General features: G+C 53.2%; 43 protein-coding genes, 1 tRNA gene and 1 pseudogene. 26 read left to right on the top strand and 19 right to left on the bottom strand.

Annotated features, from left to right (window positions below):
* The first annotated feature begins 526 nt into the window (after positions 1-526).
* Positions 527-1,057, top strand: a complete 531-nt coding sequence (locus NE623_RS12510; protein WP_442490241.1) for a peptidoglycan recognition protein family protein — start codon at positions 527-529, stop codon at positions 1,055-1,057.
* A gap of 169 nt (positions 1,058-1,226) precedes the next feature.
* Positions 1,227-2,204: a M23 family metallopeptidase gene (locus tag NE623_RS12505; RefSeq protein ID WP_256273378.1), complete on the top strand. Its 978-nt coding sequence runs from the start codon at positions 1,227-1,229 to the stop codon at positions 2,202-2,204.
* A gap of 100 nt (positions 2,205-2,304) precedes the next feature.
* Here NE623_RS12505 and NE623_RS12500 read toward each other — a convergent pair whose 3' ends face one another.
* On the bottom strand, positions 2,305-3,012 hold the full coding sequence (locus NE623_RS12500; protein ID WP_256273379.1) for a hypothetical protein: 708 nt from the start codon (positions 3,010-3,012) through the stop codon (positions 2,305-2,307).
* Between the two features lie 142 nt (positions 3,013-3,154).
* Between NE623_RS12500 and NE623_RS12495 the strand changes: the two genes are divergently transcribed.
* Positions 3,155-4,096, top strand: coding sequence for a peptidoglycan DD-metalloendopeptidase family protein (locus tag NE623_RS12495; RefSeq protein ID WP_256273380.1), 942 nt, complete (start codon positions 3,155-3,157; stop codon positions 4,094-4,096).
* A gap of 173 nt (positions 4,097-4,269) precedes the next feature.
* Here NE623_RS12495 and NE623_RS12490 read toward each other — a convergent pair whose 3' ends face one another.
* From NE623_RS12490 to NE623_RS12475, 4 genes are all read right to left on the bottom strand, one after another.
* A complete protein-coding gene (locus NE623_RS12490) occupies positions 4,270-5,094 on the bottom strand; it encodes a hypothetical protein (protein WP_256273381.1) in 825 nt (274 codons plus the stop codon).
* A gap of 269 nt (positions 5,095-5,363) precedes the next feature.
* Positions 5,364-5,627, bottom strand: a complete 264-nt coding sequence (locus NE623_RS12485) for a sigma factor-like helix-turn-helix DNA-binding protein (RefSeq protein ID WP_256273382.1) — start codon at positions 5,625-5,627, stop codon at positions 5,364-5,366.
* A gap of 155 nt (positions 5,628-5,782) precedes the next feature.
* Positions 5,783-6,784, bottom strand: a complete 1,002-nt coding sequence (locus NE623_RS12480) for a hypothetical protein (RefSeq protein WP_256273383.1) — start codon at positions 6,782-6,784, stop codon at positions 5,783-5,785.
* Between the two features lie 378 nt (positions 6,785-7,162).
* Entirely contained in the window at positions 7,163-8,395 is a 1,233-nt protein-coding gene (locus tag NE623_RS12475; RefSeq protein WP_256273384.1) for a hypothetical protein, read from the bottom strand.
* A 133-nt stretch (positions 8,396-8,528) separates the two neighbouring features.
* Between NE623_RS12475 and NE623_RS12470 the strand changes: the two genes are divergently transcribed.
* Positions 8,529-8,954 (top strand): M23 family metallopeptidase, encoded by a 426-nt coding sequence (locus tag NE623_RS12470; protein ID WP_370866750.1) that lies wholly within the window; start codon positions 8,529-8,531, stop codon positions 8,952-8,954.
* Between the two features lie 91 nt (positions 8,955-9,045).
* On the opposite strand, the gene NE623_RS12465 is transcribed toward NE623_RS12470, so the two are convergent.
* Entirely contained in the window at positions 9,046-9,846 is an 801-nt protein-coding gene (locus NE623_RS12465) for a hypothetical protein (RefSeq protein ID WP_256273385.1), read from the bottom strand.
* Positions 9,847-9,919: 73 nt separating this feature from the next.
* The gene (locus NE623_RS12460) at positions 9,920-10,450 is read right to left on the bottom strand and encodes a sigma factor-like helix-turn-helix DNA-binding protein (RefSeq protein ID WP_256273387.1); all 531 of its coding nucleotides are present in this window, start codon (positions 10,448-10,450) and stop codon (positions 9,920-9,922) included.
* Positions 10,451-10,698: 248 nt separating this feature from the next.
* Here NE623_RS12460 and NE623_RS12455 point away from each other — a divergent pair, with 248 nt between their 5' ends.
* Positions 10,699-11,220 carry a M23 family metallopeptidase gene (locus tag NE623_RS12455; RefSeq protein WP_256273388.1) on the top strand — a complete coding sequence of 174 codons (522 nt, stop codon included), beginning with the start codon at positions 10,699-10,701 and terminating at the stop codon, positions 11,218-11,220.
* Here the strand turns inward: NE623_RS12455 and NE623_RS12450 are convergent.
* The 6 genes from NE623_RS12450 to NE623_RS12425 are packed head-to-tail and all read right to left on the bottom strand — an operon-like array spanning position 11,153 to position 17,661.
* On the bottom strand, positions 11,153-12,235 hold the full coding sequence (locus NE623_RS12450) for a hypothetical protein (RefSeq protein ID WP_256273389.1): 1,083 nt from the start codon (positions 12,233-12,235) through the stop codon (positions 11,153-11,155). The two genes, NE623_RS12455 and NE623_RS12450, sit on opposite strands and share 68 nt — an antisense overlap.
* The gene (locus NE623_RS12445; RefSeq protein ID WP_256273390.1) at positions 12,228-13,715 is read right to left on the bottom strand and encodes a biotin/lipoyl-binding protein; all 1,488 of its coding nucleotides are present in this window, start codon (positions 13,713-13,715) and stop codon (positions 12,228-12,230) included. The genes NE623_RS12450 and NE623_RS12445 overlap by 8 nt, the downstream gene beginning before the upstream one ends.
* A complete protein-coding gene (locus NE623_RS12440) occupies positions 13,712-14,572 on the bottom strand; it encodes a carbohydrate ABC transporter permease (RefSeq protein ID WP_256273391.1) in 861 nt (286 codons plus the stop codon). Before NE623_RS12440 ends, NE623_RS12445 begins: the two co-directional genes overlap by 4 nt.
* Positions 14,556-15,458, bottom strand: coding sequence for a carbohydrate ABC transporter permease (locus NE623_RS12435; RefSeq protein ID WP_256273392.1), 903 nt, complete (start codon positions 15,456-15,458; stop codon positions 14,556-14,558). The genes NE623_RS12440 and NE623_RS12435 overlap by 17 nt, the downstream gene beginning before the upstream one ends.
* The gene (locus NE623_RS12430) at positions 15,442-16,389 is read right to left on the bottom strand and encodes a hypothetical protein (RefSeq protein ID WP_256273393.1); all 948 of its coding nucleotides are present in this window, start codon (positions 16,387-16,389) and stop codon (positions 15,442-15,444) included. The genes NE623_RS12435 and NE623_RS12430 overlap by 17 nt, the downstream gene beginning before the upstream one ends.
* A 6-nt stretch (positions 16,390-16,395) precedes the next feature.
* Positions 16,396-17,661, bottom strand: a complete 1,266-nt coding sequence (locus NE623_RS12425; protein ID WP_256273394.1) for an SMP-30/gluconolactonase/LRE family protein — start codon at positions 17,659-17,661, stop codon at positions 16,396-16,398.
* A gap of 91 nt (positions 17,662-17,752) precedes the next feature.
* Here NE623_RS12425 and NE623_RS12420 point away from each other — a divergent pair, with 91 nt between their 5' ends.
* The 11 genes from NE623_RS12420 (at position 17,753) to NE623_RS12370 (ending at position 36,084) form a co-directional block, all read left to right on the top strand.
* Positions 17,753-18,436 carry a response regulator transcription factor gene (locus tag NE623_RS12420; RefSeq protein ID WP_256273395.1) on the top strand — a complete coding sequence of 228 codons (684 nt, stop codon included), beginning with the start codon at positions 17,753-17,755 and terminating at the stop codon, positions 18,434-18,436.
* On the top strand, positions 18,420-19,739 hold the full coding sequence (locus tag NE623_RS12415) for a sensor histidine kinase (RefSeq protein WP_256273396.1): 1,320 nt from the start codon (positions 18,420-18,422) through the stop codon (positions 19,737-19,739). The genes NE623_RS12420 and NE623_RS12415 overlap by 17 nt, the downstream gene beginning before the upstream one ends.
* A gap of 249 nt (positions 19,740-19,988) precedes the next feature.
* The gene (locus tag NE623_RS12410; RefSeq protein ID WP_256276158.1) at positions 19,989-20,261 is read left to right on the top strand and encodes a plasmid segregation centromere-binding protein ParR; all 273 of its coding nucleotides are present in this window, start codon (positions 19,989-19,991) and stop codon (positions 20,259-20,261) included.
* A 133-nt stretch (positions 20,262-20,394) separates the two neighbouring features.
* Positions 20,395-21,507, top strand: a complete 1,113-nt coding sequence (glf, locus tag NE623_RS12405; protein WP_256273246.1) for a UDP-galactopyranose mutase — start codon at positions 20,395-20,397, stop codon at positions 21,505-21,507.
* Positions 21,504-22,214, top strand: coding sequence for a LytR/AlgR family response regulator transcription factor (locus tag NE623_RS12400; RefSeq protein ID WP_256273247.1), 711 nt, complete (start codon positions 21,504-21,506; stop codon positions 22,212-22,214). The genes glf and NE623_RS12400 overlap by 4 nt, the downstream gene beginning before the upstream one ends.
* Positions 22,211-23,491 (top strand): ATP-binding protein, encoded by a 1,281-nt coding sequence (locus tag NE623_RS12395; protein WP_256273248.1) that lies wholly within the window; start codon positions 22,211-22,213, stop codon positions 23,489-23,491. Before NE623_RS12400 ends, NE623_RS12395 begins: the two co-directional genes overlap by 4 nt.
* A gap of 224 nt (positions 23,492-23,715) precedes the next feature.
* Positions 23,716-26,589, top strand: coding sequence for a glycoside hydrolase family 3 C-terminal domain-containing protein (locus tag NE623_RS12390; protein WP_256273249.1), 2,874 nt, complete (start codon positions 23,716-23,718; stop codon positions 26,587-26,589).
* Positions 26,590-26,794: 205 nt separating this feature from the next.
* Positions 26,795-29,866, top strand: coding sequence for a glycoside hydrolase family 3 N-terminal domain-containing protein (locus tag NE623_RS12385; protein WP_256273250.1), 3,072 nt, complete (start codon positions 26,795-26,797; stop codon positions 29,864-29,866).
* A 223-nt stretch (positions 29,867-30,089) separates the two neighbouring features.
* Complete coding sequence (locus NE623_RS12380; RefSeq protein ID WP_256273251.1) at positions 30,090-33,071, top strand: glycoside hydrolase family 3 protein; 2,982 nt, start codon at positions 30,090-30,092, stop codon at positions 33,069-33,071.
* Positions 33,072-33,098: 27 nt separating this feature from the next.
* Positions 33,099-35,516, top strand: a complete 2,418-nt coding sequence (locus NE623_RS12375; RefSeq protein ID WP_256273253.1) for a glycoside hydrolase family 3 C-terminal domain-containing protein — start codon at positions 33,099-33,101, stop codon at positions 35,514-35,516.
* A 13-nt stretch (positions 35,517-35,529) separates the two neighbouring features.
* The gene (locus NE623_RS12370; RefSeq protein ID WP_256273254.1) at positions 35,530-36,084 is read left to right on the top strand and encodes a GtrA family protein; all 555 of its coding nucleotides are present in this window, start codon (positions 35,530-35,532) and stop codon (positions 36,082-36,084) included.
* Between the two features lie 57 nt (positions 36,085-36,141).
* Here the strand turns inward: NE623_RS12370 and NE623_RS12365 are convergent, their stop codons facing one another.
* The 6 genes from NE623_RS12365 to NE623_RS12340 form a co-directional block, all read right to left on the bottom strand.
* Positions 36,142-36,915 (bottom strand): sulfite exporter TauE/SafE family protein, encoded by a 774-nt coding sequence (locus NE623_RS12365; RefSeq protein ID WP_256273255.1) that lies wholly within the window; start codon positions 36,913-36,915, stop codon positions 36,142-36,144.
* A gap of 4 nt (positions 36,916-36,919) precedes the next feature.
* Positions 36,920-37,351, bottom strand: coding sequence for a MarR family winged helix-turn-helix transcriptional regulator (locus tag NE623_RS12360; protein WP_256273256.1), 432 nt, complete (start codon positions 37,349-37,351; stop codon positions 36,920-36,922).
* Positions 37,352-37,603: 252 nt separating this feature from the next.
* Positions 37,604-38,344, bottom strand: a complete 741-nt coding sequence (locus NE623_RS12355; RefSeq protein ID WP_256273259.1) for an ABC transporter permease subunit — start codon at positions 38,342-38,344, stop codon at positions 37,604-37,606.
* Positions 38,341-39,138 (bottom strand): carbohydrate ABC transporter permease, encoded by a 798-nt coding sequence (locus NE623_RS12350; RefSeq protein ID WP_256273262.1) that lies wholly within the window; start codon positions 39,136-39,138, stop codon positions 38,341-38,343. The genes NE623_RS12355 and NE623_RS12350 overlap by 4 nt, the downstream gene beginning before the upstream one ends.
* Position 39,139: 1 nt before the next feature.
* Positions 39,140-40,606 carry an ABC transporter substrate-binding protein gene (locus NE623_RS12345; protein ID WP_256273263.1) on the bottom strand — a complete coding sequence of 489 codons (1,467 nt, stop codon included), beginning with the start codon at positions 40,604-40,606 and terminating at the stop codon, positions 39,140-39,142.
* Between the two features lie 347 nt (positions 40,607-40,953).
* Positions 40,954-41,029, bottom strand: a tRNA-Ala gene (locus NE623_RS12340).
* Positions 41,030-41,311: 282 nt separating this feature from the next.
* Here NE623_RS12340 and NE623_RS12335 point away from each other — a divergent pair.
* The 10 genes and pseudogenes from NE623_RS12335 (at position 41,312) to NE623_RS12290 (ending at position 53,448) form a co-directional block, all read left to right on the top strand.
* Positions 41,312-41,584 carry a hypothetical protein gene (locus NE623_RS12335; RefSeq protein ID WP_256273264.1) on the top strand — a complete coding sequence of 91 codons (273 nt, stop codon included), beginning with the start codon at positions 41,312-41,314 and terminating at the stop codon, positions 41,582-41,584.
* A gap of 1 nt (position 41,585) precedes the next feature.
* A complete protein-coding gene (locus NE623_RS12330) occupies positions 41,586-42,389 on the top strand; it encodes a hypothetical protein (RefSeq protein ID WP_256273265.1) in 804 nt (267 codons plus the stop codon).
* Between the two features lie 18 nt (positions 42,390-42,407).
* Entirely contained in the window at positions 42,408-43,202 is a 795-nt protein-coding gene (locus NE623_RS12325) for a sensor histidine kinase (RefSeq protein WP_256273266.1), read from the top strand.
* Positions 43,203-43,438: 236 nt separating this feature from the next.
* Positions 43,439-44,146: a UMP kinase gene (gene pyrH / locus NE623_RS12320; protein WP_256273267.1), complete on the top strand. Its 708-nt coding sequence runs from the start codon at positions 43,439-43,441 to the stop codon at positions 44,144-44,146.
* Positions 44,147-44,203: 57 nt separating this feature from the next.
* Positions 44,204-44,758, top strand: a complete 555-nt coding sequence (gene frr, locus NE623_RS12315; protein ID WP_256273270.1) for a ribosome recycling factor — start codon at positions 44,204-44,206, stop codon at positions 44,756-44,758.
* A gap of 146 nt (positions 44,759-44,904) precedes the next feature.
* Entirely contained in the window at positions 44,905-45,765 is an 861-nt protein-coding gene (locus NE623_RS12310) for a phosphatidate cytidylyltransferase (RefSeq protein ID WP_256273271.1), read from the top strand.
* A 12-nt stretch (positions 45,766-45,777) separates the two neighbouring features.
* Positions 45,778-46,929: a 1-deoxy-D-xylulose-5-phosphate reductoisomerase gene (gene dxr, locus NE623_RS12305; RefSeq protein WP_256273272.1), complete on the top strand. Its 1,152-nt coding sequence runs from the start codon at positions 45,778-45,780 to the stop codon at positions 46,927-46,929.
* A 15-nt stretch (positions 46,930-46,944) separates the two neighbouring features.
* Positions 46,945-48,032 (top strand): annotated as a pseudogene (locus NE623_RS12300) (M50 family metallopeptidase).
* A 12-nt stretch (positions 48,033-48,044) separates the two neighbouring features.
* On the top strand, positions 48,045-49,097 hold the full coding sequence (ispG, locus tag NE623_RS12295; RefSeq protein ID WP_256273274.1) for a flavodoxin-dependent (E)-4-hydroxy-3-methylbut-2-enyl-diphosphate synthase: 1,053 nt from the start codon (positions 48,045-48,047) through the stop codon (positions 49,095-49,097).
* A gap of 307 nt (positions 49,098-49,404) precedes the next feature.
* Complete coding sequence (locus tag NE623_RS12290) at positions 49,405-53,448, top strand: PolC-type DNA polymerase III (protein WP_370866749.1); 4,044 nt, start codon at positions 49,405-49,407, stop codon at positions 53,446-53,448.
* Positions 53,449-53,513: the final 65 nt, after the last annotated feature.

Genomic DNA, 53,513 nt, shown 5'->3' with positions numbered 1-53,513 from the left:
AGCAACTGACTCTTAATCAGTGGGTCCTGGGTTCGAGTCCCCGATGGTGCACCAAAAATAGCCTTACGGAAACGTAAGGCTATTTTCATAATGATTGTCGCTTTGTGGAGTGCTTTCATTTTGCCGTTGACTTCTGACCGAGTCAGCGGCTCTTTTTGTTTTGTAGGAGAAATTCAAGAACTTTTATTGTAAGAGAAACGGTGGCATATATGCAGCTGCCAATAAAAGTAAGTAGCAAAATTATTTCCTGAAAACTCAAGCGTTCACCTCCCTCATGATTTGGAGGCGACAATCAAGAGTAAATTATATCAGAAGGGGAGAGGACTGTCAAAATAAGCCCTCCTATTCCTCAATGGCGGTTTGTTGGTGCAATACCAATGAACCGCTTTTTTCATGCAAAAATTCCGGATGCCCAAAAGGCAACCGTTTATTATAGATTGTAGAATACAAAAATGGAGGTATTTTCCATGAGCATCATTATCGGCATCGACCACGGCTATTACGCTATCAAGACAGCGCATTGTTCATTTCCGGCTGGACTGACAAGCTATGGAGAACACGAACCCTAACCAAATTTATTCCGGCTCACGAAGGAAATTACACGAAAGACCGCAAAGCACAGGGTGGGACTATTTCTGAAATCACAATTCACCATTGCGCAAGCATTTTGACCATTGACGCGCTGGGCGCACTGTGGCAGCGTGAAGGACGAAAGGGGTCTTCCCACTACGGTGTTTCTGAAACCAGCATCGGCCAGTATGTCCACGAGAATGATGTGGCCTGGACGAACGGTAACTGGGAGGCAAACTGCCGCGCAGTTACGATTGAGACCTCTAACAGCGCTGGTGCTCCAGATTGGCCTGTATCGGATACGACGTTCAATACTCTTGTAACGATGGTTGCAGATATCGCCTGCCGCAACAGTCTGGGCAAATTAGTTAAAGGGAAAAACTTGACGTGGCACAGTATGTATGCAGCTACAGCTTGCCCTGGTCCCTACCTTTCCAACAAACTTCAGGAACTTGTTGATAAGGCCAATGCCATTAATGGATTTTAATTGTTTTCGGTTCTTGGTTTACAAAACCTTCTGCATAAGCTCTTTATTTAGTGAACGTTCAAAAAAGTGCCTGACGAGGTGCGAATGCCAATCAATCAAAGGAGTGAAAAAGCATGTATACTTTTGAAAGATTTTACTATTTTCGCCCATATCGAGGCAAAAGCAATTATTGGTTGAATCGCTATGGTATGGTGAGGGTGCTATCTCTAGCCATCAGAAAGCCACGCTTTATACGGCAACGGGGGCTGCGGATCAGCGACTTCAAGTTCACAAAGTCGATGGTGGGTGTCAGCTGATTTCGGCTCTTTCGACGGATTTTAAAGATGAGACGAAGATGTTTGGCTTGAACATCTATGGTAGTAAAGCAGGCAGCGTTTGCGATTTCTTCCCTGTGTATAACAATTTCGATGACGCGCTGATTGATTTGCTAACTGTTGATGCTGCCAATAGCCTGTATCGCATCAAACTAATCAAGCACAATCTTTATCTGACTCCGGCATCTAACGCGAACAATGCAGGGCTGACTTGGGAAACGGCATCTAACGCCGATAACCAGGTGTGGCAGCTTTGTGCATCACAGTCCAGCGGTGGTTCCAGTGGTGGCGATTCTACCAATAGTGGCGGTGGTGTAGGCCCGTACGGTGACTATGTTTATCCGACCGTTTCTCGGAAATATAGCAGAACGTATTCGTATTCTCACCCCGCAATGGATATTCGTGATATTGCCCAGGATCATAATGTATATGCAATTGCAGATGGTATCGTTGCATATACACAAAATTCCTCTGGCAGTTGGCAGCCGGGCACTACTAGTCACGATGACACGATGGAATCCATGGGCAATTGCATCGCAATCAATCACGTGAATCCATTTAATGGTCATTCTAACGATCGTTCTGGTGCATACGCAAGATCTATTTATATGCATATGGCAGAAAACCCGACTGTACGCCCCGGTGATACTGTTAAGAAAGGACAGATCATTGGCACCATTGGAACAACTGGTGTTTCTAGCGCAAATCATTTGCATTTTAGCATCAGTGTTGGCAACGGGAGCTCTTTGGCACCGGGCCAGACAGGCTGGATTCAAATTAAGCTCTTACCGGATTTCAACCCGGTATATGCATTCCCTGAGTATAGCCTCTAATGAATAACACTGCACAACAAAATCAATAGCGAAAAGGGACGTTTTGCTGAACTCCTGTGAGGTTAGGCAAGACGCCTCTTTTTGAAATATACCCAAAAAATCACTTTGTGGCAGAAGATTTATGCAAAGAAAGAAGCAAATACCGACTATATTGGTTCTCTGGATGAATAGCAAAAGTGTAATTCAAAACACCCAAATCCTTAACGTATCCGGGTTCTTTCCATATCATTTTTGCACTGCAAGAAAGTGTTTGACCATCTAACGAGATACTGTCTGAATCTAATTCGGCGTAAACATACCCAAAGTCATATGCGTCGCAAATTTGCGTCAATCCGTTTTCTGATTTTGGAAGATAGTTGCTGTAATCGAAGGAATCCCCGAACATAGAACGTAAAAGATTGAAATAATAGTCAGTGGGATAGCACGCGTAACCATTTGCATCTATTTCTTTTTTATCGGGAAATTTCTCCTGCAAATAAATCGAAGAAATCAACCAAAACTCGTATTGTTGGGGCGAATCATCATCATCGCAGGGTATATTGACTATATAGCCGAGGTGCGTGTCATTCCAATAATCCAGGAAAAGTTCTTTTTCTTCATTTGCTGAAAGTGCGCTTTCGGCGGAAGAAACATCATTATTATCAGAACTGGAATCTTCCTCGTGTGGTATTATGTTATCCGTCTCCGAAGAAGATGAACCGACATCAAATTCGGAATAACTTATTGGAGAATTAAAAGACAAGAACGAACAGCCAGTAAAAATAAAAATGAAAATAATGCCAAATAAAAGAACGTAGTATTTTTTCATCTTAATCTCCTTGAATCATGAATATCAATCTTGATTTTCCCAAATATTGGTTTACAAAAAGTACTTTCTATTCTCTTTACTTAATGAACGTTCAAACAAGTTCCTGACGAGGAGCAAATAAAAAAGAATAGGAGAATATTAAATGGCTTTTCAGTACAATCACTACTATGAAATCTATAACTCCAGTAGTGGCACATATGTAAACCTGAATGGCGACCATGAAAACAATGTGGTCAACAATGGTGAGAAGGTTACCGTATATGCCCGCACGAACAATCCCGACCAGCGTTGGGCACTCGAACGCTATGGCAGTGATAACCAAGTGCGAATCGTTCTTCAGCGCGGTGGCGGTTGGTATGCCCTGAATTACAACACCGAAAATACCAATTGTATCGTTTGGCACCTGAACTCCGCTGCGGACAAGGATACCGTTATTACGCTGGAACCGGCTGTAAGTTTCGGTGGCGTATATCGCCTGAAACTGGCGCAGCGTAATCTGTATCTTACCGTTGTAGGCTCTTCTCTGAAGTGGATGGCTTTTACTAACGAGAAGGACCAGATTTTCTCTTTTGTGGAACCCGGTGCCAATCCCGGCAGTGCAACTGGCAACGGTCTCTCGCTGCGATGCCCTGTTTCTTATTCCGGAATTAGTACGAAGTTTGTTGATGGTGGGCACCGCGGGGTAGACTATATTGCAAGTAAGGGTACTCCTGTTTATGCAGCAACAAGTGGGCGCGTAATTCGCGTCTATAGCTGGCAGGGATCCACAAACGAAGCTGCCGTTGACTCTATCGGCAATGCTGTTTTTCTGGAACATTTTGATAGCAAGGGTAACACTTGCGGAATGACCTGTTACTACCATCTGCGCGAGGCGCCTACTAGCTTGATTTCTGCCGACCAATATGTGGCGGAAGGCGATCTGATTGGCTATGTTGGCAATACTGGTAAAGTTGTTGCTATCAATGGCGATGGATCTCATCTTCATTTTGAGGTTAAAACGGGGACTTATTTCAACAACTCGACTGTTCAAGAACTGTATCATTCTGGTATTTGGGTGAACCCGCTCAATTATATTACGCACTAAAAAGATATAAAACACACCATTGAGATTGATAAAAAACAATTTCAATTCTGTTGAGAATGTTCCACAACTTTCTCCTTCTGGAATTTTGGCTATGCGTTAGAATTCCAGAAGGAGTTTTTCTATAAGCGAAAAACTCAAATAGTAACCCAAATGAACGATCCCGTAGCACAATCTTAGGAACATAATTCCACGCTCTGAAGCAGACAATATGGGGCATCTGTTTCAGCGTCTCGGAATTCAAAGGTGTAACGCAAAACGTGGTAATTTTCCCAAATACCGCGATCTTCAATTTTTAAAATAGGAGCAATTACATATATGGTCGTTCCATTTATTTGGATTTGAACATTGTCACTATCTACTCCATAGCCTCGGACGGCGATAATATCGGAGAAAGAATGTGCGGAAATTATGTGATTCGCATTATCATACTGCATAAAAAAGGCATACGGCCTTTGTTCATCAATCTGATTAAAGTCGATTGTAGTGCCAAAAAGTTTCTTTCCCCAATTTTCGACATCCGACTCTTTTAATGTGATTATTCCATTCGAGTTATCAATAATCAACGAATTGCTGCTACACATAAAGATGGCTGGGTCTATAATTTGATGACTTGCAAGACCTGACATCTCACAGGGCTCATACACATAAGATGCAAGAATTTCAAGATATATTTTGAAATAAGCAAGATTTTCCGGAATTGAAAAGAATTTCTGTGCTGTTGTATCAATAAGTTCTTCGGATTTATAATCGTTCGACTCATCTGTCGAAAAGGGTTCGTCAGATGTACTCGAAGAGGACGATAATGACTCCCGCATGGAATTGGAGGATTTCAAAACGGCATCGGATTCATTTGGCCCTTTGGAAGTGGTATCTGAAGATGATGATGGGATAGGAAAATTTTCAGAACTACTTGTGGAATCCTTGGACGGAAAAAATACACACTTCCAAAGACTGAAAAGTATAATACTACCAATAAATAACAAAATTAATTTCTTCATAGTTACTTATTCCTCACATAGGATACGTAGAAAATCCTTTGGGCAGCTTCAGAGGCAAGTATGCAGGTGAAAGCGTAGCATCCTGAAAAAGATTGGTGACATCACAGATATTGGCTTACAAAAAGTGTTTCCTATTCTCTTTACTTAATGAACGTTAAGTAATCGGAAAAACAACTTTAGCAATCGGATGCTTCATAACAGATACCTCCTTTGAATTTCTCTGCGAAACAGCCCGGAAAATTGAAAAGCGGTAACAGTATACGTGATGATTATTGCTTGATTCCCCAATAACGATGTAATTTTTCTAATGCAATCTTTTTGCATTTGTTTATGGCTTGCCGAGATTTCTTGTCTCTTGCAGCAATCTCCTGAATGCTATATTGACGGAAAAAGTGATCATAGATGACATGGTATTCGTCAGCTGTCAATGCACGTTGAAAATCCATCAGCAAGAGATTATTGTATGTATCAGACTCACCAAAGTTAGAATCAAACTGCAACGGATCGAAGTCTGACTTGTCTTCGATGGACACCGTTGGGATTTTGTGCTGGTTTTCCTTCGAAAGCGCAATATAATGATGATATATCGTCTTATTGATGTAGCTAATGATAATCCTTTAACTACGATTCGTCCGTACGGATACATGGCTGGCGAATAACGGGAACTGCATCGGGCAGTTCCCGTTTCTTATTTTTTGATTAAAACGCCATCGTCCATATCGTAAAGCGTTTGAAGCGGAGAGACTTCCCCACTAATAGTGACATAGTAAAAGTCGGTATTGTCTCCATGCTTGTCAATGATTTCATATTCGATAAATGGTTGTGATGTAATACCATCACCAGGAAATGATGTATCACGATACTTTACAGATAAAATCGGGTCATCTGAATATACCTTAACGGCGGCTTCCCGGTCCAAATGATAATAATCGTTATAATGAAGGCCTTGGAAAGATAATGTGTGCTGCCCATTGGTATATATGTAAACGCCTGCGGAGAGGCTTTGCTTTTGCATACCATTTAATCCAGCATAGTCGGAAACTCGCTGCATTGCTTCAGATGGGATAAAAACTCTTTTGTCATCGATATCATCAAAATTTTTATGCAACACAGATAATGAATAATCTACTTTTGAAATTTGATTATAAACGCCATCGGAAGCTGAAAGAAAAATGTCTTTAGGCTGCGTAATTATGGTTTTCCCTGTAGCTAAATCATCTTCAAAATAGGTAACTATATACCAGCCGGAATGACATTCCTCTGAATCTTTTCCAGAATAGGAGCCTTGATTATGAAATTGTAAAAGGCCTTCGCTCTCTCGGCCTAAGCTACCTTCTATCCGATATTCTTGTCCGTTTGAAGTAAAACAGATATATGATTTTTGCGGATACGTTTCAAAATGGCAATCAGTTACTACGCCTGTCAAATACTGCTCATGATTGGCTAAGAGCCAAAAAGATTCCGATGTATTACTAAGTGCTTCGTTTAAAACAGAAGACTCAGGCGTCGAAATAATTTGAGGTGTAGATGGCAAATCAGAAGCATTCTGTTTGGGGCTGTTTGAAGCAGGTGCTCTACTTTCAGAATAGCTCGAGTTGGAAGAAGATTGTGCTATGGTGATACCACATCCAGAAATCAAAATAGCAGTTAATGTAATTGAAATCATTGCGAGTGCTTTTGGGCTTTTCATAAATAGTCACTCCTTTTAGGCAAGAAATCCCATTATCATCAAGTTGAAAAACAGTAACACCACACATTTTGTTGGCGGTGTTGATTGCACCAGAAATGGTGCATCGGCTTCTGGACCCATTGTTTTAGATTCCGGCACCGGCAGTAAATATACGTTGCAAGAAGCCATGAATCGCAACTCGATGACAATGGTCGTGAATTATATCCTCACCCAGCGTCACTAATGCAATCAAAATTAAGAGGTACAGCAATGGAAATCCCCCCTTGCAAAGCAACCATAGCTGTATAATATGTTTGACTAGTTGCACCCCCTGGAGCTTTTGAGTGATTTTAAAATCACTCAAAGGCTCTTTTGGATGAATCTTAATCTTGGTATGCCTTAGTAGGGAACATCAAATTGAGAAAAACGCCATCCATCATCACTTCGAACCAGTGTAATTGAGTAATTTTTTGTGTTAGATATGAGCCCATCAAGAACCGCTTGCCGGAAGGCTTGGTTGCTTGATTCATCAATGGCATAGGTTGCAGTCACTTGGATAACAATTCTGTCAGCGGTATCTTCCTGCAAAGAAAAATCCATCAATGTTGAATCCTGGTTATATCCGGGGTCAAAGCCGCGCTCGGTCGAAATATAGTACATATTCCCCTCTATTGAGCGGAAATAGGTCACCCCATCGGAGGATAGATAATCGGAATCAAGAAAACTCTCGGTAAAAATACTGCGTAATGTGCTATATAACGAATCCCATTGCCGGTAATGATTTAGTGCAGGGGTGTATTCATATCCATCGACAGAAATGGTATCTGTATATGTTCGTGTGGTATCTGGATTATCGCAAGGAAAATATTGCGTATCATCAATGGCATAAGTACCGATGCGTATAAGCATCATTTTATAAGCGCGCAGATAAAGTAGCTTCTGCTCATCCGTTAAAAAATCAGGGACTGGTACTTGCAAATCTTGTGATGATAAATACGGCTCATCCTTAATGTCCGATGTCTGTGTACTGCCACCTTCAGAGCACGGCAACTCATTGCATGGCTCAAGTGCATATTCGTAGCCATCATCGGTGTAAAGGGTGTAACCGTTTGCATGGGTGAACAACTGGTTGTCTGTTTCTTCAGGTAAAAATGTGGATGAATTTTTGTGGCAGTTGTCAAAGCATACCCAAAACCAGCGGAACCCGTCATCTGGATTATCTGATAAAAAGCACTGTATGTAAAGTGTTTTTCCGTCACTGAAACATAGATTCCCGAACTTTTGCGTACCAGGGGCCGAAACCCAAGGCTGTCCGTTTTTAGTCAGACAGTTACCATTGTCAGTGAAATCCAGTGAGACAAAAGGGATGTCATAAATAGAATCATATTTCACAAGGTCATCTGCAGAAGCATTTTCGAGGCCATTCTCTTCTGAGGCATTTCCTAAAGGGGTATCAGATGGCGGTTGCGTTCCACCGGGAATGAATTCGACATTGCTTTCATCGTCAGCAGACAAATCCTCCGATGAAGACACCGATGTACTCTCTGATTTATGGAACGGTAATGTTACTGCACACCCGGAAGCAAAGACAGTGAGGAAAAATCCAAGCAAGAAAAGACACCGTTTTTTCATAATACATAACCTTCCAATGTTTTTTAAAATATTGGTTTACAAAAGCCTCTTCCTATTCTCTTTACTTAATGAACGTTCAAAAAAGCACCTGACGAGGTGCTAAACGACAGATTAAGCAAAGGAGAAACAAAATCTGGGAATTGATATCCGCGACAAGCATGCAGACCATGGTGTCTACGCATTTGCAGATGGTGTGGTTTCTTTCGTTCAAGACGATGCGCATCCGGCTTCTGGCGATGGGATGGCAACTATGGGGAACTGCATTGCAATTAACCATAACAATACCACCACAAATATGTCTGGCAAATACGCACGCACCCTTTACATGCATCTGCTGTCGGCTCCGACTTTGACTCCTGGTCAGCAAGTAAAAAAGGGTGACCGCATCGGTACGATTGGGAGTACGGGAAACTCTACCGGTCCGCACCTGCATTTCGGCCTATTTGTAGGTAACGATGCTCGAATGGCTCCCGGTGTGAAAGGCTGGACTTCAATTAGTCTTTTGCCGGTGGTAGACCCCATCAATGCATTGCCGTTTTATCATGTTGATAGGTCTTGATTGATATGTAACATCTGAAATTATTTACTAAAACTTTATTGGTAGGTACAGTAAAATTCCATCGTGGGTATTTGGTTGCTGTACCTGCTTTTTATTGTATACTTTTAACTTGCAAAATACGAATAGGTGAAAACTGATAAGAATTATTTTGGGAGAATACAATTTGCTCAAGATAAACTGTGGGATCCTCTCCCGGATTATAAAATTGATTTTCTAAGATAGCAGAATATTCTCCATTCCCTTTTAATAAGGTGTTCTCTTGGATAGTGGTTCCAGCCAATGAATTTTCATAGCCCCATGTTACGCAAAGCATTCCGTCCGGGGCGCGGTCAGATGCAGATTCAGCCAAAGAAGAAAAGTTGTATTGGATTCCAAACAGTTCATATGCGGCTTCTTCAAAATCGGAAATTGGAAAATAAGGCACACCATCTTCGTTGGTTTGCAAAGGAAGTCCTTTGTCGGAAGCGGCCTGTGTTAAGCAGAGGGATACAGCCCACCTTAAATACTGCCTGGACTCATCGGATTCAGACAAAATAACGATTGTATTATCCTCACTTAAAATACCTAATAACCGACTGCCGTTCAGAAAGTCTTCGATCTTGGCTAGGTCAATGTCGGAAGGAACGACTGATACCCAATCGGAGGTATCTATTTCCTTTGGTGCAGGATCATTGGACAATTCCGAATCTGATGCTGCGTTTGGCATACTCTCTACCGTAGGCGTAGACGAAGCTGATTCCTCCGACGCAGGAGATGGAGGAACTGGCGTTGTTACGGTGGAAGGGTGAGATGGGGTGGATGATGAAACAGATGTGGAAGGCGATTGGCAGCCTGCTAAAAGAAAAGCGCTTAAGGTAATCGGAAGAACAATTTTAGTAATCGGACGCTTCATAACAGATACCTCCTTTGAATTTTTCTGCGAAACAGCCCGGAAAATTGAAAAGCGGTAACAGTATACGTGATAATTATTGCTTGATTCTCCAATAACGACGTAATTTTTCTAATGCAATCTTTTTACATTTGTTTATGGCCTGCCGAGACTTGTTATCTCTGGCGGCAATTTCTTGGATGCTGTATTGACGGAAGTAATGGTCATAAATGATATGATACTCTTCGGCACTTAGCGCACGTTTAAGATCAAGCAGCAAGAGATTATTGTATGTATCGGATTCGCTGAATGCGGTGTCGAACTGCAAAGGATCATAGTCCGTTTGGATTTCAATCGAAACAGTGGGAAGCTGATGACGTTTCGCCTTAGAAAGTGCGATATAATGATGATATATTGCCTTGTTGATATAGCTTATGATAGCACCATCTGCGCTTATAATCAACTCGTTAAGTTGTAAATTTTTGGCGAAGGATAGTAAGAAACATTGAAAATCCGGCAACGCATCCTCTGATTGCAGGAAGAATGCATATTTCTTGAGCAGGGGAGAAAACTTCTCCAAAAGAGCGAGTGCCTGCTCACGGTCACCATTTTGAATATGCCATCGCATGGCAAGATGTCCTGGCGGTTTTTGCTTCCTATGTCAGCGGCGCAGAAGATGGCGCCCCTGTGGCCTATTTGGATGAAGAAAATCTGGATCGACTGCGCACCACACTTTGGGATATGAATGAGGTGGATCACCGCATCGAAGCGCAGAGCCATGATGTCGAGGTGCCGGGTGAAGAAGGAAATACTTCAACAGAGACCATCACCGAAACGGTCTTGGTGATCGAACTGACCCACAGGTCCCCGGAAGAAATGAGAGATGAATACGACTTTAATGCCCGACAGAACGAGTACCTGAGCCTGTTGCTGGCGGAGAATACCGCCCCACTATGGGGCAAACTGCTGGGTGGTTTTTCCACGGGTGGCGGTGAGGTGATGACACCGGGCAGCGATGCGTCGCTGGCGGATGGACGCCTCCAGTGGCCGCTGCCGGTGCCGGGCACAATCACATCCCCTCAAGGATACCGTACCGACCCGATTACCGGCGAAGTCAGCTACCACAGCGGTACCGACATCGCGGTGCCAGAGGGCACGCCGATCCTTGCGGCTGCCAACGGCACAGTGACCATCGCCAACGGGCTGGACAGTTGGGGCGGCAGTTACGGTTACCACGTCAAGCTGGACCACGGCGGCGGGCTGACTACACTGTACGCGCACTGCTCCAGCATCTGTGTCACGGTGGACCAGCAGGTCAAAGCTGGGCAGGTCATTGCCTATGTGGGGCATACCGGCCGCACAATGGGACCGCATCTGCATTTCGAGGTGCATGGGTGATCGGACGTGCCCACGCCAAGAAGGCGATGATGGCAAATACAATGCTGCCAAGTGTGGCGGCTATGACTTGCAGCACGTTGACTTTGAGATGCACATCCCTTGCTGTGGGCCATAGAGCAAACCATTCCTGCAAGCGCTCTCCGGCTGCCGAAACGAGTGAACTCCACGCTGCCATACTGCCCCACTGGTTCGGTATGAGCCAACCGGGCAGCGCAGATAACCACATGGGCAACAAGCAGACGAAAAGTAAGGCAACGATGAACATCATGAGTTCTCGCTGCTTTTTATTCCAGAATATCCGGAACAGGACGTTCCATAGACACCCTACAAGCAGAAGTATCACGGGCATCCCTGTCAATGCGTCCAACAGCCAAGCGACTGCGGCGTCACATAACAGTTGGTCTGGCTGCTCCAAACCACTGCCAGCTATAAATTTCTGAACGCTCTGAGAAGGGTTGCCCAAGGAAATATGGGTCAGTTCGATATAGCGGAACGCATCGGAACTGCCTGCTCCGTAGAGAACTCGGTCGGAATTGCCGGAAAAAATGCCACATACTTCGTAACTTCGCGCATTCTCCGTGTCGGGGTCCAGTGTTAATATTTGTCCCAACACGTCTGTACTGCCCCATAGATCCCAAGCAAGTGAGATACTGACGGAGCATTGACTGGTATCCCCATCACCTGGAGCTGTGCCATACAGGTAATTTGCCGCATACGCTGCCGATGCCGCTCCATAAAATCCAATGCTGCATACTTCTTGGATGGTCCGTTGACTGGCGGCAGCTTGAACGCTGCTCTCATTCTCCGTCCAGAATGTAGCAAAAATCCCGCCCTCGTTTTGCTCGCTCTGCGCATACGCACGGGCTTTCATTACCTGATCGCTCCGTAGTGCCTGAACATATCGTAAACTAGCCCCCGGACTGATTTGCTGGGCTTCGGCAGCTGCCCGCACAGCAAGCCACAGACACAGCACATATAACCCCAGCCAGAGCAGCACGATCAAACGCTTACGCATCGATCCGCACCTGCGCTCCGGCAGAAAGTGGTTTACTACTGGCACTGACGATCTGTTCCTTTCCATCCAGTGCACCAGAAACGCGTACGACCCCATCCCCGCGTTCATCGATGGTGACAGGGAGACGTATCAAAACGTTCTGTGCCCCCAGCACGGTGTTTTTCGTTTCTACAAGATAAACAAAGTCTCCTGTATTATCGCTGTTGACTGCGGTAGCCGGCAGGCAAAGCCCACTTTCGCCACTCGTGGTAGTGACTGTAATGGTAGCAGTTCCGACTTTCCATTGTGACCCTGATACCGTGAACTGCGCCATATCCGATTCGATACTTTCCAAAGCGGCGCTCCCTGTGGTCTGACCCTGTTTTACCGAAATAGTGCACCCCGACTGTATCAAGGTACTTTGCGCAGAGGTAACAGGGGTAATAAGGGTATAACTTTGCTCACCAGCGGCAAGCAGACCTGCAACTGCGGAACTGGTTTCTCCGGGTACTAAGGAAATCTCGGTAATGATTCCATCTGCTGGAGCAGAAAAGTTGCCCGAAGCATCCTTTAGCGCAGTCAGATCTGCAAGTTTTTGCTTTTCTTGACGAATCTGAGTCAAAAGCACTTCGGCGCTGGCGAGATCGGAACGGTTGGATTCCGCTAAATCGGCCGCCTCTTTTTCGTAACTGTGCTGGGCACTGTTGCGGGAGTCCTCTGCACTTTGGGCGGCAGCCAGTGCATTTCGCTGTTCGCTTTCTGCCGTTTGCTGAGCGCTTTCTAAATCGTTTTGTGCCTGTTGGACCGCAGCCTGTGCATTACTCAATTCGTTTTGCCAATCGGAGTACTTTTGCTCTGTTTCAGTCTGTTCCGGAGTGGCCATTTCCCAGTATGAATCTTCAAAAGGCCGCTGCGGCTCACGGCCTTCCACTTCACTCAATGCCTTGCGGGCGCTGTCTAAGGCTTCCTGGGCACTGGCGATAGCCTGTTCGTTTTCGGTAACTATTTGCTGATAATTGGAATAGGCACGGTCTAACTGTTGTTGTGCCTGCTGCCATGCGAACGAATCGGCAACGTCTGCATTCGTAAGCTGGTCAGCCTGCACCTGGTGCTGCTCCAAAGAAGCTTGGAGCTGGTCGATCGCAGTATCAATATCGTCTACCGAAAGGACGGCCAGTGTTTGCCCCTGCGTGACCGAATCGCCTGGCTGGACAAGGACCTGTTCTATGAGCAGCCCTTCCGGAAGAGTCAAGGGGGTACCTGCTCCGGGAGAGAGCTCCCCTGACAAAATGAAACTCTGGCTGACGGTTCCCTGATAAGGGTTGGTCACAGTGACAACAGGGGTCGTGGCTGCTGCTGTTCCACGTACAAGCAGCGTCAAAATGAGCATGACACCCAGAAAACGAAGAAAATCAATGCCCGCACGTGACTGATTCGTACTGTTTTCGGAGATGGCGTGAAGGCGCCGTTTTAGTTTATGTATGATTTCCAAATTCGTCATCCTTTCACAGCCCCTGCAGCGAGACCGGTTTCAAGGTAGGTTTGCCCAAAGCGGAAAACCAGTACAGAAGGAGCCAGCATCAATAAACTGGCCGCCATTGATAAACCTAATTGTTCAGTGTCAAGATTGGTGAGATAGAGGGACAAGGGCCAATATTGTGGGGATTTCAAAAAGGTTATGGGTTGTTCAATAGCATTCCAGGCATCAAGGAATCCCAGGGTCAGTGCAGAAATGATCCCAGGTACACCAAGCGGGATACCGATGTTCCAAAAGCGGTGCCAATGGTTAGCTCCGTCTATAGCTGCGGACTCCAATACTTCTCTCGGTATTGCGTCAAAGCCGCGCTCCATAATGAAAACCGGAAAAGTTGAGAAGATACCGGGCAAAATGACAGCCCAGGGGGTATCCAATAGACCGAATTGACGTAGAACCAGATAACTGGGAACCATTGTGACCTGGAAAGGCAATAGCATTAAAACGATATACAAACCGCGAACCGCCCCTCGGCCGTGGAAACGCAGTCTGCTGATGGCCCACGCAGCCGGTGCGCCTACCAATAACTGGCCTGCCACTTGAGTGACGGATTGCTCCATACTGTTCCAGAACATCACAAAAAACTGCGGTGTATCCAACAAGAGCGTCAGCAAAGGTTCCAAAGTGGGCCAGGTCGGCAGAATATGCCAGGTAGCGAAGCCATTGTGCAGCCCCAGCGCAGGGCCTACCGTCAGCTCCAACTCCTCTTCCGGCATCAGAGCACCGGTGCAGAGAAACCAAAGCGGCCACCATACCAGCAGCGCGGCCGGGATCAGGCAAACCCAAATCCAGTGACCTCGTTTGGCTTTATTCTTCTTTTGCACAGTGATCCCACCATTTCAACAAGGCCAGAATTCCAGCCAACAGTACCAATGCCACCAATATGGCGGCCGCCGCCAAGCGTGGCAAGTCCAAACTCAAAAACCAGTTATTAAATAGATGCTGAAGCAAATAAATGCTCTGTTGTGGATAACGCCCAGCTACCAGATACGCCTCGCGAAAGACCTTGAACGCATTGAGCAAACTTAAAATCAGGGTCAGCACCAGAGTAGGCTGAAGTGCAGGCCAAGTAATGTGGCAAAACTGCTGCCAAGGGCCTGCGCCATCCACACGGGCCGCCTCATACTGATCTGCAGGGATAGCTTCTAAGCCGGTCGCCCAAAGAACCTGTGTGTAACCACAGTTTTTCCACAGATAGGTCGCTGTTAAGACCCAAAATGCCGCTCCCGTCCCCATAAAGTCGACAGGCTGCGCACCCAGCCATGTCAACCAGCCATTGCATAGCCCCTGGCGGGAAAAAAGTGTTTGCCAGAGAAGAACTATACTGGCTACAGGGATAGCAATAGGAAGCAGAAAGGTGGTCTTAAAAACGCGCGCGGCCTTTGTTTCTTGCAAGGGGCGGCTGTGAAGGACCAGGGCAAGAATCAGACTCCCGGATAGAAGAAGGGGCAGGCAAATACCCAGGAAACGAGCGGTGTTGGCTACGGCCAGCTGGAAAGCGTCATTCTGTAAAACAGAATCATAATTGGAAAAACCTACCCACGTACTTCCCATCGTGTCGAACATGCTGCGCCGGATCGTCTCGACAAATGGCAGCAAAACGAACAAAAGAACCCCGATCAAACTTGGAAGCAGGAACAACCACGCAGCCCGGTTCTCTTGAGAGGCGGTCGTGTGCCGGCTTCGCAAACGCCTATCGTTGTTCCGCATAATACAGGCTCGCCCGCTGCAGGATGTTGGCTATGGTGGTCTCCAGATCCTGATTGCCACTATACAGTTGGGAGGCTTCGTCGTAGACGAGTTCCTTCAAACTCAAGTCCGTATTGGCGGGGGTGGTCAGTTGAGCACATACGGTGTCTAAGCCCAATTCAGCAGGCGTGGGAAGGTCACTGCTGCCGCCTGTTGTGCGCATCTGCACTCCTTCACGAACAAAATAACCATTAAAACTGCCCCGGTCGGCTACTTGCTCATTTTCGCAGTCCAGCATGGTCTGGATAAATTCCACACCGGCATCTATCTGATCAGAAGTATTCAGCACCCCCATAGTCATAGCGGGAACGAACACGTCGCCCGGAAAGGGGCAAATTAAAGCCGGGACCGCTTGTGTTTCGCTGACCATATAAATGTAGGTCAGCAAATAATCGGTGGGGCAGCCGGTCGCACAATCGGCGGGGTCCTGTGGGCGTGCGTACCAATTCATGCTGACTGGAATATCTACAGCCAAATGCTGGCCATCAGAAGTGCCTGCTGTATCTTCACCATCGCCAAATAGCGGGTCAAATTCAGAAGTGATGTTTTGTGCTTGAACGACTGCTTCGGTAACAGTTAAAAATTCACGCAGAGCGCTTTCGTTTACTTCTTGCGCGCCAAGCGCAAAGATGGACGCACTGGAAGCGGGGTACAGTTCATTGAACAAGTTGTAATAGCCGTCATAGTGGAAATTTGACTTTACACAAAGCAGATCCTGCAAATCAGTCAAACACTGCGCCTGCGATAGCGGTTCGGCGTTTTCCTGCGACTTGCAATAAAGCAAGCCGGGACGGAATAAAAGCGGCAGTGCCCAACAGCCATCCGAATCTGTATAACAATTTACAATGTTCTTATAGCAATCATCGGTGTCAACCTGACTTAAATCGGCCAAAATCCCCTAATCTATATAGGACTCGATCGGCAGCCCATCAAATACAAGCACATCTGGCCCCTCTCCTGCGAAGATCTCCACATTGAGGGTTCGAATAACATCATCAAGCGTCATTCCGTTATTTATGCTGTCCTGCCCGTATTCCACTGTGATGGTCTGCTCTGGATGCTGGGCCGCGTAAGCATTGATGCCCTCCCGCAGGAGAAAACTGTCTTCCATAGCCCAGATAACCAACTCACTGCCAGAAGGAATCGTCGCTTCCGCATCGTAGTGATAGCGGTAAAGCTGCGCATGATTGTTGCCATCCATCCCGCTGACCCAATAGCTGCCGTCTTGATCCACAACAAGCTGTTGTTTTATAAACTCGTTGCTTGCGAGTACAAAACTGCGATTGTCAGCGAATGTTTGCTGCAGCATGCCATCTAGGGCGAGCTGATGGATTCCGTTACTGTCGGCCCAGGTCAAAATACCGCTGTTTACAGAAGCGGCACATGTTGAGGGCAGGGACTCGGCAAGGGGCAGTTGATATTGCTGCAAAGTATTTCCGCTGTTTGCATCAAAGACAGTCAGGTTCGTGCTGCCAGTAACAAAAGCGTAAACTTTCCCCTCTGAATACAGGACCGGGCTGCCGTAAAAGCCGGGGGTTATCGTTGTAACCTGGCGCGTGGCGCAGTCGATCAGTACGAAAATGGTGGATTCTGCCACTTGCACTGTCAGAAATACTTTCCCGTCATCGGTCAGCCGGAGTCCAACTGGTAGAGCGCCGGACTGCAGCAGGCTATCTACCTCTACGGGCTCTAATGCATTCGCGTCTTGACCGGTACAAAGCGAATACTGCCCGTCGCTGTTTCTTGTGACAGCCCAAATCGAGCCGTCATCTGCGATGTCCACATAGTTTGGGGCGTTGGCAGGCATGTCGCTTTCCTGCAGAACAGTCCATGTAGAGGATTCAAACTGTAAGAGCTGACGTTTACCCGTTGAGTTTAATCCGACCAGGAGGACGTTTCCATCCTGATCGATCCGCAGATCGTAAAAGCGGCTATATGTATCGGGCGGGTTTTCGGACATAGACTCTTGAACATAGGCGCCTGTAGCCGTACCTGTTTTTGAAATTTCCGTGGATTGTGAATCGGCAGATGCGCTGGAAGATTCACTGGCCGGAGCGGAAGTCTCGGCAGCATCCGAGGGCGAGCTTCCGCATGCGGATAAGGCCGACACTATCATCAGGGCTGATAGTGTTGCAGATAAGAGTTTTTTTCCGATTTGCTTCATGATGGTTGACTCCCTTCGAAATTTGCTTTACACTGATTGTAACGGATGCACACTTAAATTATCCTGAATTTTTTCAAAACAGAGGACGAAAATGAAAATTCTTTTGGTAGAAGATCATGATGCTTTGCGGCACAATATCGAGGCTGTTCTGAAAAGCGAAGGATATACGGTGGTTTCTTGCGCTGACGGAATAGATGCCGAATTTCAAATTATGAACAATAGCAGTGATCTGATCCTGCTGGATCGGATGCTGCCTGGCCAGGACGGTCTGACCATAACTCGAAAGGCGCGGGCGCAGGGCATTACGACGCCTATTCTGATGCTTACTGCGTTGGACAGTCTTGGGGATAAAGTCAGCGGGCTGGACGCAGGAGCCGATGATTATATCGTAAAACCATTTGCCATGGAAGAATTGCTGGCTCGTTTGCGGATCTGGTCGCGGCGGTCGGTCCCCCTGGAAGATCCAAGTCAATTGGATTTTGGTGATCTTTGCTACCAGCCAGGAGTTCGGTTGCTCAAAGGGCCGGAAGGAGAGGAAATCCTGCCGAAGCGGTTGGCACAGTTGATGGAACTCCTTTTGCGAAGCGCGGGCACTCCCATTACCAGAAGTGTTATTTTCAATCGGATTTGGGGGCCGGATGCAGAGGTGACGGATGCGGTGATCGACACCTATATCCATTTGGTTCGGCAGCGGCTGATACATCTGCATTCAAAAGTTAAAATCATAAACAGCCGGGGGACCGGCTACCAGTTGCAATATGAAGCAGAAGAATAGAACAAAATCTTCCCGAAAAGAAATATATCGTCATTTGCAGTACCGGATAACCGCTTTTTGCGCAATTTTGACCGGTTTGGTGCTCTTTATCGCCTGTGCTATTTCATTTCATGCGGCAAAGAGAGAGATTCAGAGTGCTGCACAGTCGTTGTTTCTGTCTCAAAGCCAAACCGCGAATGCGTACTTGTCGGCACCAGGAAGTGTGGATACGCAGAGCCTGTTGCAGTTTGCAGAACAATGTGATCTATCCGTGGCCGTTGTTGATGGGGGAACATTGCTCACGTTCACGCCCACACTGACGGCAGAAATGCGGGATGCTCTTTTGGCAGAACTGAAAGAAGATGCCGTAGGGGAAACGCTGTATTCATCAAAGGCCCAGAGCGGGACCTTTGTCCTGACCGCCGCAGGAAAAGAATGGCGGGCGGCACTGCAAAATCATTCTGCTTCAACGACGCAGTGGTATAATGTGCTTGTATTGCAACCAATGACAACGGATGTTTCCGGGATGATGCGCCTGCTTGTTCAATATGCGGTCGTTTTTTGCATTGCATGGGCGGCACTGATCATAGTTGCCGCATGGCTGTCCAAGCGAGTGATCCGCCCGGTAGAAGCAGCGCATACAGAGCAGCTGCGTTTTTTAGCTGGCGCCAGCCATGAATTGAAAACCCCTCTTGCAGTGATTTCCACTTCTGTTGATCTGTTGCGGCGCGGAGTATCCGACCCGGAAGAACCCTGTCAAACCATCCAGCGCGAGACCCGCCAAATGGCAAGGCTGATCGACGATATGCTGGTTCTTACCAATGGTGGTACCGGGCGCTGGGAATTACAACTACAGCCCTTGGTGCCGGAAGATATTTCGATGTCTGTTTATGAAAAGTTTGTTCCCATTTTTGCACAGAAAGCGCAGGAACTGACCTTGCAGCTGCCGGATACGGCACTGCCATCTGTTTTTGCGGATGAGCAGCGCCTGGAGCAGATACTCTCCATCTTGCTGGATAATGCGCATTCCTATGCCCCGGAGGGAAGTTCTGTTCAGCTGCGGGTCGATCAGTGTGAGGAAGGGAAAACACGGTTCTGGGTGGTAGACCACGGGCCGGGTATCCCGGACGAGGAAAAGCAAGCGGTTTTCCACTACTTTTATCGCAGGGAGGCGCAGCAACAGCAGGCACCAAACAAAGCCGGGCATTATGGCTTGGGGCTGTCTGTAGCAACAGAATTGGCCAGGTTGCAGCAAGGTTCGCTGACCGTGCTCGACACGCCGGGCGGTGGCGCGACTTTCTGTCTTACGGTGTGTAGTGCATAAAGATAGAAACTGACAAAAGGCAGGCTCAAGGAGCCTGCCTTTTGTCGGCGGTTCGGATTTAACCGTCGGGCAGTGTGCGGCTGATACCGATAAAACTAAGCAGCAAAATTATTTCCTGAAAACTCAAGCGTTCACCTCACTCATAATTTGGAGGTGACAATCAAGAGTAAATTATATCAGAAGGGGAGAGGACCGTCAAAATAAGCCCTCCTATTCCTCAATGGCGGTTTGTTGGTACAATACCGAGGTATGAAACGACCGCAATATGTTTTCCGCCCGAACCTCAATGAACCGCAACACCGCCGCGTGTGGGCGTTGCTGCAGCAGATGCCACCAGCCAAACGCAAAGAGTTTCTGGTACAGAGCATCCTTGCGGCGGAGCAGGCGGATAGGCTGGAGAAAAGCATCCGCAAGGTGGTGCGGGAAGAGTTGCAGGCAGTCAACATAACCAACGCTGTTCCCAGCTCACCGCCAGACGATGCGATTCCGACTGCAGCGATTTCTTTTTTGGATTCACTTTAGGGGGGTGGTTCCAATGCGCTGATTATGGGACAAGGGGATAAAAATGGTGCCGCAACATGGACTTTTCATACAAATCGTGGTATACTGATTTCAAACTATCTGCACAGCAAATTGAATATAGGAGAACAGCGATATGTATGATTATCTGGTAGTCGGCTCCGGCCTGTACGGCGCTATCTTTGCGCATGAGGCAAAGGCACACGGCAAGAGCGTGCTGGTGATTGATAAGCGCCCCAACATTGCGGGCAATATCTACACCGAGAACATCGAGGGTATCAACGTCCACAAGTACGGCGCACATATCTTCCATACCAACAACAAAAAAGTCTGGAATTATATCACCCAGTTTGCGGAGTTCAACCGCTTTACCAACTCGCCGGTTGCCAACTACAAGGGCGAGCTCTACTCGCTGCCCTTCAATATGTATACTTTTAATAAGATGTGGGGTGTGGTCACGCCGGAGGAAGCTGCCGCCAAAATTGAGGAGCAGCGCAAAGAAATCACCGGTGAGCCGAAGAACTTGGAAGAACAGGCCATCTCCCTTGTGGGCCGCGACATCTATGAGAAGCTCATCAAGGGCTACACCGAGAAGCAGTGGGGCCGCGATTGCAAGGACCTACCCGCCTTCATCATCAAGCGATTGCCTGTGCGCCTGACCTTTGACAACAACTATTTCAACGCCCTGTATCAGGGCATCCCCATCGGCGGCTACACCAAGATGATTGCCAACCTGCTGGACGGCATTGAAGTGCGCCTGAACACTGACTATCTGGAAAACAAGGCTGCACTGGATGCACTGGCTGACAAGGTGGTTTATACCGGCCCCATCGACGCCTACTTTGACTATAAGCTGGGCACGCTGGAGTACCGCTCTGTCCGCTTTGAGAACGAGCTCCTCGACAAGCCCAGCTTCCAGGGCAATGCCGCGGTCAACTACACCGACCGTGAGACGCCGTGGACCCGCATCATCGAGCACAAGTGGTTCGAGTTCGGCAAGGACGAGAACGGCAACGATCTGCCCAAGACCATCATCAGCCGCGAGTACTCCTCCGAGTGGAAGCCCGGCGATGAGCCGTACTATCCGGTCAACGATGCCAAGAACGGCGCCTTGTACGCTGAATACAAGAAGCTGGCCGAGGCCGAGCCGAAGGTTATCTTCGGCGGCCGCCTGGGCGAGTACAAATACTACGATATGGATCAGGTTATCGCCGCCGTGCTTGACCGCTGTGAGGCAGAGCTGGCATGATCCGCGTTGCAATCGTCGAGGACGAGGCAGCGGTCCGCGAACAGCTGGCAGGCTATGTGCAGCGCTGCACACGGCAGTATGGCACGCTGTTTGAGGTGACGATGTTCACCGATGGACTGGAAATTCTGGAAGAATACCGGCCTGTCTATGACATTATTTTTTTGGATGTGGAGATGCCGCAGCTGGACGGTATGGAGACGGCCCGCCGTATCCGCGCTATGGACAGCGAGGTGCAGCTGATTTTCATTACCAATATGGCGCAGTACGCCATCAAGGGATACGCGGTGGGGGCGCTGGACTATGTGCTCAAGCCGGTGCCGTACTTTGCGTTCTCGCAGCAGCTGCAAAAGGCCGTTGGCCAGCTGACCCGGCGGGCGCGGCAGTATCTGGCCGTGCCGGTGGACGGCGGTATGCGCCGCGTGGACGCCGCCGAGGTCTACTACATCGAGAGCGATGGCCACCGCATCAACTTCTATACGGAAAACGGAGATTTTTCCGCCCCCGGCACCCTGAAAACGTGGGAGGAAAAGCTGGAAAACAGCGCCTTCGTCCGCTGCAACAGCGGCTATCTGGTCAATCTGGCGCACGTGTCCGGCGTGCAGCAGAACACGGTGCAGGTCGGCCCGCATGAGCTGCAGATCAGCCGCCCCAAGCGCAAGGCGTTTCTGGCCGCGCTGGCGGATTATATCGGGGGTGGCGGCGCATGATTCTGCCGGATATTCCGCGGCTTTACACCGCGTTGGCGGAAATTCTGGGCGCGGTGCTCTACGCGCAAGCCGCGCCGTCCCGCACCGCAAAGCCGGTGTACTGGGGCATTACGGCGGGCTGGGGCGCACTGCTGGCGGCGTTCCTCTACCTGACCGGCGATGTACCGCTGCTCTGGTGGATACCCTGCATGGTGGCGGCCATCGTGTGGATTTATCTGTACCTGTTGGCTACGCGGGAGCTGAACCTGCTGGAGGCGGGCTACTGCTGCGCCCGCGCCTTTATTGTGGCAGAGTTCGCCGCCAGCGTGGAATGGCAGTTCCACTGCGGAATCTGGCCGCAACGCGGGGCAGGGGAGCCGCTGTCCCTGCTGCTGCTGGCGGTGGTCTATGCGGTGGTCTACGGTTTTCTGTTCTGTTTTGAGAGTCGCCGCAAGATTGCGGCCCGGCTGGTCATCACCCCCACCGCCATGCTGATGGCGGTGGTAATGGCAGTGACGGTCTTTGCCGTAAGCAATCTGAGCTTCGTCTCGGGGGACGAGGTCACAATCGTGGTGTTCTACATCCGCACGCTGGTGGACTTTGCGGGCGTGCTGATTCTGAGCGTCCAGCATGAGCAACTGCGGGAGGCGGCGCTGCACAGCGAGCTGGCGGCGATGGATAACGTCCTGCACCGCCAGTATGAGCAATACAAGCAGAGCAAAGAGAACATCCGCCTGATTAACCGCCGCTACCATGAGCTGAAAATGCAGATTGCGGCCATTCGTGCCGAGCGCGACAAGGTCAAGCAGGACGCCGCACTGGCCGAGATGGAAAGCGACATCCACCGCTATGAGGCCGAGAACAAGACCGGCAACCCGGTGCTGGACACCCTGCTTACCGCCAAAAGTATGTACTGCCAGCAGCACGGCATCAACCTGACCTGCGTGGCAGACGGCACCCTGCTGGATTTTCTGTCAACAGGGGAGATATGCACCATTGTCGGCACGGCGCTGGACAATGCCACCGAGAGTGTGCTGACCGAGCAGGACCCCGAGAAACGGCTGATTCGCGTGGCCGTCTACGCCCAGAACGGCTTTGTGATGCTGCGGTTTGAAAACTACTGCGCCCAGCCGGTGGAGCTGGGGCCGGACGGTCTGCCGCGCCAGAGCAGCCACGGCGGCTATGACCTGAAAAGCGTCCGCGCCGCCGCCGAGACCCGCGGCGGAACTGTGACCCTGCACTGGGAAAACGAGTGGTTCACCCTGCGGGTACTGCTGCCGCAAAAGAATGAACTGTGAAAAAACTCCGGAGATAGCTCCGGAGTTTTTTTGATGGCGCAGATTGCACAAACAGGCAAGACGGAAAACCGGCAAAATGACCAATAAAAATTGACATACTCCGACGAAATTGACAGATTATGAAGCAAAACCGACAATTTATGTATTTTTTGTGTTTTTTCTGTAAAAAACGCTATAATAAAGAAGCAAAATTCGGCGAGGCCGAAAAAGAAGGAGAAAAAAGTATGAAAACGTTCCTCTGCGTTGTGCGGCGGGTATTGGCGGTTCTGCTGGCGCTTATCTTTGCGCTGCTGGGGGCTGCCTGCCTGATTGCCATTCCGCTGTCCAACAACTATTCGGCTATGGTCAGTATGGCCATAGCAATGCCGACCACCGCCAAAAGCGGCGGCAGCAATCCGCAGTATTTCACCAGTGACTATTCCTCCGCCGCGGCGGTGCAGGAGGCTTCGGCCCAGCTCTGCCGCGAAATTGAGCAGGAGGGTATGGTTCTTCTGCGCAATAATGGAGATGCCCTACCGCTGGCCAAGGGCGCAAGCGTGACCCTTCTGGGCGAAAGCGCAGCCGACCTTGTCTATGGCGGCGCAGGCGCGGGCAGCGTGGACACCTCCACCGCGCCCAACCTGCGGCAGGCTATGGAGGCCGCAGGCTTTACCGTCAACCCGGTGCTGTGGGACTTTTACACCACCGGCGCGGGTGCCTCCTATAAAAAGGAAGTGCCCAGCGTTACCGGGCAGGGCCGCTTTGCCGCCAACGAGGCTCCGCAGAGCGCCTACACGCAGGCTGAATTTGACAGCATGGCGCAGTACAATGATGCTGCAATCGTGGTGATTGGCCGCAGCGGCAGTGAAAGCGTGGATTTGCCGACAGAGTACCTCTCCTTCACACAGGAGGAGCGCAACCTGATTCAGATGGCAACCGAACGCTTTGACAAGGTGATTCTGCTTCTGAACGTGACCAACCCCATCAACATGACGGAGCTCAGCCGGTATGACATTGACGCTGTGCTGTGGGTGGGCGCACTGGGGCAGGAAGGGGCCTATGCCATCGGCGAGGCACTGAACGGCACGGTGAACCCCAGCGGCCACTTGGTGGACACCTGGGCGGCTGACGCAGCCTCTGCCCCGGCCGCTGCGAATCTGGGCGACTACACCATCACAAACAGCGATGTGTTTGCCGGTAACAAGTATATTGTCTACGCCGAGGGCGTCTATGTCGGCTACCGCTACTATGAGACCCGCTATGAGGATGCCGTTCTGGCACAAGGCAATGCGGGGGATTTTGACTACGATGCACAGGTGGTATACCCCTTCGGCTACGGCCTGAGCTATACGGACTTCAGCTGGTCGGATTACAAGATGACCGAAACGACGGACGGCTTTGCGCTGAACGTTACCGTCACGAACACCGGCAAGGCCGCGGGCAAGGAGGTTGTGCAGGCGTATCTGCAGAACCCATATACCGAGTATGACCGCACCAACCGCATTGAAAAACCGGCGGTGGAGCTGGTCGGCTTTGCCAAGACGGATATTCTGCAGCCCGGCGAAAGCCAGACCGTCAAGATTGATGTGGACAAGAGCGCCCTGAAGGTCTTTGACGCCTACGGCGCGGGCACCTACATTCTGGAGACAGGGGACTACTACCTGACGGCTGCCTCCAACGCCCATGAGGCTGCCAAGAACATTCTGGCCGCCAAGGGCGCAGAGGTGGACGGCAATGCGGCTATGACCGCGCTCTACAATCAGGCGCAGACCGACACCAAGACCTTTGCAACGGCAGAAACCGGCGCAGCCGTCACCGCACAGATGGCGGATGCGGATATTACGACCTACGACGCTGACTTTACCTATCTGAGCCGCAGCGACTGGAGCGGCACCTGGCCAGCCACCTACCAGAATGGCAGCTGGGAGGCCCCAGAAACCGTTCTGACCGCGCTGGAAATTACCCGCCCGGAGGATGAAAGCGCCGAAATGCCGACCTTTGATGAGGCGGGCAACCTGAAGCTGTGCGACCTGATTGGCGTGGACTATGACGATGCCCGCTGGGAAACGCTGCTGAGCCAGATGAGCAAGAAGGACACCTACAATCTGATTAGCCATGCAGGCTATGGTACGATGGCGGTCGAGAGCATCGGCGTGCCTGGCACGGTACATAAGGATGGCCCCGCAGGCATTTCCAGCACGCTGGCGGGCGGCAATCTGCACTGCATGGCGTATGAGCCTGCGGTGGTGCTGGCTTCGACCTACAATGTGGAGCTGGCGTCCCGCCGTGGCAAGCTGGTGGGCGAGGACAGCCTATCCAGCGGGGTGCAGGTCTGGTATGCCCCGGCTATGAACATCCACCGTGCAGCCAACAGCGGCCGTAACTTTGAGTATTATGCCGAGGACCCGCTGCTTTCCGGCGTGTTCGGCGCAGCGGAGACTGCCGCCTTCCAGAGCAAGGGCGGCATTGTCACCATCAAGCATTTCGCCTTCAATGACCAGGAGACCAACCGTATCGGCGGTGCGATGTTCGTCAATGAACAGGCCGCCCGCCAGCTGTATCTGAAGCCCTTTGAGATGAGCGTTGTGGACGGCGGCGCTGTGGGCATTATGAGTGGTATGAACCGCATCGGCTGCCGCTGGATTGGCGGCCATGAGGGTATTATGACCAACATTCTGCGTGGTGAGTGGGGCTACAAGGGCTTTGTCATTACTGACCAGACCTCCTTCAACAGCTTTGATTACTGCGACATCCGCGAGGGTCTGGCTGCGGGCAATGACCTGTGGCTGAACACGGCCTACAATATGTGGGCGCTCAATGACAGCGAGCTGACTGCAACGGTTATGCAGAACGCCCGCACGGCCGCGCACCGCTATCTGTATGCGGTGGCCAACTCCAACGCAATGAACGGTGTGGATGCCGATACCACGGTCAAGAACATCATCCCGGCATGGCAGTATGGCTACGTGGCGTTGGCGGTCTTTGTGGCGGTGATGTGGTTCTTCGGCTTCAAGGCGGTGCGCGCGCTGTGGGCCAGCAAGCGCTATCTTGCCAAGAAGGCAGAGCGCAAGGCCAAGCGCGCCGCAAAGAAGGCTGCCAAGGCCCAGAAGGCTCAATAACAGCAACTTGCACAATACAAACCTATAAAACTTAGCCAAAATGCGCAGGAAAACGCCTGCGCATTTTGGCTTTTTTGCAAGTTATGCTTCAAAAACAACAGATTATGCAAAAAAGCAACTTTTCCGGAAAAAATGATTATAATAGAATCTGCAACGAAAGAACACTGATTGTGCAGTGTCTTAGAATGCAAGGAGGAAAAAGCAAATGCAAAAGAAAAAACTGACCCCGCTGCAAATCGTGGGCCATGTACTGCACACCGCTATTCTGGGCGTTCTGGCAGTTGTCATGGCGGTTCTGCTGTTTGCGGCCAACGTAATCCTGCCCGGGTATGCCCGCATGGTCAATGCCATGCTGTGCTACAAGAAGTCGTGGGATAACAGCAAGGTGCAGACGGATGGCCTGAACCTTGACTACAACACGTCTGATTACACGGCAGACAATATCGGCGCTGCGGAAGCCGACCTGACCGACCGCATCAACAGCGAGGGCGTTGTCCTGCTGAAAAATGACGGCGGCCTGCCCCTGGCAGAGGGTACGACCGTCAGCCTGTTCTCTGCCAACAGCAACCAGAATGCAGGTGCCGGTTTGATGGGCGGCGGCACTCCGCTGAACACGGCACTTGCCTCCCACGGGTTGAATGTGAATGAGACACTATGGAACTTCTACAGCGCGGGTGCCGGTGCAGGCTACGGTCTGGCCAGCGGCTCCATCAGCTTCGGCGATGCCGAGGACTTCCGCATCAATGAGTGCCCGCTGTCCGTTCTGCAGGGCGAGAGCGGCCTGCTGGACAGCGTGCAGGGCACGACCCCGGTCTATGTGCTGAAGCGTGTGGCAGGCGAGGGCCGCGATATGCCGCGCTCCATGTACAACCACGCAGACACGCAGGAGGATAAGGTTCGCAGCTATCTGGAGCCGGACACCACCGAGCGTGAAATCCTGCAATACCTGAACGACAACTATGATAATACCGTGCTGATTATCAACTCTAACGCAGCGCTGGAGCTGGACTGGCTGGCAGACTATCCCAACATCAAGTCTGTGCTGTATGCCCCCACGATTGGTGCCAGCATGGCAGACATTCTGACCGGCAAGGTCAGCCCCAGCGGCCGCACGGTGGACACCTTTGCCGCCGATGCCTCCGCATCCCCGGCCGCACAGAACTTTGGCGACTATGCCTACTATGATGAGAACGGCAATATCACCAAGTACAACTATGTCACCTACGAGGAAGGCATCTACGTCGGCTATCGCTACTATGAAACCCGCTACGAGGACACCGTTCTCGGCCAGGGCAACGCGGGCGATTACGACTATGCCAAGGAGGTCATCTATCCCTTTGGCTACGGCCTGAGCTACACCAGCTTTGACTGGAGTGACTTCAAGGCTGATTGGAGCGGCGATACCTGCACCGCACAGGTTACGGTGACGAACACCGGCGACGTTTCCGGCAAGGACGTTGTGGAGGTGTATGTGCAGAGCCCCTACACCGACTATGACAAGACAAACGGCGTGGAGAAGCCCGCCGTGGAGCTGGTTGGCTACGGCAAAACCGCAGAGCTTGCCCCCGGCGCCAGTGAGACCGTGAGCGTCACGTTCACCAAGGATCAGCTCAAGGCGTATGACGCCAACGGCGCAAAGACGTACATTCTGGATGCAGGGGATTACTACATCACCGCAGCCAAGGACGCCCATGAGGCTGTCAACAATGTGCTGGCTGCCAAGGGCAAGACCGCAGCCGATGGCATGACAGCGGACGGCGATGCCGCCTTCACGGCTGTGTACACCCCCGCCAATACCGAGACCGATACCACGACCTACGCAACGGACAGCCGCACGGGCGCGGCCATCACCAACCAGTTGGACGCTGCCAAGGGCGATGCTGTTTACCTGACCCGCAGCGACTGGACCGGGACCTTCCCCAAGCCGGACGGCGAGCCCAGTGACGTCATCAGCACCTGGGGCAACGAAATCAACGGCACCGATGCAGACGGCAACCCGGCTTCCTATCAGTACAAAAAGACTGCGGATGCTGCGCTGGTGGCGCAGCTGGATTCTGCAGATTCCGGCAACCCGACGGTAGGGGACACCTACAGCGATACCATTACCTACGGCGCCAAGAATGGTCTGAGCCTGATTGACCTGCGCGGCAAGAGCTATGACGACCCGATGTGGAATGACCTGCTCGACCAGCTGACGGCAGAGGACTACTATAACATCATTACCTGCTCCGGCTACGGCGTGCCGGCCATCGACAGCGTCGGCAAGCCCTTTGTGATTGATGCAGATACTGCCAGCGGCCTGATTTACGGCGGTACCGGCGCTGTGTTCCCCAATATGATGACGCTGGCACAGACCTGGAACCAGGACCTGGCACTGGAATACGGCACGATGATTGGCAATGAGGCGGTTATCGGCGGCTGCGACGGCTGGTATGCGCCCTCTATGAACATTCACCGCACGCCGTTCAGCGGCCGTAACGGCGAGTATTATTCCGAAGATCCGTTCCTGTCCGGCACGGTAGCCTCCAAGGAGGTATATGGTGCTGCCACCAAGGGGCTGTATGCCTACATCAAGCATTTCGCCTTCAATGACCAGGAAAACCACCGCGGCGACCGTGAAGGCCAGTACGGTGCAGCAACCTGGCTGAATGAGCAGTCTGCCCGCGAAATTTACCTGAAGCCCTTCGAGATGTGCATGAAGCTGGACGATATCACGCTGAACTATGTCGAGAAGCAGGCGGACGGCAGCTATCAGAACGCAGAAACCACGATTCCTGCAGCTATGGGCGTTATGACGGCCTTCAACCGCATCGGTGCAACCTGGACCGGCGGCAGCTATGCGCTGATTACCGGCATCCTGCGCACCGAGTGGGGCTTCAACGGCGCAGTCATCACCGATAACGCGAACACGGGCGTATTTATGCTCGGCCAGCAGATGATTGAGGCAGGCGCCGATATGAAGCTGACCTATGATACGTCCGCGGCCCGCTGGGATAATTACGACGCCAACGACCCGGAAACCTACCATTACGCCCGTGAGGCACTGCACCATGTGCTGTACACCACGGCCAACACCAAGGCAATGAACCACGCTATGCCGGGCAGCGTCTACAAGGACGGCCCGCAGATTGCCACGGTTGTGCGCACGGTGGTCAACATCCTCTGCACGCTGCTGCTGGTGTTCTTTGCCTACCGCATCTTCCGCGTCTGGAAGCCGAGCAAACGTAAGCTGGCAAAACTGGAAGCCAAGGCTGCTGCCAAGGCCAACAAAGCGTAAAAACAGCAACTTGCACAATACAAATCTATAAAACTTAGCCAAAATGCGCAGGAAAACGCCTGCGCATTTTGGCTTTTTTGCAAGTTATGCTTCAAAAACAACAGATTATGCAAAAAATGAGTCATTGGCGCATTTCTCTGCTACAATAGAATCAACACAAAAGCATGGTATCGGCTTGCAAGTGTTATGAGAGGAAAAAGCAAGTAAGAGGAGAAAAAAGCAAATGACAAAGCAACCTAAGGTTCGCAAGCCGCATCCCATATTGCATGGGATTGGACTGGTGCTGTCCGTGATTCTGTTGGTCGCGGTTCTGGTAGGCACCTATTTCCTGTCCACGATGGCAACGATTATTGATAGCTTTATCGGCGCACCAAGCGGTCATTATTCTGACGCGGAAATTGCAGACACCAAAGTAAAGGCCGAGGCACTCGCCGCGGACGTGGAGGCCGAGGGCACGGTTCTGGTGCAGAACAACGAAAATACCCTGCCGCTGGCTGCTGACAACAAAAAGGTCAACGTGTTCGGCTGGGCCTCCACCGCATGGCTGGGCGGCGGCTCCGGCTCCGGCGGTGTCAGCACCGTCAACACCGATCTGCTGGCGGCACTGACTGCCTACGGCGTGGAGTACAACACTGAGCTGACCGATATGTACAAGGACTTCCAGGACGGCCGTGAGTACACCCGCACCCTGAACAGCTGGCCCGAGCAGTCCGGCCGCCTGTATGAGCCTGACATCAACAACCAGACCTACTACACGCAGGCCATGCTCGACAACGCCAAGAATTACTCCGACACCGCCGTGGTCGTAATCGGCCGTCTGGCGGGCGAGAGCAACGACGCCACCAAGCAGCAGTACAAGCGCACCGAAAAGGGCGGTGACATCGTGGTGGATGACACCCGCACGATGCTGGAGCTGACCACCGAGGAGGAGAATCTGCTGACCTATGTCGGTGCCAACTACGCCCATGTGGTAGTGCTCATCAACTCCACCAACGTTATGGAGCTGGGCCAGATTGAGACCATCCCCGGCGTGGATGCCTGCCTGATTGCCGGTTTGTCCGGCTCCGAGGGCGCAGCCGCCATCCCCGCCGTGCTGTGGGGCGACAAAGAGCCCAGCGGCCGCACCGCTGACACCTGGGCCTATGACCTGACCACAGCCGCCAGCTATGCCAACGCCGGTATGGAGGGCGTTGGCGCTTACAGCGAGGCTGACGGCCTTTACCCGGCGGACGGCACGACCACCGGCAACCTTGACACGCCGTATGCCTATGAGCAGGTCTCCTATGTAGACTACGCCGAGGGCATCTACATCGGCTATAAGTGGTACGAAACCGCCGACGCCGAGGGCTACTGGGACGGTGTTTCCAACGAGCACGGCACCGGCTATGACGCCGTTGTGCAGTATCCCTTCGGCTATGGCCTGAGCTACACCAGCTTTGACTGGAAGGTGACCGACGCCCCCGCCGACGGCACCACCCTGACGAAGGACGGCGATGTGACCGTGAAGGTCACCGTTACCAACACCGGCGACCGCGCCGGTAAGGACGTTGTGCAGCTCTACTACACCGCACCCTACACCGCAGGCGAGATTGAGAAATCCAGCGTCGAGCTGGGTGCCTTTGCCAAGACCAAGGAGCTGCAGCCCGGCGAGAGCGAGGAGGTCACGCTGACCATCCCGGTCTCCGATATGGCCAGCTATGACGCCTACGATGCTAACCACAACGGCTTCACCGGCTATGAGCTCGATGCAGGCGACTACCTCTTCACCGTGCGCCATGACGCCCACGATGTGGACGATGACGCCGCTGCAACGATTACCTGCAGCCTACCCGCCAATGTCCAGTATGCTGAGGACACCGTCACCGGCAATCCGGTTTCCAACAAGTTCACCGGCAGCGATGCCATTGACGGCGTCAGCCTGGACGGCAGCGATTCCGAGCAGAACATTGCTTATATGACCCGTGCTGATTTTGCAAGCACCTTCCCCAAGAGCAACACTCCCAGCCGTGCCATGACCGACAACGTCAAGGCACTGAACCTCTACACCGCTGACATGGCAGACGGCTACATCAATGAGGCCGACGAGGCCATCACCACCGGTGCTAACAACGGCCTGAAGATTGAGGACAACGGCAAGACCACCGACCTCGGCTTCCAGCTGGGCGCTGACTTCAATGACCCGCAGTGGGATGCGCTGCTCGATGAGCTGACCGTGGATGAGATGGAAAATATGTACATCAACGCCTACGGCGGTCTGGCCGAGCTCAAGAGCGTCGGCAAGGCCAAGAGCAAGGATGCTGACGGCCCCGCCCAGATTGGCGGCTTCACCGGCATGGGGGTCGGCACCGGCTTCCCCAGCTCCAGCACGCTGGCCCAGACATGGAACGCTGAGCTGGCGCAGGAGGAGGGCCGCACCATCGGCACGCAGGCCCTGCAGAATGGCTATACCGGCTGGTATGCCCCCGCCACCAATATGCACCGCAGCCCCTTCAACGGCCGTAACTACGAGTATTATTCCGAGGACAGCCTCCTGTCCGGCGTCATCTGCGGCAACACCGTGCAGGGCGCCAATCAAGCAGGTGTGTACACCTACGTCAAGCACTTTATCTGCAATGACGGTGAAAGCGGCATCTACCGCGATTCTGTCTATACCTGGATGACCGAGCAGGCCCTGCGTGAGACCTATCTGCGTCCCTTCCAGATGCTGGTCGAGGACTATGACGCGGTCGGCCTGATGAGCAGCTACAACCGTATCGGCGCAGTCTGGGCAGGCGGCAGCGAGGCGCTGCTGACCGGCATCCTGCGCGACGAATGGGGCTTTGACGGCGCTGTGATTACCGACTACTGCGACCACCACAGCTATATGAACGGTGACCAGGCCCTGCGCGCAGGCGGCAGCCTGTGGATGGCAGGCTTCACCGGCGGTGAAATGGCCTTTGAGACCGGCTCCAACAGCTATCTGCAGGCTCTGCGCCGCGCTGCAAAGCAGACACTGTATATGTATCTGCACGTCCGTGTGACCAACCGCGACTATGCCGAGAGCATCGGCGATACCACCGCAGTGCGTCACGCCTTTACCACCTCTGCCTTCGGCTGGCGCCAGCTGGTTGCCCTGATTGACATTGTGGCCGTTATCCTGTTTGCACTGGCTGTCCGCGGCGTTGTCCTTGATGTCAAGCTGCGCAAGGCCGCTAAAAACGCATAACAATCTATGAAAAAGGAGTGCCTACCCTTGAAAAACGAAGAAATCATCCAACAACTGAACCTTGAACAAAAATGCGCACTGCTCTCCGGCGAGACGGTCTTTACCACCCGGGGGTATAAAAAGGCGGGTATTCCTTCTATCACCCTGTCCGACGGCCCCAACGGTGTGCGCAAGCAGGCCGGGGCTGCGGACCATCTGGGGCTGAACCCCAGCGTACCCGCAACCTGTTTCCCCACTGCGGCCACCGTGGCCTGCAGCTGGGACCCCGCCCTCGGCGAGCAGATCGGTCAGGCGATGGGGGAGGAGGCCGCCGCACAGGAGGTCTCCGTCCTGCTGGGCCCCGGCCTAAACACCAAGCGCAGCCCGCTTTGCGGCCGCAACTTTGAGTATTTCTCCGAGGACCCCTACCTCTCCGGCAAGATGGCCGCAGGCTATGTGCGCGGCATCCAGTCCGAGGGTATCTCCGCCTGCCCCAAGCATTTCGCCGTCAACAGCCAGGAGCTGCGCCGTATGGCGTCCGACTCCGTGGTGGACGAGCGCAGCCTGCGCGAGCTGTACCTGACCGGCTTTGAGATTGTTGTCAAAGAGGCACATCCCAAAACCATTATGTCCAGCTACAACCTCATCAACGGCACCTACGCCAACGAGAACGCCCATCTGCTGCAGGATATCCTGCGCAAGGACTGGGGCTTTGACGGCGCGGTTGTCACCGACTGGGGCGGCAGCAATGACCATGCGCTGGGCGTAAAGAACGGCTCTACGCTGGAAATGCCCGCCCCCGGCGGGGATGCCGTCCGCGAGCTGCTGAAGGCCGTGGAGACCGGCAAAATCACCGAGGCGGACGTTGACGCCCGTCTGGATGAGCTGCTGACGTTGGTTTTTGACACCCACGCCGCTGTGGAAAATCACAGCCGTGAGTTTGACGCCGACGCCCACCATGCGCTGGCCCGCCGCGCTGCCGCAGAGAGCACCGTCCTGCTCAAGAACGAGGAAGGCCTGCTGCCGCTGGCCGCCGGTACCCGCGTGGCCGTTATCGGTGACTTTGCCGAGACACCCCGCTATCAGGGCGCAGGCTCCAGCGCGGTCAACTCCATCAAGGTGGACACCTTCCTCGAATGTCTCAAGGAAAGCGGCTTGAACAGCGTTGGCTTTGCCACCGGCTTTGACCGGCAGGGTAAGCCCGATGCCGCCAAGAAGGCTGAGGCCGCCGCGCTGGCTACCAAGGCGGACGTGGTTCTGCTCTGCCTGGGCCTTGATGAAATCAAGGAGAGCGAGGGTCTGGACCGCACCGATATGAAGCTGGCGGACAACCAGATTGAGCTTCTGCAGGCTGTGCAGCAGGCAAACCCCAACACCGTGGTTGTGCTCAGCGCGGGTGCATCGCTGGAAACGCCGTGGCTGACCCACTGCAAGGCGCTGGTTTACGGCGCACTGGGCGGTCAGGCCGGTGCAGGCGCTATGGTCGATGTGCTGACCGGCAAGGTCAACCCCAGCGGCAAGCTGGCGGAAACATGGGCCAACGCCTATGAGCACACCCCCGCCAAGGACAACTTTGCGGGCAAGGGCCGCACCGTGCAGTACCGTGAGGGGCTGTACGTGGGCTACCGCTACTACCAGACCGCGGGCGTGCCGGTGGCGTTCCCCTTCGGCTACGGCCTGAGCTACACGAGCTTTGCCTACTCTGACCTGAAGGCAGACGCCCACAGCGTGACCCTGACCGTAAAGAACACCGGCAACCGTGCCGGTTCCGAGATTGTGCAGCTGTACATTGCCAAGCCGGACGCGAAGGTGTTCCGCCCCGCGCAGGAGCTGAAGGCCTTTGCCAAGGTGCAGCTGGCTGCAGGGGAAAGCAAGACCGTGACCCTGACGCTGGACGACAAGGCGTTCCGCTACTGGAACACCAAGACCGACAGCTGGGAAGTTGAGGGCGGCAGCTACGAAATCCGCGTGGGCGCTTCCTCCGCTGACATCCGCCTGACGGCTGTTGTGGAGGTGGCCGGCACCGAGGCCCCTAACCCCTACGCGGGCAAGAGCCTGCCCCACTACGAAAGCGGCAAGGTGCAGAGCGTACCCGATGCCGAGTGGGAGACCCTGATGGGCTGCCTCATCCCGGAGGACAAGGTCCGCATCGACCGCAATATGACGCTGGGTGAGCTCAACCACAGCCGCAGCCCCATTTGCTGGCTGGTCTGGCTGGTACTGCACACCCTGCTGACGGCCAGCTACAAGAGAGGCAAGCCGGACCTGAACGTGATGTTCCAGTACAATATGCCGCTGCGCGCTCTGGCCAAGATGACCAACGGCGCCATCAGCATGGGCATGGTGGACGGCATCGTGATGGAGGCCAAGGGCTTCTGGATTATCGGCCTGTGCCGTGTCATTGTGGAAGCGGTCAAGAACGTGATTCTCAACGTGCAGCTGGAAGGCCGGCTGCGCAACAGCTGAATAGGAGCAGACCATGCAGTTTTGGAATAGCTTTGCGGCCAAGCACCCGGCCGCTGCCAAGTGGGTGCGCGAGGGCGGTTTGTTCGTCATCGTATCCAACCTGATTACCGTATTCAAGTATCTGCTGCTGCAGTTCCTGCCTGCCGCGTTCAGCGGCCTGCCGGTGGTGGACTTCGGCTGGCCGGGCATCCCGGTGACGCTTTTCGGCGAGACCTTCCAGTGGAACATTCTGGGGTATGACTCCGCCCACGGCGGTCTGCCGTACTTCTGTGCCTATATGGTGGCAATGGTCATCGGCGAGTGCATCAACTTTCCGATTCAGCGCAGTTTCGTGTTCCGCAGCAAGGGCAATCTGGCCAAGCAGATTGCCTGGTATGTGGTGGCGTTCTGCATCATCACCTGCATCGTCAACTCCATCAACTGCATCTGGGTGGCGGTGGCAGGCCTGCTGGTGCCGGACTTCATCTACAACATCGGCACCACCGTGTTGAACGGCGGTATCTCGATGGTGATTTTCTTCTTCGTCAACAAAATCATCTTCCCGGAAGGGGAGGCCAAGCAGGCGTAACTGCCTGACAAAATAAGGGGCCGCAGCCAATTTTGGCTGCGGCCCCTTTTACGGTGCTTATAAATAATTGACGGCCAGAATGGCAACGCCCAGCATCACCAGCACCACGCCGGTGGCACGGTTCAGGGTGGCGGGTTCGGCTTTGTTGGCAAACTTTGCGGCAATCCGTGCCCAGAGCAGCGTGCTCAGGACACAGCAGACCAGGCAGAACAAATCCGGCGCGCCGCCGATGGCAAAGTGGCTGACAGAGCCGGTCAGCGCCGTGAAGGCCATAATGAAAACGCTGGTGCCAACGGCAGTTTTCAGCTCATAGCCCAGTACCGAAGTCAGCAGAAGCAGCATCATCATACCGCCGCCTGCGCCGATAAACCCGCAGATGAACCCAACGCCCATTCCGCAGACCAGCGACTGCACCAGCCGCTTGCGCGCACTGACGGCGTTCATGGCGGTTTTGGTGGTCATAACCGGGCGCACGATGAACTTGATGCCCAGCAGCAGCGTCATAAAGGTGGAAAAGCCGCCCATCGTGGTGCCGGGTACAAGGCTGGCCACATAGCTGCCCACCAGCGTGAAGCAGAGCACCGCGGCCATCATAACGGCACCGTTTTTTATGTCGAGGTTTCCGTTTTTGCCGTAGGTATAGGCAGAAATGGCGCTGGCCAGCACGTCGCTGGCCAATGCAATGCCAACGGCCATGTAGGGGTCCATGCCCAAAAAGGTGATGAGCATCGGGCTGATGACCGCCGCAGCGCTCATACCCGCAAAGCCGGTGCCCAGCCCTGCGCCGATGCCTGCGATAAAGCAGACGATGAATGCGATAAGATACGTCATAGCGTTACTCCTTCTTCAGCTGGCGCTGAATATTTGCGTCCATGCGGCAGAGATACTCCTGCAGGGCCTGCTGCTCGGCTGCGGTAAAGCCGTCAAACAACGGCTCCAGCGTGCGGCGCTGGATTTCAGCCAGTGCCTCCGCCATCGGGCGGGCCGCCCCGGTAAAGCGGAGAATGCGTTGGCGGCGGTTGTCCGGTGCGGGCAGGACCTCCAGCACGCCGCGGCTGCGCAGGCGCTCCACCGCCGCTGAAACGTTGGACTTGGCCAGCCCGCGGTAGCGGCAGATGTCGCTGGCAGTGCACAGCTCCGGGTTGTTGTGCAGAAACAGCAGAATGTCAATTTCCAGCTGGTTGAGCCCATACGCCGCCGCTGCGCCTGCAAACTGCGCGGAATAGTATTTCTTGTAGTGCTGTGCGTAGGTAAGAATCGGAACCACGGTGCAACCTCCTTACCGGGCTTATAAAATGCCTAAATAGAACAGTTCTCATTATAACTATTTACCGGGCGAATGTCAACAGCAAACAAAAATCCCCGCCGAAATTTGAACCGTATCCCGTCAAGCGTACAATGAAATAAAATAAGACTTTGCTGCCAAGAGCACTGCTCTTGGCAGATTTTTTACGCGGCAAATGCCATCTGGTACTTCTACCCTGTTGTTGAAATAAAACCAAATCAGTCATGCTTATTTTCATGCATCAATTATCTTTTTTACCATTGTACCGAACAAAATCATCAGCGGAACCACAAAGAGAAAGCATAGGATATTTTTTAATTCAGCATTATCCGTTGAAAGCTGCATCAAAACCATAGAGAGCGGATATTTTTCTTTGCTCTGCAAAAATGTCATGGGTTGTTCCAAAAGATTCCAGCTCTCAGCGACGGAAAGGAATACTGCAATCATAACATACGGTCGTACGATTGGAGCATAGATTTTTCTAAAAAGAACCCAGTTGCTTGCGCCATCACAAATTGCTGAATCGAACAGGCTACTATCAATTCTTTTTGCTGCGAACCAAAAGAGTAAAATCATCCAAGGCTGGAATGCCGTCATTATCAATAGCCCTTTCAGAGAATTCAACCATCCGATGTTCATCAAAACCAGATATTGAGGGAGCATAAGTGCTTGCTGCGGCAAAAGCAAACAGAAAACACAAGTCAAAAGAAAAAATGTCTGTGCTCTCGGAGATGGGATTCTGGCAATCGCATAACTTGCAGGCAACGCAATCACTATTTGAATAAGCACGCCGGCACCTGCAAGAAGCAATGTGTTTTTATAGGCGCAAACAAATTCTGCCAAAGAATCCAACTGCCACAGGTTGTCCAAGTGCATATTAAATATCGAAAAAACAAGAACTATGCATGGCAGCACAAAAATCACAGCGGCTATCAAAGACAACATCCTATAGGCAGCTTCTTTTCGTGGGTTCATCGGTTATTCCTCTTTTTTGCCAAGTACATTCCAATTAGCACAAAGGCTCCAACAAAAAGCACAACCAAAATAGATGCCGCTTCCAGTCGTGCATAGTTCATATTCATAAAATTGTTTTGCAGAAAGTGCTGAATGCTATATAGTTGTTCATTCGGATGAGCTCCCCCAATCAAATAGGCTTCACGGAAGCATCGAAAGCTATTGTAAATCGTCAAGATTCCACAAATCAATAAAGAACGCTTTATGATTGGAAGCTTTATGTACCAAAAACATTGTAGAGGAGTGACTCCATCCAGCATGGCGGCATCTATGATTTCGGATTCTATGGATTTTATAGCAACCATAAAAATTAAAATTGAGAATCCCAGCGTTTTCCATAACACAATTACAAGGAACACATAAAATGCAAATGGTGTTTCACCCCACTGGCTAGGAGATTTTCGTAAGATGCTTGATGCAACTGTTACAACACAAGCTGCCGGAAGTATTGAAGGAACAAGATAGAACAGACAAAGTTTTTCTTGTCGGAGTTTTATATAAGCTTCCGCAATGAAAATGCCGATAACCAAATTGACGGGTATAATGATAGTCCACAAATGAAACAGATTTCTAACAGCGAGTAAAAATGCCTCATTTTCAAAAAGATTCATATAATTTTGTATACCGACAAAATCGCTACCTGTTCCAAGAAAGAGACTCTTCCAAAAAGCAATCAGGATTGGAAACAGATAGCAAAAAAATCCGGCAGTAAGTGCCGGCAGAAGAAGGATATTACTCTGAAGATTCTTTTTCATTTTATTCATTAAGGTACAATTTGAGCCGCGGAGTAAGTCGCTCAACAAGCTCATCAAGGGTGATTTCATCATTCCAATACTGAACCATCGTTTCGCTTAGAAGATTTCCTCCATCCTCACTTTGATCAAGCTGCAAGGCACGGTACCAAATTGTGTGATATTGCGCTGCATTGATCTTGTCGCATATTGTTTCAAGTTGATCTAGCTGTGCATTAGTTAAATTATCCCCATACATCTCTTTTCGGTTTTCAATATCTTCTTGCCCTATTTTTTCATGGGATGCATCATAGACACTGAATTGATATTGTGCTTCCATGCATTTTTTAAGACATCCACGTCGGACAGGAAACATATCTTTATCCGCAAACGCCGAACTCGACTGGCATCCTTCACTAAGAAGATATGCTAAAAGTGCTTTTACCTCTGCTGGATGCTTTGTGTTTCGATTTCCCATTGCGTAAGAACCGATTTCAGCAGTAACACCGCCTAGCTCATTGGGAATGGGGAGTGTTACGGTTGCGATTCCAAGAGCCGCACACTGCCGAAGAAGTCCCACCGTCATATAGCTTGGGTCAAGACTAGCAAAAGGTTCACCGTTTGCAAAATTATCTCGGACTACTTCTGGATCGAAACTGTCAAACAAACCATTATGCATCTCATAAGAAATTTCACCCGTACGGAATTCTTTTTCGTATGCTAATGTTTGCCGACAACTAACTGTGTCCAAGTTAATAGCTTGATTCTTGTAATCGATGATTGGCTGCGATAACGCGCTTGTCATGCTAAAGTCCGTCACAACCAGCATTGGTTTTTCCTTGTAGATACGCAGCAGTTCATCCATCGTGGCTGCAAGGCTTTTTGATGCGGTAGGCGTATCAAATTTGCTGTCTTTCAGAACGCTTTCTGCACTTGTCAGAGTTGGAACTGAAAAGCACAAAGGTAAAATATACTGTTTTCCTTTTAGTTTTCCAGCATCTAAAAGAGGCATATAAAAATTCTCTGCTGTGAATTCGTTTGAATCCATTACATCGGTGAGATCAAGGAAAGCTCCATTCATCATACTTTTTTCAATATCTGGAAACAAATTAACATTCGTCAATCGGTTTCCTTCCATAATAAAAAGGTCGGGACCCTTGCCTGAAATGATTTCCGTATTTAGCCGATGAATCTCAACCTCACGCTCTGCGGTATCACCTTCTTTGGGTGATACGAACTGTATTGTGATATTAGGGTTCTCTTTTTGGTAGTCTAGCAGTTTTTCATAGATAGGACAATGTGTATCGGGGTTTGCATAGTGAGCGGTAAGGTAGACTGTTAAAGTGACTGGATTTGAGCTATCCTCTGTAATTGGCTTGGCTGAATTGGTTCCCTTTTGAGTAGATGAGCATCCTGTGATAAGAACAAGCAGACTTACTACAATAGCACCGATGAATTTGCTAAATCGGTTATTTTGTCTATTGTTATACATAATTTCAGATTCTCCGACATCTAGAATTTTGCTTCATAGCAATACCATGTCATAGGCTATGTAGAATATGGCGTGCCATGTCCGCATTCTCTTTGTCCACAAATATCTCTGTGACATACTTCGGTTTTATGCCTAGAGTTCCAGTTCTTGCCTGATCGAATGCATTACGCCGATTGACATCTTTGGTTTTGCAATATTATGTCCTCCAAACTCTTGTCGTGTGGGTACGGTCTATGGCAAGGTGTCGGGGTTTTGTATCTTCCACGGGAGCCGTCGTTATCGTACCCAAAGAAAACAAAAAATCCGAACTCTTCTCCAATCGGAAATAGGTTCGGATTTTTCTTGTATGGTGGACCTGGAGGGATTCGAACCCTTGACCTCTCGGATGCGAACCGAACGCTCTCCCAACTGAGCTACAGGCCCATGTCTTGACGACTAGATTAGTGTAAACCATTTCCGTAAAAAAGTCAAGAGCAAATCAGAATTTTTGTGCCTGCGCCCCGGTACACATCGTATAACATACGAATTATATTGTAACAAGGGAAAAATCAGATATTTCTTGCGCTTTCTATTATATAGTGCTATAATAATACAAATCTTGCACTTACCGTACAAAAACGTATACACAGTGCAGATTGAACCCCACGCGCGAGATGCACTATAGTAAAAACAACTATAATACTAACGTGTGGGGGGAAGAGCTTTATGGAAGCCAAACCAATAGCAAGCTACCGAAGAGAATTTTCCGCACTGGCGGATCTGCAGTGCGCCGGGACCGTGACCTATACGCTGCTGCGGGAGCAGGACGCCTTTGTAATCAGCGTACAGCGGGAGGGAGGCCCTGCGGCAGCCTATATGCTGTGTGACACAGAGGAGGACCGCGCAGGGATGCTGACACGTTTTCTATATGAAAATGCCGTGGACCCTGTGCATGTGTCCGCAATTCTGGTTGACCTGTGCGGATCGGCGGTGGGCTGATATGGCAGTGTTGTTGAACGAACGCCCCTTGCACGAAAAAACCGCCCTGCCCAAGACCACCGCTGTGACGGCGCTGTTTGCGTTCAACGCCAAACTGGACAGGGACACAATGAAGCTGTTTGCCAAAACGCACGGCGCAGAGGTCAGCGCGGCGGCGGTGGCCGCCACTGGGCAGGAGGTTCTGGAGCTGCTGCACGGCGGACTGCGCCCGCGGGTGCTTGTGCTGGATGCGCTGCTCACAAAGCCGTCCGTGACCAGCCTTCTGCAGGAAATCAGCACGATGCACCTTGACCCGGAGCCCGCCGTGCTGGTGGTTGTTCCGGTGCCGGAGGAAACCGCGGCCCGCAAGGCATTGCGGCTGTTCTCCCAGTATCAGATTATGCTGCGCCCCTATGGGATGAAAAGCCTGTTTGATGAAATCTACCGTATGGGCTCTACCGATGATGAGCATCGGCTGTACCATCTGCGCGGCTGCTGTGATGCGGTGCTGGACGACTACGGTGCCCCTGCCACGCTGAGCGGCTACCATTATGCGGAGCGTATGCTGCTCTACGCACTGTATGCCGACCACCCGCAGCAGATTGGCGTGCTGCAGCAGTACGTTGCCGCAGAGGAGGGCATTGAGCTCGGCACGGTGACCTCGGCGATGAACCGGCTTTCCCAGAAGATGTCCAAGCGCGGCATGGAGCCCTACCGGGCACTTTGCCGCCGCTGCGGCCGGCCCGAGGACGGCGTGCTCTCCAATGGGCAATTGATGGCGGGGCTGCTGCAGGAGCTGTGCAGCCGGGCAGAACCATACTTATAATGTAAAGAAGGTGTCTCCATGTACAAAGAGGATGACGGCACAGCACTGCTGGCACTGCGCGGAGGACTGCGCGGGCGGTTCCGGCGCTCTCTTGACAGCATGGAGAATGCCTTTGAGGCTTTGCAGGACAGTCTGGAGCGGACAACCAGCCCGGCCCAGCGCGCCGAGCTCCAGCCGATTTTTGACGAGCTGCGCACACAGCTGCTCAGCCTGCGCCGCTTGGGGGACCAGACCTCGGACGCCGCCACGGCGGCGCTTCTGCGCGGCAGCTGCACGCCGCGGCCGATGGATCTGGTCAGCCAGTTGCGGGAAATCTGCGACATTCTGCAAGAGGAGGCCGCCCGCTGCGGCCTGCCGTTCACCGTGGAGCTCTGCTGCGCGGGGGTGGAATTTCTGCCCACAATGGGGGATGCCACGCTGCTGAACGGCCTTGTGACAAACCTTGTTTCCAACACGCTGGCCGTGGATGGCGCAGCACACATTGTGCTGCACTGTGCGCCGGGCTGCTTTGTCTATCGGGACAACGGCCCCGGCCTGCCGCCCGATGCCAGAGCGCTGCTGACCGAGGAAAAATGGAGCGAGCGTCTGCTCCATGCGGGCGGGCTGGGCCTGCCGCTGATTGCCGCCTACGCCAGAGCAATGGACTGGGCGCTGGCTGTGGGAGAGGGCCCGGGCACCGAGCTGCAATTCACCTTGCCCGCCGCCCCGCCGCTGGAAAACCTGATGCTGGAATCCCCGGCGGAGCGCATGGCCGAGCAGCGCACCCGGCGGCAGCTGATACAGCGCGAGCTGGCGCTGCTGGCCAACCGGTAAAGAAAGTAGGGAGGGGGCTTGACCCCTCCGTGGCGTGCCCGGCCCCTACAGTGCAAAAACACGATAAGAACGATATATCACTACCTTTTCGGCTGCCCGCACCGGGCGGCCGTCTTTTTTTACCGCCACCGCTTTACTTTACGCGCAAAGTATTGTAAAATAAACTACAAAAAGAATGGTTTACTATGCCTGTGCGGCACGGTGAACCGCCAAAATAACTACAGGTGGTGTTTTTTATGGCAATTCAGTATAAACGTATTCTTCTGAAGGTCAGCGGCGAGGCTCTGTCTGGTCCCAAGGGCACGGGCTTTGATGAGGAGACCATCGCTTCTATCTGCGCGGGCATCAAGGCGGCGCACGATCTGGGCACCCAGATTGCCATTGTTGTGGGCGGCGGCAACTTCTGGCGCGGCCGTTCCAGCGGCAAGATGGACCGCATGGACGCGGACAAGATTGGTATGCTGGCCACGGTTATGAACGCGCTGGCGGTCAAGGACGCCTTGCACCAGCAGGGTGTGGACGCCGTTGTGATGACCAGCTCCTTTATGCCGCAGGTGGCCGAGTGCTTCACCAGCGACAAGGCCATTGCTGCGCTGGAAAGCGGCAAGATTGTTGTGTTCGGCGGCGGTACGGGCAACCCGATTTTCTCCACCGACACGGCCAGCGCCCTGCGCGCACTGGAAATCAGCGCCGATGCTATGTTCAAGGCCACGATGGTGGACGGCGTCTATGACAAGGACCCCCACAAGTACCCGGACGCTGTGCGCTATGACACGCTGACCTTTACCCGCGTGCTGGATGAGCGTCTGGCCGTTATGGACTCCACCGCCGCAACCCTCTGCCGTGACAACGGCCTGCCCATCCTCGTCTTTGATCTGGGCCAGCCCGCCAACATTGCCAAGGCCTGCGAGGGTGAGATGGTCGGTACCCTCGTCAAGGAATAAGAATTGAAAAATTCATATTTTCCCCCTATACTATCTTAAAATAAGGAGAATCTGATTATGAGCAGCACTACGAAACCCTTTGAAGAAAAAATGAACGCCAGTGTCAACCATCTGGTGCATGAGCTGGCCTCCATCCGCGCAGGCCGCGCCAACCCCGCCATTCTGGACAAGGTTACCGTGGACTACTACGGCAGCCCCACGCCCATCCAGCAGATTGCCGCCGTGGCTGTGGCCGAGGCCCGCATCCTGACCATCTCTCCGTGGGATCGCTCGATGCTCAAGCCCATCTCCAAGGCCATCCAGACCAGCGACATCGGCATCAACCCGATTGATGACGGCCAGATTATCCGTCTGGTTTTCCCGGCACCGACCGAAGAGCGCCGCAAGCAGCTGACCAAGGACGTGAAGAAGCAGGGCGAGGACGCCAAGACCGCCGTGCGCAACATCCGCCGCGACGCAATGGACAAGTTCAAGGCCATGAAGAAGGCCGGCGAGCTGACGGAGGATGACCAGAAGAAGCTGGAGGAAGAAACCCAGAAGCTGACCGACAAGTACGTCAAGATGATTGACGATACCTGCGCCGACAAGAACAAGGAAATCATGGAGGTCTGATTCCTCCGTGAGCAATAGCCTGTGCGGGTATGCCATGCGGCACGCTCGCATAGGCTGTTATTGCAATACAACTTATGACAGGCTGCATCACCGTTTGCCGGCGTGCGGCATTGCCCAATCACTTCCGCGAAAGGGAACCACCGTTTATGAAGACCCGCATCATCACATCCGTTGTCGGCCTGAGCGTTCTGGCTGTTGTTCTGGCATTTTTTGACACGTTCCTGTTTGACCTCGTACTCAGTGCCATCTGTCTGCTTGCCATCCATGAGGTGTACACCGCCATGGGTTTCGGCAAAAAGGAGTGGTACCTCTATGTGGCCGCCGTGCCGCTGACGCTGCTTGTCATGCTCAGCAGCTCACAGATGGTGCGCAGCCTGCTGCTGCCGGCGGCGTTTCTGACGGTGCTGTTCTATAACGTCTGCCAGATTAGGAACGTAAAAACGCTGGATTTTGGTAAGCTGGCGGGCTTTGTCTACTTCTCAACCGTAATCACGTTCTGCTTCTACTCGCTCATCCATCTGAAGCGGATGCTGCCCTTTACCCAGTACCGCTATGATGCCATCTACTTCATCCTGCTCATCCTCTGCTTTGCATGGGGTGGAGACACGGCTGCCTACTTTGCGGGCCGTGCCTTTGGCAAGCACAAGCTGGCCCCCGTGGTCAGCCCCCACAAAACGGTGGAGGGCGCCGTGGGCGGCGTGCTGGGCAGTATGCTGGCGGGCTGTGTGCTCACGCTGGTCTACTCGCTGCTGTCTGCTCATTACAATGTGCTGAGCATCGGCGTGCAGCCGCGCCACTATCTGGTGCTGCTGGGCATGGGTGCAGTGGCGTCCGTGCTGGGAATTCTGGGTGACTTGTTCGCCTCCTCGGTCAAGCGTCAGGTCGGCATCAAGGACTACGGAACGATTTTCCCGGGCCACGGCGGTATTCTGGACCGGTTTGACAGCGTTATGTTCATTGCGCCCTTTGTCTCCATCGCGGTGCGCTACTTCTTTTATCTGCTGTGAGGGAATGTTACCATGAGTAAGGTTATCACACTGCTGGGCTCCACCGGCTCCATTGGTACCCAGAGTCTGGATGTCTGCCGTATGCACGGCTATGAGGTTTTCGGCCTGTCCGCCAATTCCAGTGTCGACAAGCTGCTGGCTCAGATTGCGGAATTTCACCCCAAATATGTGGCTGTCACCGACCCCGCCGCCTTCGATAAGCTGTCCGCCGCACTGGCAGGGCAGGCGGGGGCACCCACCCTGCTGAAGGGCGCGGACGGTCTGAAGCAGCTGGCCATGATGGACGGCGCAGGTACCGTGCTGAACGCGGTTGTGGGCATTGCGGGTCTGGATGCCTCGCTGGCAGCCATTGAAAGCGGCCACGATCTGGCGCTGGCCAACAAGGAAAGCCTTGTCACCGGTGGCCATCTGGTCACCGATGCCGTCAAGAAAAACGGCGTGCATCTGCTGCCGGTGGACAGCGAGCACAGCGCTATCTTCCAGTGCCTGCAGGATGCACACAGCGCCAAAACGCTGGAAAAAATCCTGCTGACCGCCTCCGGCGGCCCCTTCTTCGGTATGACCACCGAGGAACTGCGCACCAAGACGAAGGCGGACGCCCTCAAACACCCCAACTGGAATATGGGCGCCAAAATCACCATCGACTCCGCCACGCTGATGAACAAAGGCCTTGAGCTGATTGAGGCCGCCTGGCTGTTCGGCCTGCCGGAGGATAAAATCCAGATTGTGGTTCAGCGTGAGAGCATCATCCATTCGGCGGTGCAGTTTGCCGACCATTCCGTCATTGCGCAGCTCGGCGTGCCCGATATGCGCATTCCCATCCAGTACGCGCTGACCTGGCCCGAGCGCCTGCCCAGCCCCGTGCCGGAGCTGGATTTTGCTGCCCTGACCAAGCTGAGCATTGCCACCGCGGACGATGAGACCTTCCGCTGCCTGAAGGCCTGCAAGAAGGCCATCCGCAAGGGTGGTCTGGCCCCCTGCGCCGCCAACGGTGCCAACGAGGCCGCCGTGGCGCACTTCCTGCGGGATGAAATCGGCTTCTTGGATATAGGCCGTCTGGTCGAGGGTATTGTGGACAGCGACTCCTTCGGTGGGGACTATACGCTGGCCGATGTGCACGAATGTGACCGCATGGCGAGAGCCTATGTGGAAGCCCATATTTAACATTGTGAGGTGCCTATGACTGCATTGCTGACCGGGCTGGCATCGCTGCTCGTGTTTGGCGGCGTCATTCTGGTGCATGAGCTGGGCCATTTTATGGCGGCACGCCATTGCGGCATCATTGTCGAGGAGTTTTCCATCGGCTTTGGCCCATGCCTGTGGTCCACCAAAAAAACGGAACGACCTATTCTATCCGCTTGCTGCCGTTGGGCGGCTACAATCTGTTCAGCCGCCCGCCTGAGGAGGACGAGGAAGGGGAGGACGCTACACCGTTCGCCCCGCCGCCGCGCAAAACAGTCCTCTTTCCGCTGGCGGTAGGCGGCCGGAAATTTGAGGAGGCCACCGCGTGGCAACGCTTTTTTGTGACGCTGTGCGGTGCGCTGATGAATTTTGTGCTGGGCATTGCGGTGCTGCTGGTGCTGGTGCTCTCGCAGGGGAGAACCGGCAGCACCACGGTTGCCGACTTCGGCGAAAACTCTCAAAGCGCCGCGGTTTTGCAGCGGGGCGATACGATTTTACAGATTGACGGCAAGCCCTGCTGGACGGTGTACACCCTATCCGGCGCTTTTGACGGCACCGAAAAGACCCACACCATGAAGGTGCTGCGCGGCGGTGAGGTTGTGAGCCTGCCCGCCGTGACGGTGGCCCCGACACTGGACGAAAACGGAAATGTGCTGTACGGCACGGATTTCCGCGTTGCTTCGCAGAGAATGAGCGCGAAAAATGCCGCAGCCCTGACAGGGGAAATGTTCCGCTACTACAGCGGGGCAATTCTGGGCGGCTTCTGGGAGCTTTTCACCGGCAAGGCGGGCGTGGAGGAGCTGTCCGGCCCCATCGGCACGGTATCAGCGGTCAGTCAGGCCGTGCGGTACGGCTGGCGAGATGCCCTTTCGCTGATGGCTCTGCTGACCATCAATGTCGGCATCTTCAATCTGCTGCCTATCCCGGCGCTGGACGGCTGCAAGCTGCTTTTCCTTTTGTGGGAGGCACTGACCGGCCACCCTGTGCCGGAACGTGCACAGGGCTTTGTGAACACCGCGGGTATGGTGGCCCTGCTGTGGCTGATGCTTCTGGTCACCATGCAGGATATATCACGATTCTTATAAGGAGAGACTACGATGCAGCGTCAACTGAAAAAGGAAGTCAAGATTGGCAATATCAAAATCGGCGGCACAAACCCGATTGCTGTGCAGACTATGCTGAACGTGCCTGTCAAGGACATTGCGGGCAACGTGGCGCAGGCAGAGCGCGTGGCCAAGGCGGGCTGTCAGATTGTCCGCGTGACCGTGCCCACCCCGGCGGACGCCGCTGTTGTGGCCGCCATCAAGGAGAGGGTTGACATCCCTGTTGTGGCGGACATCCACTTTGACTACCGCGCCGCGCTGGCTGCACTGGACGCAGGCGCGGACAAAATCCGTATCAACCCCGGCAATATCGGCGATGACGACCGTGTGAAAGCAGTTGCGGACGCCTGCAACGCCAAGAATGTGCCCATCCGTATTGGTGTCAACGGCGGCAGCCTGGAGAAGCACATCCTTGCCAAGTACGGCGCGCCTGTGCCCGAGGCGATGGTGGAAAGCGCCATGTACCACGTGCGCCTTCTGCAGAAATATGATTTTGACAATATCGTTATTTCGATAAAATCCAGCAACGTGCCGCGCATGATGGCGGCCTACCGTCTGCTGGCCAGCCAGACCGATTACCCCCTGCACGTTGGCGTGACCGAGGCGGGCGGCAACCGTATGGGTCTGATTAAATCCGGCATGGGCATCGGCGGTCTGCTGATGGAGGGCATCGGTGACACGCTGCGCGTCAGCCTGACCGATGAGCCGGAGAACGAGGTCTACGCGGGCTATGACATTCTGCGCGCCGCCGGTTATGCGGTGGCCGGCCCGGAAATCATCAGCTGTCCCACCTGTGGCCGCACCCAGTACCCGATGATTGAAATTGCCAACGAGGTTGAGCAGCGTCTGCGGGACGAGGGATTCAAGAAGCCACTGAAGATTGCCATTATGGGCTGTGTTGTCAACGGCCCGGGCGAGGCCAGTGACGCCGACATCGGCATTGCGGGCGGCAAGGACGAGGCACTACTTTTCATCCGCGGCGAGAAAATCCGTATGCTGAAGGGCGATATTGTCGGACAGCTGCTGGAGGAAATCCATAAGATGTGAGCCCCACACCAAACCTTCCACACCCGATTTGTGAGGTATCTTTTTGAAACCATTTGTCACACAGGTCTGGCCGCAGTTTACGGCAGACCAGCAGTTCTGCGCCGCCTTTGGCAGTGTGCTTGTAGACCGCGTGGAGCTTTACCGCACAAAAAGACAGGTCGTAATCTGCCTGCGCAGTGCTGAACCCTTGGATCAGGCGCTGTGCGGGCGTCTTTGTGCGTCCCTTGGCGAGGTGTTTGCCGGGTACGAGCTGCAGGTGCGCAGCTATTTTGCCTACCCGAACATCACCCCCGAGGCTGTGCGCCTGATGCTGGAGGAGCTGAAGGAGAAGGGAATGCCGGTCAACGGCTTTCTGGATAAGGCCCAGCCGGTCACCTTCGGGGAGGATGGCATCACCATCCACGTCAACGCGGGCCGCCAGATTCTGGAAAGCGTTGAACTGCCCCGCGTGCTGGCAGAGCTCATTCAGGAGCGCACCGGCAGTCTGCCCATCGTGCGTCTGGCCGACAGCGGCAAGGCGCGCACCGAGGAGGAATTTGAGCAGTATCTGCAGGAGAAGGCCCCCGCCGTCAAGTTCGAGGCCAAGGAGACGCCGCCCGACTTCACGATTGAGGGTCTGGCGCTGACCAACAAGCCGGTCAAGCTCTTTTACGGTAAGAGCTTCAAGCCTGCGGACACCCGCCGCCTCAACGATCTGGGGGACGGCGGCAAGGTCACGGTCTGGGGCGACGTTTTTGCCACCGAGGTCAAGGGCAGCCGCCGCAAGATTTACTTTACCTCCATCACCGACTATTCGGGCTCGGTCAACCTCAAGGTTCTGGGAGACGAGGACGCCGATATGTCCAAGTGGGAGGGCCTTAAGCCAGGCACAACCCTGATTGTCCGCGGCAACTATATGTATGATAAATACGAGCATGACTTTGTCATTATGCCGTATGATGTTCTGCAGGTGGAGCGTGAGCAGCGCCAGGACACCGCCCCGGACGGGGAAAAGCGCGTGGAGCTGCATCTGCACACCAAGTCCAGCTCGATGGACGGCTTCAATGATCCCGGCAAGATTGTGCGTCTGGCCCATCGCATGGGCCACCGCGCCATTGCCATCACGGACCACGGCGTCTGCCAGGGCTACCCGGAGGCCATGCTGGCCACCGATGCCATCCACGAGACTGACCCCAACTTCAAGCTGATTTACGGCTGCGAGGCCTACTTCGTGGACGATATGATTCCCGCCGTCTACGGCAAGGCCGAAATGCCGCTTTCCGGCTCCTTCGTTGTCTTTGACACCGAAACCACCGGCCTTGACCCCAACACCGAGCGTCTGACTGAAATCGGCGCCGTCTATGTGGAAAACGGCAAAATCAACGAGGAAAAGAAATTCTGCACCTTCGTCAACCCCGGCAAGCCCATCCCGCAGAAGGTGGTGGACCTGACCGGCATCAACGATGCGATGGTGGCCGATGCCCCCACGCCGGAGGAGGCCATCCGCGCCTTCAAGGAATTCTGCGGCGATAACATTCTGGTGGCGCACAATGCGCACAGCTTTGATATGCTGTTTATCCGCAAGGCAGGGGAGAAGGCGGGCGTCAGCTGGGAAGAGAATACCTACATCGACACCCTGCCGATGGGCCAGGCGCTCTTCCCGGGGCTGCGCAACTATAAGCTGGACACCATCAACAAGCATCTGGAAATCCCGCCCTTCAACCACCACCGTGCGGTGGACGATGCAATGGCGCTGGCCCGCATCTTTGAGGTTATGCTGACCGACCTTGTGGAGAAGGACATCCACACGGTGGAGGCCATCAACACCGGCCTTGGCGGCAACAAAGAGGTGCTGAAAAAGAAATACTACCACCTTATTATACTGGTGCAGAATCAGGTGGGCTTGAAGAACCTGTACCGCATTGTCAGTGCGGCCCACACGCAGTATTTCTTCAAAAAGCCGCGTGTGCCGCGCAGCCTGCTGAACCAGTACCGCGAGGGACTGCTGCTCTCTCCGGCCTGTGAAGCAGGTGAGCTTTACAGGGCGATTGTGGCGGGCCAGCCCTATGAGCAGCTGCTGCGCATTGCCGATTATTACGATTATCTTGAGGTGCAGCCCCTTGGCAACAACGAATTTATGGTTCGCAACGGTCAGGTGGACTCGATAGAAGCCATCAAGAACTTCAACCGCACCGTGATACAGCTGGGCGAGGATCTGCACAAGCCGGTTGTCGCCACAGGAGACTCCCACTTTCAGGAGCCGGAGGACTGGATTTACCGCGCGGTCCTGCAGGCCGGCAACGGCTTCAAGGACGCCGATAATCAGGCTCCGCTGTACTTCCGCACCACGCCCGATATGCTGGAGGACTTCAGCTATCTGCCGCAGGAAAAGGCCTACGAAATTGTGGTGACAAACCCCAACAAGATTGCAGCCACGATTGACAACAATCTGCGCGCCATCCCCAAGGGCACCTACCCGCCCAGCATCCCCGGTGCTGAGCAGGAGTTGCGCGACGATACCTGGAAGCACGCCGCCCGGGACTACGGCAGCCCGCTGCCGGATGTGCTGCAAAAGCGGCTGAAAAAGGAGCTTGATTCCATCTGCGGCCACGGTTACGCGGTTCTGTACGTCATTGCCGTGCGTCTGGTGGCCTACTCCAACGCGGGCGGCTATCAGGTGGGCAGCCGTGGCTCTGTCGGTTCGTCGGCTGTGGCGCACTTCTCCGGCATCTCGGAGGTCAACTCGATGCCGCCGCATTATCTCTGCCCCAACTGCAAGCACAGCGAGTGGATTAACGACGGCATCCACTTTGATGGCTTCGACCTGCCGGACAAGACCTGCCCGATCTGCGGCAAGCCGATGATTGTCGAGGGCCACGATATCCCATTTGAAACCTTCCTGGGCTTCTACGGCGATAAGGAGCCGGATATCGACCTGAACTTCTCGGGTATGTATCAGTCCCACGTGCACCGCTACACCGAGGAGCTTTTCGGCAAGGAAAACGTCTTTAAGGCGGGTACAGTCTCCGGTCTGCAGGACAAAACCGCCTACGGTTATGTCAAAAAATATCTGGAGGAGCGCGGCAAGACCGTCAACCGTGCCGAGGAAAACCGGCTGGTTATGGGTTGCACCGGTGTCAAGCGTACCACCGGCCAGCACCCCGGCGGCATGGTTGTTGTGCCGGACACCTTCGATATTTACGATTTCTGCGCCATCCAGCACCCGGCGGATGACGTCAAGGGCGGCCTGTTGACCACCCACTTTGAATTCAAGTATCTGCACGATACGCTGCTCAAGCTGGACGAGCTGGGCCACGATGTGCCTACCTTCTATAAGTATTTTGAGGAATACTCCGGTATTCCCATCGACTCTGTGCCGATGAACGATGAGAAGGTCTACAGCCTTCTGACCAGCCCGGCGGCGCTGGGCGTGACCGAGGAGCAGATTGGCTCCAAGACCGGCACCTTCGGCATCCCTGAGATGGGCACGAACTTCGTGCGCCAGATGCTGCTGGACGCCCAGCCGAAGAACTTCTCGGAGCTGATTCAGATTTCCGGCCTGTCCCACGGCACCGACGTCTGGACCGGCAACGCCGACGAGCTGATTCGCTCGGGCACCTGTACGATTGCCGAGGTAATCGGCTGCCGTGACAGCATTATGCTGTATCTGCTGCGCAAGGGGCTGGAACCCAAAATGTCCTTTGACATTATGGAGGCCGTGCGTAAGGGCAAGGTCGCCAAGGGCGGCTTCAAGCCCGGGTGGGAGGAGGCCATGCGGGAGCACGATGTGCCCGACTGGTATATCGAATCCTGCCGCAAAATCAAGTATATGTTCCCCAAGGCGCACGCCGTGGCCTACCTGATGGCGGCCATCCGCCTGATGTGGTTCAAGGTCTACCACCCGGCCATTTTCTATGCGGTCTACTTTACGGTGCGCGGCGCGGATATTGACTACGAGGCCGCCGTGGGCGGCGTCCGCGTGGCCAAGCAGCACCTGAAGGACAACGAGAAAATCCCCAAGGAGGAGCGCACCGCCAAGGACGATGACGCCCTTGTCAGCCTGCAGCTGGAAAACGAAATGCTGCAGCGCGGCTGTGAATTTCTGCCCATCGAGCTGGGCAAGAGCTACGCCAGCAAATATGTGGTGGAGGATGGCAAGGTCCGCCTGCCGTTCACAGCCATCCGCGGTCTGGGCGATGCCGCCGCCGTGGCGCTGGAAGAAGCCACGATGCACGGGCAGGAGTATATTTCGGTTGAGGAGCTGCAGCAGGCCAGCGGCGTGGCGCAGTCGGTCTTTGACAAGCTGCGTGCGGTCGGGGCTCTCGGCAATCTGCCCGAAACCAGTCAGGTAGATTTGTTCAGCATGATGTAAACAGGGTGCCAATCTGCGGGAAATCCTGTAGGGGCGGATGCTTGCATCCGCCCGCGGGGGGGGGG

It is taken from the genome of Gemmiger formicilis (assembly GCF_024462815.1).
Classification (GTDB): Bacteria; Bacillota; Clostridia; order Oscillospirales; family Ruminococcaceae; genus Gemmiger.
Note: the sequence above shows the minus strand (reverse complement) of the source record. Positions and strands in the feature narration are given on the sequence as shown.

Bases quoted from the DNA above. Each gene is read 5' to 3' on its own strand.
- NE623_RS12500 (WP_256273379.1), bottom strand. From the start codon at position 3,012: ATGAAAAAATACTACGTTCTTTTATTTGGCATTATTTTCATTTTTATT.
- NE623_RS12495 (WP_256273380.1), top strand. From the start codon at position 3,155: ATGGCTTTTCAGTACAATCACTACTATGAAATCTATAACTCCAGTAGT.
- NE623_RS12490 (WP_256273381.1), bottom strand. From the start codon at position 5,094: ATGAAGAAATTAATTTTGTTATTTATTGGTAGTATTATACTTTTCAGT.
- NE623_RS12480 (WP_256273383.1), bottom strand. From the start codon at position 6,784: ATGAAAAGCCCAAAAGCACTCGCAATGATTTCAATTACATTAACTGCT.
- NE623_RS12475 (WP_256273384.1), bottom strand. From the start codon at position 8,395: ATGAAAAAACGGTGTCTTTTCTTGCTTGGATTTTTCCTCACTGTCTTT.
- NE623_RS12465 (WP_256273385.1), bottom strand. From the start codon at position 9,846: ATGAAGCGTCCGATTACTAAAATTGTTCTTCCGATTACCTTAAGCGCT.
- NE623_RS12460 (WP_256273387.1), bottom strand. From the start codon at position 10,450: ATGCGATGGCATATTCAAAATGGTGACCGTGAGCAGGCACTCGCTCTT.
- NE623_RS12455 (WP_256273388.1), top strand. From the start codon at position 10,699: ATGAGAGATGAATACGACTTTAATGCCCGACAGAACGAGTACCTGAGC.
- NE623_RS12450 (WP_256273389.1), bottom strand. From the start codon at position 12,235: ATGCGTAAGCGTTTGATCGTGCTGCTCTGGCTGGGGTTATATGTGCTG.
- NE623_RS12445 (WP_256273390.1), bottom strand. From the start codon at position 13,715: ATGACGAATTTGGAAATCATACATAAACTAAAACGGCGCCTTCACGCC.
- NE623_RS12435 (WP_256273392.1), bottom strand. From the start codon at position 15,458: ATGCGGAACAACGATAGGCGTTTGCGAAGCCGGCACACGACCGCCTCT.
- NE623_RS12425 (WP_256273394.1), bottom strand. From the start codon at position 17,661: ATGAAGCAAATCGGAAAAAAACTCTTATCTGCAACACTATCAGCCCTG.
- NE623_RS12420 (WP_256273395.1), top strand. From the start codon at position 17,753: ATGAAAATTCTTTTGGTAGAAGATCATGATGCTTTGCGGCACAATATC.
- NE623_RS12415 (WP_256273396.1), top strand. From the start codon at position 18,420: ATGAAGCAGAAGAATAGAACAAAATCTTCCCGAAAAGAAATATATCGT.
- NE623_RS12410 (WP_256276158.1), top strand. From the start codon at position 19,989: ATGAAACGACCGCAATATGTTTTCCGCCCGAACCTCAATGAACCGCAA.
- glf (WP_256273246.1), top strand. From the start codon at position 20,395: ATGTATGATTATCTGGTAGTCGGCTCCGGCCTGTACGGCGCTATCTTT.
- NE623_RS12400 (WP_256273247.1), top strand. From the start codon at position 21,504: ATGATCCGCGTTGCAATCGTCGAGGACGAGGCAGCGGTCCGCGAACAG.
- NE623_RS12395 (WP_256273248.1), top strand. From the start codon at position 22,211: ATGATTCTGCCGGATATTCCGCGGCTTTACACCGCGTTGGCGGAAATT.
- NE623_RS12390 (WP_256273249.1), top strand. From the start codon at position 23,716: ATGAAAACGTTCCTCTGCGTTGTGCGGCGGGTATTGGCGGTTCTGCTG.
- NE623_RS12385 (WP_256273250.1), top strand. From the start codon at position 26,795: ATGCAAAAGAAAAAACTGACCCCGCTGCAAATCGTGGGCCATGTACTG.
- NE623_RS12380 (WP_256273251.1), top strand. From the start codon at position 30,090: ATGACAAAGCAACCTAAGGTTCGCAAGCCGCATCCCATATTGCATGGG.
- NE623_RS12370 (WP_256273254.1), top strand. From the start codon at position 35,530: ATGCAGTTTTGGAATAGCTTTGCGGCCAAGCACCCGGCCGCTGCCAAG.
- NE623_RS12365 (WP_256273255.1), bottom strand. From the start codon at position 36,915: ATGACGTATCTTATCGCATTCATCGTCTGCTTTATCGCAGGCATCGGC.
- NE623_RS12355 (WP_256273259.1), bottom strand. From the start codon at position 38,344: ATGAACCCACGAAAAGAAGCTGCCTATAGGATGTTGTCTTTGATAGCC.
- NE623_RS12350 (WP_256273262.1), bottom strand. From the start codon at position 39,138: ATGAAAAAGAATCTTCAGAGTAATATCCTTCTTCTGCCGGCACTTACT.
- NE623_RS12345 (WP_256273263.1), bottom strand. From the start codon at position 40,606: ATGTATAACAATAGACAAAATAACCGATTTAGCAAATTCATCGGTGCT.
- NE623_RS12335 (WP_256273264.1), top strand. From the start codon at position 41,312: ATGGAAGCCAAACCAATAGCAAGCTACCGAAGAGAATTTTCCGCACTG.
- NE623_RS12330 (WP_256273265.1), top strand. From the start codon at position 41,586: ATGGCAGTGTTGTTGAACGAACGCCCCTTGCACGAAAAAACCGCCCTG.
- NE623_RS12325 (WP_256273266.1), top strand. From the start codon at position 42,408: ATGTACAAAGAGGATGACGGCACAGCACTGCTGGCACTGCGCGGAGGA.
- pyrH (WP_256273267.1), top strand. From the start codon at position 43,439: ATGGCAATTCAGTATAAACGTATTCTTCTGAAGGTCAGCGGCGAGGCT.
- frr (WP_256273270.1), top strand. From the start codon at position 44,204: ATGAGCAGCACTACGAAACCCTTTGAAGAAAAAATGAACGCCAGTGTC.
- NE623_RS12310 (WP_256273271.1), top strand. From the start codon at position 44,905: ATGAAGACCCGCATCATCACATCCGTTGTCGGCCTGAGCGTTCTGGCT.
- dxr (WP_256273272.1), top strand. From the start codon at position 45,778: ATGAGTAAGGTTATCACACTGCTGGGCTCCACCGGCTCCATTGGTACC.
- ispG (WP_256273274.1), top strand. From the start codon at position 48,045: ATGCAGCGTCAACTGAAAAAGGAAGTCAAGATTGGCAATATCAAAATC.
- NE623_RS12290 (WP_370866749.1), top strand. From the start codon at position 49,405: ATGCTGGAGGAGCTGAAGGAGAAGGGAATGCCGGTCAACGGCTTTCTG.